The sequence below is a fragment of the Streptomyces sp. NPDC059224 genome (genome assembly GCF_042754285.1).
Classification (GTDB): domain Bacteria; phylum Actinomycetota; class Actinomycetes; order Streptomycetales; family Streptomycetaceae; genus Streptomyces.
On record NZ_JBHZAN010000029.1, the window covers coordinates 57,378 to 115,048 of the forward strand.

Consider the following 57,671-nt stretch of genomic DNA (forward strand, 5'->3'; position numbering starts at 1 on the left):
ACGTCCTGGAAGTCCGCCGTACGGGCGTGGAAGGTCATCGCCAGTTCGCGGTCGTCGACCGGTATCTCGGAGATCGCCGCGGTCAGCGCACGGAACCAGAAGCTGATGCCGGTGCCGTCGTGCAGCAGCCTTCCGTCCCGGTGATGTCTGATGTGCGCCGTCGGGGCCCCGCGCAGGTGGCGCCGCCCCAGCCGCCGGGTGATGTCGGCCATGAAGTCCCCCTCGTGATTTAGAGTCAACATGACAATAATCGTGCCCGGCGCGCTTGTCGTCAAGAGGACGACAACAAGATTCGGTTGACCCGAGGGTGAACCCGGTCCGTGATGGTCAGGATGGAGTCATGGGATTCCATGTCGACTCCGAAGCCGGGCGGCTGCGCCGCGTCATCCTGCACCGGCCGGATCTGGAGCTCAAAAGGCTCACCCCCAGCAACAAGGACGCCCTTCTCTTCGACGACCTCCTGTGGGTGCGCCGGGCCAGGGCCGAACACGACGGCTTCGCGGACGTGCTCCGGGACCGCGGGGTCGCCGTCCATCTCTTCGGCGACCTGCTCACCGAGACGCTGGCGATCCCGGCGGCTCGCACCCTGGTCCTGGACCGGGTCTTCGACGAGAAGGAGTACGGCCCGCTCGCCACCGACCACCTGCGCGCGGCCTTCGAGAACCTGCCCGCGCCCCAGCTGGCCGAGGCGCTGGTCGGCGGCATGACCAAGCGGGAGTTCCTGGCCGGGCACGCCGAGCCCACCTCGGTCCGCTTCCACGTCATGGACCTCGACGACTTCCTCCTCCAGCCGCTCCCCAACCACCTCTTCACCCGGGACACCTCCGCCTGGGTCTACGACGGCGTCTCCATCAACGCCATGCGCTGGCCGGCCCGGCAGCGCGAGACGGTGCACTTCGAGGCGATCTACCGGCACCACCCGCTCTTCCGTGGCGAGACGTTCCGCGTCTGGTCGGAGGGGCAGGCCGCCTACCCCTCGACCATCGAGGGCGGCGACGTCCTGGTGATCGGCGGCGGCGCGGTCCTGATCGGGATGAGCGAGCGCACCACCCCGCAGGCCGTGGAGATGCTCGCGCACAAACTGTTCGCGGCGGGCTCCGCGCGGACGATCGTGGCCCTGGACATGCCGAAGCGGCGCGCCTTCATGCACCTCGACACCGTGATGACGATGGTCGACGGCGACACCTTCACCCAGTACGCCGGGCTCGGCATGCTCCGCTCGTACACCATCGAACCGGGCAGCGGGGAGAAGGAGCTCAAGGTCACCGACCATCCGCCGGAGCACATGCACCGTGCGATCGCCGCCGCCCTCGGCCTCAGCGAGATCCGGGTCCTGACCGCCACCCAGGACGTGCACGCGGCCGAGCGGGAGCAGTGGGACGACGGTTGCAACGTCCTTGCCGTCGAACCCGGTGTGGTCGTCGCCTACGAACGCAACTCCACCACCAACACCCACCTGCGCAAGCAGGGCATCGAGGTGATCGAGATCCCGGGCAGCGAGCTGGGCCGGGGGCGGGGCGGTCCGCGCTGCATGAGCTGCCCGGTGGAGCGAGACCCCGTATGAGACCTCGTACGAGACCCCGCGGGGACCCTGTATAGAAATGTGAAACATCGTATAGACTTCCAAAGGTCATCGCGTCGACCCCTACTGCTGGAGCGCCCCCATGGCGACAGTCCCGACCGCCCTCGCCGGCCGCCACTTCCTCAAGGAGCTGGACTTCACCGAGGAGGAGTTCCGCGGGCTGGTCGCGCTGGCCGCCGAGCTGAAGGCGGCCAAGAAGGCCGGGACCGAGACGCGGTACCTGCGCGGCAAGAACATCGCGCTGGTCTTCGAGAAGACCTCCACCCGCACCCGCTGTGCCTTCGAGGTCGCCGCGGCCGACCAGGGCGCCGTCACCACCTACCTCGACCCCTCGGGCTCGCAGATCGGGCACAAGGAGTCGGTGAAGGACACCGCCCGGGTGCTGGGCCGGATGTTCGACGCGATCGAGTACCGGGGGCACGGACAGGGCGTCGTGGAGGAACTGGCCGCCTTCGCCGGGGTACCGGTCTACAACGGCCTCACCGACGAGTGGCACCCCACCCAGATGCTCGCCGACGTGCTCACCATGACCGAGCACTGCGACAAGCCGCTCAACAACATGGCCTTCGCCTACCTCGGCGACGCCCGCTACAACATGGGCAACTCCTACCTCGTCACCGGCGCCCTGCTCGGCATGGACGTGCGGATCGTGGCCCCCCGGCTGCTGTGGCCGGACGGCACCATCGTCGAGCTGGCCGAGCGGCTCGCCGAGGCGTCCGGCGCCCGGCTCACGCTCACCGACGACGTGAAGGAGGGTGTGCGGGGCGCCGACTTCATCGCCACCGACGTATGGGTGTCGATGGGTGAGCCCAAGGAGGTCTGGGACGAGCGGATCGCGCTGCTCGGCCCCTACGCCGTGACCATGGACGTGCTGCGCGCCAGCGGCAACCCCGACGTCAAGTTCCTGCACTGCCTCCCGGCCTTCCACGACCTGGGCACCGACGTCGGCCGGGAGATCTACGAGCGCCACGGACTGACCGAGCTGGAGGTCAGCGACGAGGTGTTCGAGTCCGAGCACTCGGTCGTCTTCGACGAGGCGGAGAACCGGATGCACACCATCAAGGCGGTGCTGGTGGCCACGCTCGGCTGACCGCCGCCGTATCGCGCAGGCCTCCACCAGGCCTTATTCTGTCCGGCGGCCCGGCGCCACCCCTGCCGCGGCCGCCCCGGCGACCGACCCGGATCGCACCCGCACCACCAGAAACGAGCACCACCCGCATGCCCCGCATCAAATCCCCCCACCTGCTGGTGGCCGAATCCGGCGCCGACCGCGCGGGCCACGGCCTCCGCCGCACCATGGGCCTCTTCCAGCTGCTCTGCTTCGGCATCGGCGCGATCGTCGGCACCGGCATCTTCGTCGGGCTCTCCGACTCGGTCGCCCAGGCCGGCCCGGCCGTCGTGGTCTCCTTCGTCCTGGCCGCGATCACCTGCGTCTTCACGGCCCTCTCCTTCGCCGAGCTGGGAGGCGCGATCCCGGTCTCCGGATCGTCGTACTCCTTCGCCTACGCCGGTCTCGGCGAGTCCACGGCCTTCCTGGTCGGCTGGTGCCTGCTGCTGGAGTACGGCATCTCCATCTCGGCCGTCGCGGTCGGCTGGAGCCAGTACGTCAACGAACTGCTGCACAGCCTCACCGGCCTCCAGCTCCCGCACGCCCTGTCCGCGGGCCCCGGCGACGGCGGGATCGTGAACCTCCCCGCGGTGGTCGTCATCGCGATGGCCGCCGTACTGCTGGTGCGCGGGGTCCGGGAGAGCGCCCGGGCGACCGCCGCGATGGCGGCCGTCAAGCTCGTCATCCTGGTCGCCTTCTGCGTGATCGGCTTCAGCGCCTTCAAGGACGGCAACCTCGTGCCGTTCTCCCCGGCGGGGCTCGGCGGCATCGGCGCCGGCACCACGGCCGCGTTCTTCTCCTACATCGGCTTCGACGCGATCACCACGGCCGGCGAGGAGGCCAAGAACCCGCGCCGGGACATCCCGGTCGCGATCCTCGTCTGCATGGGCGTGGTCACGCTGCTCTACTGCGCGGTCGCGCTGGCCGCGACCGGCGCCATCGGCGGCGACCAGGTGGCCGGACGCCCAGCGGCCCTCTCCTACGTCGTCAACCAGGTCACCGGGTCCACGGTCGGCGGCGGCGTGATCGCCTTCGGCGCGGTCGTCGCCATCGCGTCCGTCGTCCTCGCGGTGATGTACGGCCAGACCCGCATCCTCATGTCCATGTCCCGGGACGGGCTGATCCCGCGCGTCTTCGAGAAGGTCTCCCCGAAGACCGCCACCCCGGTCGCGGGGACCCTGACCGTCGCGCTCGTCTTCGCGCTGCCGGCGGCCTTCGCCTCGCTGGACGCGGTGATGAACCTGTGCACCATCGGCACCCTCGCCATCATGGCCGTGGTGAACATCGTGGTGATCGCCCTGCGCCGCCGCGAACCGGGCCTCGCCCGCACCTTCCGGGTGCCGCTCTACCCGGTCGTGCCGCTGCTGGGCGTCGGTTTCTGCCTGTACCTGATGTACGAGACCGGGTGGACGACCTGGATCCAGTTCGCCGTCTTCCTGGCGGTGGGTCTGCTGGTCTACGTCGGCTACGGGCGCCGGAACTCCACGCTGGCCCGGCCGGAAAGCGGTGCGGTCACGCCGGACGCCACTGACGCGGTACTACAGGAAGCCTGAACCACACCGCCTTGCCGGACTCGGTGGGGCGGTGCCCGCAGGAGGCGCTGAGGGCGCGGATCAGCAGCAGACCGCGCCCGCCCTCCTCCATGGGGTCGGGCTCCTCGATCACCGGACGGGTGAGGTGGCCGGGCGGCGCCGGGTCCGGGTCGTGCACCTCGACCTTGCAGCCGCCCGGCATCAGCTCGACGACCAGCTCTATCGGCCCCCTGCCGGCGGTGTGCTCGACGGCGTTGGCGACCAGTTCCGCGGTGAGCAGCTCGGCGGTGTCGGGATCCGCCGCGTGGTCGGCCTCCTCCATCGCCGAGCGCACCAGGGCACGGGCGACCGGCACGGCCGCGACGGTGTGCGGCAGCGCGATGCGCCAGGAGGCGGCGGAAGGTGGTTCGTACACGGCGATTCCGTTCATGGCGCAGGCGATCACTGCTTGTCCTGCTTTCAACTGTAGGAATGGTACGGGTCCCGTCCCGAAGCCCTTCGGCGGGCCCCGGGCGGGACCTTCGTCCCGTCAACGGGCTGCTTACCCACCCCGGCAGGCCGTCCTGCATGAGCGGCCGGGCTGTTACCGCCTTATTGACGCGCTGTGACCTTGTGACCGGACACACACGCGCAGGAGCCCCCGGCGACTGCGGGGGGCTCCTGCGCGAGCGGCGGAAATCAGGCGAAGTCGACCACCCCCGCGGTCAGTGTCCCGCCGTCCGCCGGATCGATCAGGATGAACGCGCCGGTGCGCCGGTGCGCCGCGAGACCGCGTAGGCGTCCAGCGCCGCCGGCTCGGCGCAGCGCAGGGTGATCCGGCCCAGGTCGTTGGCGGTGAGCTCGGGCGCGCCCGCCAGGTCCCGGACGATCGCCTTGACGGTCCGCGTGGTGTGCCTGAGCAGCACGCGGTCGCCGACCCGGAGCGGCCGGTCGGCCAGATGGCACACGGCCGCCGTGACGTCCCGGGTGAGCACGGGCGCCTCCGGCCCGGCCGTGATCATGTCGCCGCGGGACGCGTCCCGCTGGTCGGCCGGCCGTACCCCGACGGACTGCGGGGCCGCGCAGTGCCGGACGTCACCGTGCCGGATGACGTACCGGACCGGGAAGCGGGCCGGTGCGTCGGCCGCGTCCGCGGCGACCGGGACGCTCTCCGGGAACTCCAGCAGGGCCGGGCCGTCGTACCGGTCCACGGCCGTGGACCGGTGGACGACGTTGTCGCCGACCAGCGCGGAGACCGGGATCGCGGTGACCTCCCAAAGCCCCGGCTCGGGCGGTCTGCCAGGTGCAGCATGACGATGGAGTCCTTGCCGCCGGAGAAGAGGATCACCGGCCGCTCGAACCCGCCCGCCACCTCGCGGAAGATGTGGACCGCCTCGGACTCCAGCGCGTCCAGGTGGGACAGGGCGAAGTCGCTCATGCCAGCCCCCGCTCCACCAGCAGCGCGTGCACCGCGTCGGCCGACTCCTGCGGGGTCTGGTCCTGGATGCGCAGCACCAGCGCCGGGTCGGTGGGCGGCTCGAAGGCGTAGAGGCCCTTCACGGCGCGCTCGCCGCACACCTCGACCGGGGTGGTCCTCCCGGGAGAAGCCGAGGCCGGCCGAGAGGACACGGCGTATCTCGTCGCCGTCGAGGACCTCCACGCGGTGTCCCTGGGCCCTGAGCCGATCCCCCAGGAGCGGGGCGATCGTCAAGAGGTCACGGAGTCCTGTAATGAACTTTTCGCAGGCGACCGCCCGTTCACGGTTCGCCCCCCCGTTCACTCACAGACCGACGAAGGCACCGCCCGCGTCCCGCAGCCGTTCGTGCAGCGCCCGGAAGACGGCGGCCGAACGGGTGCCCGGCCAGTCGGCGGGCAGCAGGCTCGTCGGCAGCCCGGGGTCGGTGTACGGCAGATGGCGCCAGGAGTCCAGGGCGAGGAGATAGTCGCGGTAGGCGTCCTCGGGCGGGGTGTCCGGCCGGTGCTCCCAGCCGCGCAGCACCGGTTCGTGGTCGTCGAGGAACCGCTCGTGCTGCTTGGCGATCGCGGTCAGGTCCCACCAGCGGGCGACCGCCTCGGTGGTGGGCGCGAACCCGAGGTGGTCGCCGCGGAAGAAGTCCACGTACGGATCGAGGCCGAGCCGGCGCAGGGTGTGCCGGGTCTCCTCGAACAGCCGGGCCGGGGCGATCCACACCCCGGGGGCGGCCGTGCCGAAGCCGAGTCCGGCGAGGCGGGAGCGCAGCACGTGCCGCTTCTGCCGCTCCGACTCGGGCACCGAGAACACCGCGAGCACCCAGCCCGCGCCCTCGGGTGCCGGCGCCGCGTACACACGGCGGTCGCCGTCGTCCAGCAACTGGCGGGCCTCGGCCGGGAGTTCGTAAGCGGCGGCGCCCTGCGCGGTACGCGTCGGCGCCAGCAGGCCGCGCCGTTTCAGCCGGGACACCGACGACCGTACGGAGGGCGCGTCCACGCCGACCGCGGCCAGCAGCCGGATCAGCTCGGCGACGGGCACCGGGCCGGGCAGGAAGCGACCGTACGCGCCGTAGAGCGTGACGATGAGGGACCTCGGGGCGTGTTGCTCGGACACGTTGATCATTTTAGGTCCCCGGCATCGCTGCTGGTCACCTCGACTGCACGCCTGAATGTGAGTCAGGATTGCGGGGGAGAGGACCGACGGGTGTCCGCGGGGCCGCCGGGGTTCGGTTCGCGCCCTCCCGCGGCGGGTCAGGCGGCGACGGCGAGCCGTCCCGCCGGGCCGCGGTGCGGCTCGGTCACGCTGCCGTCGGGGCGCAGCTCGCCCGTGTCGTCGAAGACGATCGCCCCGTCGCACAGCAGCGTCCAGCCCTGCTCGGGGTGGGCGGCGACGATGTGCGAGAGGCCGCGGTCGGCCGTCGCGCTCGGGAGCTGGTGGGAACACATGGCGCACCTCCACGGGTCTGCCTCCGGCACGGTCGCCGACCGGCATGACCAGACCATGCTCCCGTCGTGAACGCCGCGGAACCACCTGCCGCGACCTGTGACAACACACGGACAACTCCCGGACGCTCCCACGACGGTCGCCGCGCGTCCGCGACGCGGCCGGCGGCTCCGGCCCGGCGGGGACGCGCCACCGAAGGGGTGATGGTCACGCTTCCCGGGCGGGGCGCCCGGTATCCAGGGCATGCCTCACACCACCACCACCTGGGAAGGATGTCATGCCCCTACGCCCTGTCCTCGCCGCCGCGGCCGTCGGTTCCGCCGCCCTGCTCTGCGCCGCCGTGGTACCCGCGACCGCCGCCCCCGGGGATCCCTCGGAGTCCGTGACCGTCTACTCGAACGGCCGTCTCACCGACGACGGCACGGTCACCCTCTCCGGCACCTACACCTGCACCGATGCCATCGGCCCGGTGTTCGTCAGCTCGTCGGTCAGCCAGGAGTCACCGAATCACCGCCACGGCGTCGGCGGCACACGGGCCGTGTGCGACGGCGTCGAGCACCACTGGGCGAACACCGGCATGGTGACCTCGGAGAAGCTGAAGCCGGGCGCGGCCGATGTCGAGGCCACGATCATGGAGCTGCGCCCCCAGGGCGGCCTGCCGCTGCCGTTCTTCCACGCCGGGCGGCAGCAGGACGTCACCCTCGACAAGGCCTGAGGCGCGGTCCAGGACGGCCCGGCACCTCGCCGGTGCCGGGCCGGACCGTCGTTACGGATCAGCGGGCCAGCAGCTCGCGCAGTGCGGAGATGACCTGCTCCGGTGCCTCCTCCGCCATGAAGTGCCCGCAGTCCACCGTGTGGTGCTCGAGGTCCGGTGCCCAGGCCCGCCACAGTGCGGCCGCGTCGTAGCCCAGGGCGGCGCCCCAGTCCTGCTGGAGCACGGTCACCGGCATGCCCAGCACGGTCCCGGCGGCACGGTCGGCCAGGTCGTGCTCGGTGTCGATGCCGGCCGAGGCCCGGTAGTCGGCCACGATCGAGGGGACCGCCGCCCGGCAGGCCGCGAGGTAGTCGGCGCGGACGCCGGCGGGGATCGCCGAGGGGTCGCGGGTCCACAGGTCGAGGAAGTGCCCGAAGAAGAGGTCCGGGGCGGCACCGATCAGCCGCTCGGGCAGGCCCGGGGGTTGCGCCATTAGATAGAGGTGGAAGGCGACGGCGGCGGTGCTGCCGTGCAGCACCTCCCACATGTCCAGGGTCGGCAGTACGTCGAGAAGGGCCAGGTGCGTGACGGTGTCCGGGTGGTCCAGGCCGACCCGGAAGGCGACCAGCGCGCCCCGGTCGTGCCCGGCCAGCGCGAACCTCTCGTGGCCGAGGGCGCGGGCGAGCGCCACGACGTCGGCGGCCATGGTCCGCTTCGCGTACGACAGCCCGTCCGCGTCGGCCGGCTTGTCGCTGGCGCCGTAGCCGCGCAGGTCGGGACAGATCACGGTGTGAGCGCAGGCGAGGTCGGCCGCCACCCGCCGCCACATCAGGTGGGTCTGCGGGAAGCCGTGCAGCAGGACGACCGGACTGCCGGTACCGCCGACCGACGCGTGCAGGGACACGCCGTCCGCGACGGGGACACGGTGCGCTGTGAAACCGGGAATGTTCATGCACCGAGACTCCCGCCCGCGAATCAGCAGCGGATCAGTAGGCGATGCCGGGGTGGGACGCGATGGAGCGCGGGCCGGGGCCGCCGGGTGTCCGGGGCGGTGTGGGGTGGGATCTACCGTGGGGCTGGTGAGGATGGATCAGGTCGGCTTCGGGGTGCTCGGGCCCGTGGTGGCCGAGCACGCCGGTGTCCCGCTCGCGGTGAAGGGCCCCCGGCACCGCGCGCTGCTGGCCCGGCTGATCGTGGCGCGCAGAAGGGTCGTGCCGGTGGCCCGTCTGGTCGCCGACCTCTGGGACGAGCCGCCGCCCACCGCCCTCGGCACCGTCCGCACCTTCGTCGGCGACCTGCGCCGTGCCCTCGAACCGGACCGCCCGTTCCGCGCCCCGGCCCGGCTCCTCGTCACGGAGGGACCCGGTTACGCCCTGCGTGCGCGGGCGGAGACGGTGGACGCCTGGCGGTTCGAGACGGCCGTGGAAAGCGCCGTACAGCAGGAGCCCGTGCGGGCCGCGCGGGGGCTCCATGAGGCGCTGGAGCTGTGGCGGGGACCGGCCTACGCCGAGTTCGCCGACGAGGACTGGTGCGGGGCCGAGCGGGCCCGGCTGGCCGAGCTGCGGCTGCGGGCGGTGGAGCAGCGCGCCGAGGCGCTGCTCGCCGGCGGCCGGGCGGCCGAGGCGGTGCCCGACCTGGACGCCCACCTCACCGGGCACCCCTGGCGCGAGGAGGGGTGGCGGCTGCTGGCGCTCGCCCTCTACCGGACCGGCCGCCAGGGCGACGCCCTCGCGGTGCTGCGCCGGGCCCGCGCGACCCTCGCCGACCAGCTGGGGCTCGACCCCGGGCCCGCGCTGCGCCGACTGGAGGCCGGCATCCTCGCGCAGGACCCCGCCCTGGACGCGGAGCGAGAGGCCGCGGCGGCCCGGGTGTGGTCCCGGGCGGCCGCGGCGTACGACCGTACGGTCGCCGCGGGCGCCCGGGCCCGGCTCGAATCGACCGTGGGCCTGCTGCGCACTCTCGCGGTGACCGGCTCCGGCGGACTGGCCGCGGCCCGCGAACACCGCCTCGCGGCGATCACCGCGGCCGAGGAGTCCGGCGACCCGGAACTGACCGCGCGGGTCATCGGAGCCTACGACGTCCCGGCGATCTGGACCCGCTCCGACGACCCGGCGGCCGCCCGCCAGGTGGCCGACGCCGCCGAACGCGCGCTGGCCCGGCTGCCCTCGGCCCCGGCCCAGGACGCCGCCCGCTGCCGGCTCCTCGCCACGATCGCCCTGGAGTCACGCGGCACCCGGTCGGCCCGTGCCGCGCGGGCCGCCACCGACGCGGAACAGCTGGCCCGAGGCCTCGACGATCCGGCGCTGCTCGCCTTCGCCCTCAACGGCGTCTTCATGCAGTCCTGCCCCCGGACCGGCCTCGCTCCGCGCCGCGACGCCCTCGGCACCGAACTGATCGCCCTGGCCGCCCGGCACGGCCTGGTCACCTACGAGGTGCTCGGCCATCTGATCCGGGTGCAGGCCCGCGCGGGCCTCGCCGACCTCACCACCGCCGACGTGCACGCAGAAGCGGCCGACCGGCTGGCCGACCGCCACGAACTCCCGCTGGTCCGCGTGTTCACGGACGGATACCGGGCGCTGCGGCTGGCCGCGACCGGATATCCGGACCGCGCCGAAGCCGCCTACCGCGAGGTCGACCGGATGCTGGACGGCCCGGGCATGCCCGGAGTGCGCGCCGGACTGCTCCCCCTCGCACTCCTGTGTCTCCGGATCGCCGGGCGGCCGTACGGCATCCGTGCGGCCCTCGAACCGGCCGCCGGCTGGGGGCCGTACCTCCCGTGGATCCGCCCGGCTCTCGCCCTCGCCGCCGACGGAGCGGGGGCGGCCCGCGACGCGCTGCGTGAGCTGCCCGAGCCGCCGGCGGACCTCGTGCAGGAGGCGCTGTGGTGTGTCGTGGCGGCCACCGCCCTGGCGGCCGGCGACCGCCCGGCCCTGCGCCGCTGCCACCAACGGCTGCGCCCGGCCGCCGGTCAACTCGCGGGCGCGGGAAGCGGGTTGCTGACGGCCGGCCCGGTCGACGACTGGCTGACCGCGATCGGGGAGGGGCTGCGCCGGGCGGCCGGCCCGTGACCCCTCACCGCGGACCGCACACCGTCCGTGGCGCCGCTCTGCCGGGCGCGCCTTGCGCGTCCTGCACCCGCTGGAGGTCCCGCAGCAGACCCGCGATGCCGGGATCCTGACCGGCGGCGACCCGGGCGATGGTCTGCAGGACGGCCTCGTAGAAGGCGTCCCGTACGGCGGGCGCCATGACGTCCGAGGCGTCCAGGCAGCGCGGGCCCTCCCGGAGCCGGGAGGCGATCTCGTGTTCGACCTTGTGGTTCTGCGGGGTCACCTGCCGGTTCGCCGAGAAGAAGTCCGCCGACGCGGCCCACTCCTGCTGGCCGTCCCTGGAAGCCAGCCGCCGGACCAGCTCACGGGCCTGGGGACGGTCGCTGAACAGTGCCGCGAAGTCCCCGGTGACCTCGTGGGCCCGCACCTGGCCGCCGCCGGGCAGCAGCGGAGCGGAGTCCGTCAGGTCCGCGTGCGGCGCCTCGGTCTTGTAGAAGGAGCGGGCGAACGACCCCTGATGCTCCAGACCGCAGCCGCCCCAGCCGTCGAACAGTAGCCCGTCGCTCTCCGGGGTGCCCCGGTGGTCGGTGAGCAGGGCGTGCCGGGCCCTGGTCCGGTCCTGCCCGAGCAGCCCGGCCCAGGCCTGCCAGGCGGAGCGCACGGCGGTGCTCCGCCACCACGGGGTGTCGCCGGTGCCGAGCGCCCACCGCTCGTAGGCAGCCGGGCCCGCCCGTTGCAGCACGAGGTCCTCGATCCAGTCGGTGCCGGGCCAGCCGGAGGCGCCGTCGTCCCCCATGCCGATGCACCAACTCCGCAGCGGAGCGGGCGAGTCGGCGGGCGGCCTGCCCTGCCGGAACCAGACGATGCTCTTCAGGTCCGCCTTGACCGGCACCCAGTACACGGACGTGGAGGCGGTGCCGGTGGCGTTCCACGGCGCGCCGTACTGCTCCGGGTCGTACAGCCCGTTCAGCGGCTTGAGACGGTTCTGCCCGGCGTACTCGGCGAGTTCACCGATACCCGGCATGATCACGATGTCCGGGGGCTCTCCCGACTGCACCTTGGAGAGCAGCACCTCGCGCTGGGCGGCGGTGCCCTGGTAGCGGAAGGGGATGCCGAAGTCCCGCAGCACGGCCTCGAACTGTTCCGCCTGCTCCCCGGTCCAGGTCCCCAGGATGGTCACCGGCTCCCCGTCGTCGTGCCGTGCCCAGGCCGCCACCAGTCCGCCGGCGGCGATCAGCAGCAGGACCACGAGCACGACCAGCACCTTGAACCGCCGGGTCATCGCCGCCTCCAGTAGTCGCTGTCCAGCCGGAGCCCGAGGCCCAGCGCGGGCAGGACGACGACCAGCAGGCCGCCGACCACGGTGCCCCGGTACATCCGGTCCGCCCAGCCGCCGTCGGTGAGTTCCTGCCGGACCTCCTCCGACTTCTGTGCGACGCTCTGCTGCGCCGCGGCCAGCCCCGGGCCGGTGTGCCGGGACCGGGACACCTCGGTGATCCGTCCGAGGTCGCCGAGCGCCCTGTCCAGGCGGCCCTCGGTCGACGCCGTCGTCAGCAGCGGGAACACCGCGAGCAGCACGGTCAGGACGAACGCGGCGAGCAGATAGGGGTTCCAGTCGCGGCCGCACCGGTCGCGCAGTACGAACACCGCCGACAGCAGGGTCGACGCCATGACGGCCAGGGCGAGTTCGGCGAGCCACCAGCCGGCCCGCTGCCACCGTCCCATGGTGGCCGTGGCCTCCGCGTGCCGCATCTGGACCCGCTGCAGCGCGTCGAGGCGGGGCGCGAGACCGACCGTGCTGCGGGTGAGCAGCGAGTCGGCTTCGTCGAGTTTCTGTTCCCGCATCAGCGGCTGGTCGCGGTACATGGACGTACCCAGGCCGAGCGAGTTGCCGTAGGTGGCGAGCAGGCCGTTGACCGTGCCGAGGTCCTGGTCCGTGCGGTCGGCGATCCGGGACAGGCCCTGGTCGGCGGCGGACAGCTGGGACCGGTAGGTCTCGCCGGAGCCCGGCACGTCGACCAGGTGCGCCGTCACCAGGGCGTGCGCCTCCTGGTCGGCCCGCAGCGCCGCCAGCCGGGTGGCGGCCAGCCCCTGAACGGCCGGCGCCTCACGGGCGGCCAGGGCCGCGGCGCCGCGCTGGGTCTGCCGGTAGGAGAAGAACAAGGAGGTCGAGGCCACGGCCGCGCACAGGAAGAGCACCAGCAGATGCGTCTCCAGCAGCCGTCGGGTCCGCCGGCCGCTCAGCCGCCCGCGCCAGAACGCGGCGGGGGAGTACCGCCGTGAGAAGGCTGTCCACACGGTCGTCACAGCAGCTTCTCCCCGCAGACGATGCAGTAGCGGGCCTCACCGCCGGCCCGGCTCCGGCAGCTGCCGCAGCGCGGGCCCGGCGGTGCGGCGGCGACGTCGGCCACCGGCGCGCCCGGGTGGGAGCCGGCCCGCAGGATCATCGGGCCGAGGGTGCCGGTGTCCACGGTGCGCAGCCGGATCCGTCCCTCGGCCGCGTCCTCGATGTCGGCGACCGTTCGGATCTCGTCCAGCACCCAGTCCGTGCCGAACCGGGCCGCCAGCTGGGCCGCCTGCGCCAGGCACTCGCGGGCGGTGTCGGGCCGGTGCCCCTGGAGCGCGGTGAGCCCCTCGCGCAACGCGCCGCGCATCCGGGCGGTGGCGTTGAGACTGCGCACACTGCCGCCGCCCGTCGGACCCGGCGGCGCCGACTGCCGGGGATGGTGCCAGCGGGCGACCACCGGCGCGTGGACGCCGTCGACCGAGACCATGGCGAACTGCAGCTCGGTCTCCAGCGGGTCGTCCGCGGCGTTCGCGACCAGGGTGAGCAGGTAGTCGCGGCTGCCCTGCTCCCACTGGTGCGTGGGGAAGCTCCAGCAGTGCGGCCGGTCGGGCTCGGGCAGCCCCACCAGCCGGTGCGGCCGCGGCGCCTTCTCGCTGAGCGAGACCTGGCGCACCGAGGGCCGCAGGGTCACCTCGATCGCCAGCTGGGACGGGCCCACCCGGCGCAGTCGCGCGATGGCGTCGGTGATCGCCCGGCCGAGGCCCTCGTCCACGAACTGGGCCGTACCGTGGAGCCGTTCGGCGATGGCCAGCAGCGGATCGGGATTCCAGTCGGCGCCCACCGCGAACACATCGCAGGTGAACCTCCCGGCGCAGGCGTCGAGTTCCTCCTCCAGGCGGGTCTCGCCGCCGGCGCTGCTGCCGTCGGTGATCAGCACCAGGTGCGGTACGGACAGCGGCCGGTCGGCGAACAGCGCCCGCGCCTCGGTGGCCCAGGGCGCGTATCCGGCGGGACGCGGACCGTCCCGGTGCAGCGGCAGCGAGCCCATCGCGAACGCGGCCCGGCGCCGCTGGTCCTGGTCGGCGACGGCCCACCTGTCGGCACCCCGCGGATAACACAGGACCGGCTCGGGTCCGCTGCCGAGCACGGCGAAGGAGATCCGGTCGGGCAGGGCGCGCAGCGCGGCCGGCAGGGCATGGCGCACGGCCGCCCGACCGGGCTCGGCCACGTCCACGGCGATGATCACGGCGAGTTCGACCGCGGGCAGGTCGGTGGGGGCGCGGTCGGCGGTGACCTCGACCCGCAGATGGGCCTCGATCTTCGCACTGCGGTGCGGGCGCCGGTCAGCGTCGAGATCGACGTGGAGCCGGACGCCGGGCCGCGGGGGCCGGGTACGGCCGCTCATGTCCTCCGTCACCGTGCCTTCCCTTCGTTGCCGGGGACGTCACCCGTGCGGTGCCCTGCGACCGCGTCGCGCCGGGTGGTCCGGTCGTGCCGTGCGTGCGGATCAGATCCGGGTCTGCGGTCGTACCGCGTGCACGAGGTCCACGAGGTGTTCGTGGGCGGCGGCCGACTCCCGGTGCCGGGCGGCCAGTTGCCGGTAGAGGGACTCCAGCCGCCTGCGCTGCTCGCGCTCGGGCGGGGCGAGACGTCTGAGCCGGCGGGCGTCGAGCCGGCCGGCCCCCGTGCCCGGGGCGCCGGTCCGGTCGCTCTGGTGGTGCAGCGCGTCCAGCTTCCATTCGTGCAGCTCGGTCCGCAGCCGCAGCGCCTCGTCCTCGGACAGGCTCGGTTCGCCCGCGCCCGGTCCCCGGCCCACCAGACCGGGCAGTTCGGCCAGCGCCGCGTCGACCTCGGCGGGCGCGGGCAGCGGAGCGAAGTGCTTCGGTGACGGACCGGCGGCCCCGGGCAGCCGGGCCGCGCGGATCCGCAGGGAGGCGATCCGGGCGACGGTGTGGTCCAGGGTGCCGGGTCCCACCCGGGCAAGGACGTCGAGGGCCGCTCGCCGGTCGCCCGCGCGCAGCGCCAGCCTGGCCAGCCCCAGCGCGGCACCGCCGTGCGCGGGGTTGCGGGCGAACACCGCTTCGTACAGCTCCCTGGCGGTGGGCCCGTTGCCGCGGTCGCCGAGCCGCTCCCCGCAGTAGGCGAGGGCCAGCTTGGGGGCGTACTCGCCGGGCAGTTCGAGGTGGACCTGCAGGAAGTGGGTCTGGGCGTCGGTGACCTGGTGGGGCGTGTCGTGGAGACCGGCGTGCCGCAGCGCCAGCAGCGCGCGGTGCCACTCCAGCCGCCACCTGCGCACCGCGGACGGTCCGGGAATGGAGTCGGCGGTGTCCAGCTCCGCCTGGGCCAGCTCCAGGTCGTCCCGGGTGTTGCGGCTCAGCAGGACACGCACGTTGTGCAGACAGATCTCCACCGAAGCCGGTTTCTCGTCCTCCTGGTCGAGGAGCAGCCCGGGGTCGTAGCCGCTGCTGACCTCGAACCGCGCGGTCTGCGGGTCGCCCGGATAGCGCCGCGGCACCGGCAGACACCCGGCGATCTCGGTGGGCGTGGGGGTCCCGAGGTCCAGTGCGGGGGCCACCGGCGGCGCGTACCGGTCGCGGCGGGGCCGCTGCAGCCAGTGCCCGATGCCCGGCACCGTGCCGAGCCGGGCGCCGAGCAGCTGCGGGGACGGACGGAAGTAGTCGGACGGCTCGGGCGGGTCGCTCTTGCCGCGCAGCGCCCGGATCTCCCGCAGCGCGCCCCGCAGCTGGCCGGCCATCTCCCGGGCGTCGGCGAAGCGCCGGCCGGGGTCGGTCCGCACGGCGCGCTCGACGACCTGCCAGAACGAGCCGGTGCCCAGACCGGGCACCTCGTCGACGGCCCAGTGGGCGAGTTCGCGCAGGGTGACGCCGACGGTGTGCAGGTCGTGGGCGACGGTGGGCAGGCCCGTGAACGCGGTCTCGGGGGCCATGTAGTCGGTGGTGACGTGGGCGGGCGGCCGGCTCTGGCCCTCCTCGCGCATTCCGCCGAGGTCGATGACCTTGACGCCGGCCCCGTGGTGCACGACGTTCGAGGGCTTCATGTCCCCGTACACGAAGACCCGTTCACCGCCCGCGTGCAGATGCACCAGCGCTTCGAGGATCTGGCAGCCGTACGCCGCCACGTGCTCGATGTCGAGCACCGACTCGCCCCGCCGGGTCTCCTCGACGACCTTCTCCAGGGTGCCGTCCCCGACGTCGTCCATGACGATGTAGCCGCCGGTGATCTCCCCGGTGCCGTCGCCGCGGGCGACGAAGTCGCGGATCTGGACGATCCGGGGGTGACGCATGGCGACCAGGTGGCGGCGCTCGACGTCGGCGAGCCGGGCGCCGTCGTGCTCGTAACGGTTGAGCAGTCCCTTGACGGCGACGACGTCCCCGAGATGGGTGTCCTCGGCGAGGTAGACCCAGCCCTGGCCGCCGTGATCGATGGGCCCCATGATCCGGTACTGGTCGCGCAGCAACTCGCCTTCGGTGAGCTCGGGTTCGTACGAGTACCGCTCGCCGCAGGCCGGGCAGTACCCGGTGAGGGGCACCGGGCCCTCGGTGTAGGGCGGGGCGAAGGTGATCCCGCAGTCGGCGGCCGAGCAGCCCATGCGCACGCGCAGCGGCGTCGCGGCACGGACCAGGCGGGCCTCGACGGCGCGCGGCGCGCGGTCGGGGAGCCTGAGGAGGTCGCGGGGGCCGAGGTCCCGCGGGTCCTCGGGCAGGGCGGGCAGGAAGGGGCCCTGTACCGCGCGGCCGCACCGGTCGCACCAGCCGGTGGGCAGGACGGAGCCCTGGCAGGGGGATCCGTCGAAGTTCCGGTGCGGGCAGCCGGTCACCCGCCGTTCCCCCTCGCCCTGGTCCGTGCGGCGCTCGCGCATCACCTGCCTCCCTGACGGTCCAGGTCGGCGCGCAGGGTTCTGAGCAGCGCGCGCAGCGCGGGCAGTTGGCGCTGCGGGTCCGGTAACGCGCTGGTCCGGCGGAGCTCGGCCCGGCGCAGGTCGGCCGTCTCGGTGACGGAGTCCAGGGAGGCGCTGTCGACGACGTCGCGGCGGATCGCGTTGCCGAACTCGGCGAGTTCCAGCCGGCCGAGGAGGGCGTCCGCGTGCCTGAGGAGTGCGGGCCGCAGCAGGTCGTCGCGGGCGGCGTTCCAGCCGGTGCCGCCCTCGTGCCGGAAGACGAGCAGCAGCCGGAATCCCAGCGCCCGTAGCCGTGCGAGCAGTTCGAGCAGCGGGCCGGGCTGCGGATCCTCGTCGAGGCCGTCGACCACGACCGTCGCGGGCCGGGCGGGCGCGGGGGTCGCGCCCGCCGGGCGCCGGGCGGTGCCGAGCAGCCAGTCCCAGTACGCGAGGTACTCGCCGACCGGGAAGGAGATCCGGCCCAGCGCGTGGTCGGCGAGGTGCGGTCTGCTGTCACCGCCGCGATGGACGACGTCGGCACGGTGCAGCAGATGGCGCAGCGAACGGTCCTTGCCGCTGCCCGGGGGCACCACGGTGATCTTCACCGGGTCCTCGTCCGGATCGTCCCACCAGCGCTCCAGCCGCTCCCCGAAGGCGTGGTCCCAGGCGTCCGGGCTGGTCAACTCCTTCACGACGGGCGAGAGTCCGGCGATGCGGTCGACCGGGACCAGATAGGAGAAGGCGAGCCGGTTGCTCTCGGGCAACAGCTCGCCCAGATCCCCGCGCCAGCTGACGACGAGGCCGACCACCCGCACCGGACAGCCCTCCCGGGGCCGTGTGCACACGGCGGCACCGCTGAACCCGGCGCGCACCACCTCCGCCTTGGTGACGGCGTCGAACTGCACCCGCTCGCCGCTGGCGCCGCCGATCCGGCCCCACAGGCTCATGCCGTCGTCGAAGCCCTCCGCGTACCCGGTCGCGTACACCTCCGTACCCGCCCGGAGCGCGGGTTCCAGCGGCGCGGGGCGTGCCCGCGGGCGCGGACTGTCGAGCCGTAACACGGCGACGTCCTCGCCATGTTCGCCCTCCGGGAGCCAGCCGCCCGCCATGACCCGGGCGGCCACCGGTTCCAGGGCGCTGTTCTCCGCGAACTCCAGCCACATCACGGCATCCGGACGCCGCACCACGTGTGCGCAGGTCAACGCCGTGTGCTGGTCGACGAGTACACCGGCCCCGCAGACGGGGCCGTGCGCGTCCTCGCGCCGCAGCCTGAGTCTCCAGTCCGCACGCAGTTCCCCCATGCTGCCTCACCCTACGCGCGGGGCATCGCCCGTCCCTAGACTCATGACCAGGTTGGATCGGTCAAACAACGGAAACCGGCGGTGTGTTGTCATGGGGGATCGGGAACCGATCGGTCTCGCGGAGGCCATCGGCACGGTGCGTGCGGAGCTGGCCAGGGCTCAGGCGGAGGGCGCCGAGAGCGACTGGCGGTTCAGCGTCGAGCAGGTGAGTCTGGAGTTCTCGGTGCAGTTCCACCGGGCCGGCGAGGGCGGTGCGGGGCTGCGCCTGGGGGTCGTCGAGGCCCGGCTGGGCGGCTCGGTCAGTCATGACTCCACGCACCGCGTCCAGGTCGACCTCAAGCCGCTGCCGCGCCCCGACGGCCGCCACCACGAGGTGAGCCGGTAACGGCGGTGCCCCGGAGCGCCCGTCAGGGAACCACGTCCGGGGACAGGACGTGCATCCCGGAACCCGGCCTGCCCCGGTCCACGGGGCTCGGACCTGTGTGTTCGCCCCTTTTTCAGCCCTGAGATGGGCGGTGTCCAGGACGACGCGGGTGACGTCGACGAGACCGGCGTCGTCGAGCCGTGCAGCACGGCCTCGTACAGGCGACCCCAGACACCGGCACTCGACCAGATCAGGAACCGGCGGTGCGCGGTCGACTTCGATATTCCGAAGCAGGGCGGCAGTTGGCGCCGGGCGCAGCCACCGACCAGGATGCAGACGATGGCCGCGAACAGCGTCTCATCAGGCGTGTCCTGCGTTTCGCTGCCCTGCGGCCGCACCGTTGACGGCGGGATCGGCGGTTCCACGATCTCCCGCAAACCGTCCGGAGCAATCCAACTCCGCGTACCCCGCCCCATGAAGGCTCAATGTCCGCCTCACCACGTTGGACACGGCCTTGGTCACTGGGCGACTCGCCCCACTTCAAGGGGGGATTGCCTTGTGCACGCGGCCTGCCGCCGCAGCCGTCAGCGCCGTTCTCGCCGGCCTGGCCAAGGCTCTCGGCCGCTGACCAGCAGACCAGCTCACCAGGAACGCGCGGAGTTTTGGCGGACAGACGAAGGAATCGGTGGCGCGCCCCTGGGAGCACCAGTGCGGGGAGGGTTCGACGAGTTCGAGGGCGTGGTCGTCGGCGCCGATGAAGTCACCCACGATGAACCGCGCCGGACTGTTTCGCCCGCCGCCGCGACACTGGTCCTGGCTGTCAGCCGCTGAGCCCCGCCGTCCCGCCGGGCGCGACAAGGCCCGACTCGTACCCCGCGATCACCAGCTGGGCGCGGTCGCGGGCTCCTAGCTTGCCCATGATGCGGCTGACGTGCGTCTTGGCGGTGAGCGGGCTCAGGTCCAGCGCCCCGGCGACCTCCGTGTTGTTCAGGCCCCGCGCTACGAGGGTGAGCACCTGCCGCTCCCGTGCGGACAGCGCGGCGAGGCGTTCCGGGGCCGGACCGCCCGGCGGCGGGCCCTCCGGGAGGCGCAGCACCCGGGCGATGAGCCGCGCGGTCGGCCCCGGCGACAGAAGCGCCTCGCCCGCGGCGACCGTGCGTATGGCGTCGAGGAGGTCGGCAGGGCGGGTGTCCTTGACGAGGAAGCCGCTGGCGCCGGCCCGCAGCGCGGGCACCACGTGGTCGTCGCTGTCGTACGTGGTGAGCACCAGCACCCGGACCCCGGCCAGATCGTCGTCGGCGGCGATGAGCCGGGTGGCCTCGATGCCGTCGAGGTCAGGCATACGGATGTCCATGATCACCACGTCGGGGCGGCGGACGCGGGCCGCCGCCACGGCTTCCCGCCCGGTGGCCGCCTGCTCGACGACCTGCATGTCGGGGGCGGATTCGACCAGCATCGCGAAGGCCTCGCGGACCAGGGTCTGGTCGTCCGCGAGCAGGACGCGGATCACGCCGGGGCCCCCGCGAACGCGCCGCCCCCGGCGAGCGGGAGGACGGCCGCGACGGCGAAGCCGCCCTCCGGGCAGGGCCCGACGGTCAGGGTGCCGCCGACGCTTCGGGCCCGCTCGCGCATCCCGATGAGGCCGTATCCGGCCGGGGCGGGCTCCTCCGTCCGCGGCCTGGCGGGCGCGACGGCCCGCCACGGCCGCCACCTGCCGTCCTGCTGCGGCGGGGCCTGCGTCTGTGCCCCGGTACAGGGACCGTCGTCGGTCACGTCGATGCGCAGGGCCGCCGCCTCGGCGTCGAGGGCGAGGCCGACCCGGACCAGGGTGCCGCCCGCATGCCGTACCGCGTTGGTCAGGGCCTCCTGCACGATCCGGTATGCCGCCGCGCCGATGGCCTTGGGCACCCCGTCCGTACCGGGCTCGACCGCCAGTTCCACCCGCACCCCGGCGGCCTCCGCCGACCGGGCCAGGTCGCCGACCCCGGCCAAGCCCGGCAGCGGGCCGCGCTCGTCGTCGCCGCGCAGCACCTGCAGGGTGGCCCGCAGCTCCGCCCGGGCGTCGCGGCAGGTCCCCGCGATGTTGTCCAGGGCCCCGGCGACGGCCGTGCGGTCCAGTCGGTCCGGGTCGGCGAGCAGCACGTGGGCGGCGACCGAGGTCTGCACGCCGATCACGGTGATGCTGTGGGCCAGCAGGTCGTGCAGGTCGCGGGCGATCCGCAGCCGCTCCTCGGCGACGCGCCGGGCCGCCTCCTCCTCGCGGGTGCGTTCGGCGCGTTCGGCGCGCCCGACGATGGCGGCCACGTACTTGCGGTGGATGCGGACCGCCTCGCCGGTCAGTGACACCGCCACCACCCAGCCGCCGCTGCGCAGCATGTCGGTCGCCGCGTGCCTGTCGGGTGTCAGCGACATCACCCCGACCATGATCGCGACGACCGCCGCCACGGTGAGGTACGTCCGCGGCGGTGGCCCGGCGGCCGCCAGCGAGTAGACCGCCACCATACTGGCCGGGACCACGGCCAGGTGGATGTTGTCCATGGCGTGGTAGGGGGCGACGGCCGCGACCGTCACGAGCATCACGGCCATCGGCCACCGCCGCCGGGCCGCCAGCACCAGCGCGGTGACCACCAGAAGCGCCCAGCCCGCCGTGTCCGGGCGGTGCCCCTGCCCGGACGGCAGGAGGGCGCCCATGGCGCTCTGAAGCACCAGCACGCCCACGGCGAGGGCGGCGTCCTTGTGCGCGTGGACGGCGGGCGGGAGAGGCGACGGCTTCGACACGGCTCCATCTTCCGTTACGGGGGCGGCAGCGTGAGATGCCGGTTCACGGGCCTGTGCGCGGCCGGCTCAGCCGGCCCGGCCACCAGACCCGCTCGCGCAGCGCAATACTCGCGGAAGTGACCAGGTAGGTGCGCACGAGGAAGGTGTCCAGAAGGACACCCACGGCGACGACAAAACCCATCTCGACCAGCGACACCAGTGGCATGTTGACCAGTACCGAGAAGGTGGCAGCGAGCACCAGCCCCGCCGAGGCGATCACCCCGCCCGTGGTGCGCAGTGCGGTGACGGCCGCGATGGCCGGCGCTGCCCCCGCCAGCGACTCCTCGCGCATCCGGTGCATGAGGAAGATGCCGTAGTCGACGCCGAGCGCCACGAGGAAGACGAACGACAGCAACGGTAGCCCCGGGTCCGTGCCCTCGAAGCCGAACAGCGGCCCGAACACCAGCCCGCCGATGCCCAGCGAGGCACCCCACACCGCGATCACGGCCAACACGAGCAGCAGTGGCGCGACAAGGCTGCGCAGCAGCACGACGAGGATCAGCAGCACGGCCGCCAGGACGAGCGGCACGACGACCCACCGGTCGCGGGAACTGGTGCCGGCCAGGTCGTCCTGCTGGGCACCCGGACCTCCGACATGGGCACCGTAGAAACCGTCCAGCTCCGCGCGCAGGGCGTGGATGGTCGCGGTCTCGCCGGACGACTCGGGCGGCGCCTCGGCGGTCACCGACACCTCCGTCCAGCCGCCGCCGCTGCGCCCGCGTTCGGCGGACGCGACGCCCTCGGTGCCGCGGACCGCGGCCAGTACCTCAGCGGCCCGGCCGGTGGGCGCCATGACGGTAATCGGCTGGGCGGAGCGGCCGGGGTCGGCCTCGGCGAGGGTGCGCATGGCGGCGACCGACTCCGGCACGCTCGTGAAGGCGTCGTCGTTCTTCAGGCTGCCGGGCAGCGCCAGAGTCCCGAGCGCCAACGCCCCGAGCAGCATCGCGCCGCCTGCGAGCACGGCCAGTGGGCGGCGTGCGACCGAGCCGCCCATCGCCGCGAACAGGCCGCGCGGACGTGGCACTTCGCTGCCGTACCCAGGCACCAGCGGCCAGAACACCCGGCGTCCCAGCAGCACCAGCAGCGCGGGCAGCAGAGTCGTCATCGCCGCCAGCGCGCACAGCACCCCGACCGCGGCGATCGGGCCCATTCCCCGGCTGCTGTTGAGGTCCGCGGCGAGCAGGCACAGCAGGCCCGCGGCCACCGTCCCGGAGGAGGCCAGGACCGCTGGCCCGCAGCCGCGCAGCGCGGCGCGCATGGCGTCGTACGGGCGGGGCACGCGCCGGAGTTCCTCGCGGTAGCGGGAGACAAGCAGCAGGGCGTAGTCAGTGCCCGCGCCGAAGACGAGGATGGTCATCACGCCCTGGCTCTGGCCGGTGACGGTGATCCCGAAGGCCTGGTGGAGTACGTGGACGCCGGCCATCGCGGCGGCGTCGGCGACGCCCGCGACGAGCAGGGGCAGCAGCCACAGCAGAGGGCTGCGGTAGATGAGGATCAGCAGGACGGCGACGACGGCCACCGTGGTCCACAGCAACGGCCCGTCGAGCGAGGAGTAGACCTCTTTCATGTCGCTGTTGAGCGCGCCGGGGCCGCCCACGTGAACGGTGAGCCCGCCACCGCCCTCGGCGCGGTGGCGGACGTCGGTGACGAAGGCGTCCTTGGCCGCGTCGTCCTGGCCGGGCTCGGTGCTCGCCACGGAGTACGTCAGCGTGTCCCCGTGCGACAGGACGACGTGCGGCGCGCCGCCGGTGAGCCGGTGCGCCCGCGCGACACCGGCGATCTGGGCGGCGGCCTTGTCGCGGTCGGCGGCGGTCAGCCCGCCGTCGCGGTGGTAGACGACCACGAGTTCGGTGGCCTCGCCGCCGGGCAGCGCGTCCTGGAGCCGGGCCACCCGCGTGGAGTCGGCGCTCGCCGGGAGGTAGTCCACCGCCCGGTTCTGCTGGTCATCCGCGAGCCTGCCGGCCAGGGGGCCGGCCGTCGCCACTATGGCGATCCACAGCGCGAGCACCGCCCAGGGGATCGCGCGGGCGCCCCGGCCCCTCCCCCGCCCTCGCGTCGGCGGTGGCACGGCGGTTGATGTGGTCTCAGTGCTCGGGGCCCCCATCGTGGGCCTCCCTCCGGGCCGGTGGTCTGGTCGATTCCAGACTTCCGGCGCGGGAGCACCTTTTCGTCCGGCCCGGGACCGAGCCCGACGTTACTGCCAGGGGTGCGGAACAGGCCCTGGTACTCCCCGGGGAGTACGCCCGGCGACGGCGGCGACGCGGTCGGCCCGTCACGACGGCCTGCGGGCCGCGGCTCCAGCAGGCGTTCGGTGAAGTCGTTCACGTTCGGCGGCAGGCCAGGACGGTGCGGGCGAAGCTGTGCTTCGCGCTCCCGAAGCGGCACAAGGTCCGGGACATGCCGCTGCTGTCCAGCGTGGCCCGGGTCATCCGGCAGCACATGGCGCAGTTCGCGCCGGCGCCGGTCACGCTGCGCTGGGACGACCCGACTCCAGCCGAAACACCGACGGACGCCCAACACCGGCGGCCCTGCAGCCTCTCGGTGACAGGACGCGAGCGGAAGGCCATCAACCGGAGCTACCTCACCTCCTGCGTGTGGAAGCCCGCTCCCGCCACTGCGGGTGTGATCGTCCCGCTGGACGAGGGCAGCACGGACCGTGCCCGTGCAGGGAGCCCTCCCGGGAGCACGGCTTCCATGCCCCACGCCGCCTCTACGCCTCCGGGGAACCGGAGGCCGGTGAGTCGGAGTCGGTCGTCTCCCCGGCACGCTGGCTGGGGCACCGATCCTGGATTCACGCTGCGGAAGTACTCCCACTTCCTGCCTCGCGCCGGCGCACGAGGCGGCGCCGCCACCGACGCGATCTTCCCGCAGCCGCGGCCGGTCGGTGGAGCCCGTGGGCGTGGCTCGTAGCCCGCCGCGGGCCCAGAGTCCCAGAGAATCCCAGAGATGCCGCCGCGCCCCTGTCTGACCTGCTGAGCGGCAGGTCAGACAGGGTGTGGCGGCATCCGCATGTCAGATGTCGCGGAAGATCTCGATCTGTGCCCCGACCGTGTTGAGGCGTTCCGCGAGGTCCTCGTAACCGCGGTTGATGACGTACACGTTGCGCAGCACCGACGTGCCCTCGGCCGCCATCATCGCCAGCAGGACGACGACCGCGGGGCGCAGTGCCGGCGGGCACATCATCTCGGCCGCGCGCCAGCGGGTCGGGCCCTCCACCAGTACCCGGTGCGGGTCCAGGAGCTGGAGGCGGCCGCCGAGGCGGTTCAGGTCGGTGAGGTAGATCGCGCGGTTGTCGTAGACCCAGTCGTGGATCAGGGTCTTGCCCTGGGCGACCGCCGCGATGGCCGCGAAGAACGGGACGTTGTCGATGTTGAGGCCGGGGAACGGCATCGGGTGGATCTTGTCGATCGGCGCCTCCAGCTTGGAGGGGCGGACCGTGAGGTCGATCAGGCGGGTACGGCCGTTGTCCGCGAAGTACTCGGCCGTGCGGTCGTGGTCGAGCCCCATCTCCTCCAGGACCGCGAGCTCGATCTCCAGGAACTCGATGGGCACGCGACGGACCGTCAGCTCCGACTCCGTCACCACCGCCGCGGCCAGCAGGCTCATCGCCTCGACCGGGTCCTCGGAGGGGGAGTAGTCCACGTCCACGTCGATGTGGGGGACGCCGTGCACGGTCAGGGTGGTGGTGCCGATGCCCTCGACCCGGACGCCGAGCGCCTCAAGGAAGAAGCAGAGGTCCTGGACCATGTAGTTGGAGGACGCGTTGCGGATGACGGTGACGCCGTCGTGCCGGGCGGCGGCCAGCAGCGCGTTCTCGGTGACCGTGTCCCCGCGTTCGGTCAGCACGATCGGGCGGTCCGGGCGGATCGAGCGGTCGACCTGGGCGTGGTACTGCCCCTCGGTCGCCGCGATGTCCAGTCCGAACCGGCGCAGCGCGATCATGTGCGGCTCGATGGTCCGCGTACCGAGGTCGCAGCCGCCGGCGTACGGCAGCTTGAAGTGGTCCATGCGGTGCAGCAGCGGGCCGAAGAACATGATGATCGAGCGGGTGCGTACGGCGGCCTCCGCGTCGATCGCCGCCATGTCGAGGTCGGCCGGCGGCACCAGCTCCAGGTCGACGCCCTCGTTGATCCAGCGGGTCCGCACGCCGATGGAGTTGAGCACCTCCAGGAGGCGGTACACCTCCTCGATCCGGGCGACCCGGCGCAGCACCGTGCGCCCCTTGTTCAGCAGCGAGGCGCACAGCAGGGCCACGCAGGCGTTCTTGCTGGTCTTCACGTCGATAGCGCCGGACAGGCGGCGGCCGCCCACCACCCGCAGATGCATCGGGCCCGCGTAGCCCAGGGAGACGATCTCGCTGTCCAGGGCTTCACCGATTCGAGCGATCATCTCAAGGCTGATGTTTTGGTTGCCGCGCTCGATGCGGTTGACAGCGCTCTGACTGGTGCCGAGCGCCTCCGCGAGCTGTGCCTGTGTCCAGCCGCGGTGTTGCCGGGCATCACGGATGAGCTTGCCGATGCGTACGAGGTAGTCGTCTGCCATGAGGTTGAGGTTATCTCAGATATGAGATGGTGCCCGGTTGGGGGGTCCGTTCGGGTGATGCGTCGTCAGCGTGGGCGCACCGTACGCCGGCCCGGCCTCCGCGAGTGCCGGCCTCTCGCAAATATCCCGGAATGTACCGATCTGACAGATTTTCGACACGCCGAGCCTCCGCCTTGTGGGGGACCCGCGCCTCGAAGCGGGGGGCCGCGGACGGCGCCGCGGGGTGGACCGCCCGGTCTCCGGCCCACCCCGCGGACGTCACCGGCGGCGCTCCCTGGAGGTGCGGCGCCAGCCGAACGGTCCGGGCAGGTCCATCGACGTCGTCCGGCGTCCCGTGCTGCTGTGCGTGTGCCGGGGACCGTGCCTGCCCCCGGTGGTGATGGACCAGGAGTGCCGATTGATGTTGAGGCGGACTCCGGGCAGGATCCGGAAGCTCTTCCGGAAGGTGAGCGGCATGATTGTGACTCCTTTCGCTCCCTCCCCGGCTACCCCCGGTCCGTGAACTGATGGGCCGGAAACCCGGATTCACTCGCGGACGCCCGTTCCGCGCCCGCCGGCCCGTCCCTCGGGGGCCGGCTCCGGACACGCCGCGGGGGCGGCGGGGCGGTCCGGGCATGACCATCCGGCGCCCGTGTACTAGAGTTATCTCGACATCGAGATATCTGCCCAGGCGCACCGCAGCCGCCATCTCTAGTAAGGCATGCCTAACTTAGTCCGACCTTACTGGATGGGCCAAGTCGGCGTGGCGGCACGATTGACGGTGGTACGCGCACATCAATGAAGGAGACTGTCGTGTCGGCGAACAGCTTCGACGCCCGCAGCACGCTGCAGGTGGGCGACGAGTCGTACGAGATCTTCCGGCTGGACAAGGTGGAAGGCTCGGCTCGCCTTCCGTACAGCCTGAAGGTCCTGCTGGAGAACCTGCTCCGCACGGAGGACGGCGCGAACATCACCGCCGACCACATCCGTGCCCTCGGCGGCTGGGACTCGCAGGCCCAGCCCAGCCAGGAGATCCAGTTCACGCCGGCCCGCGTGATCATGCAGGACTTCACCGGCGTTCCCTGTGTCGTGGACCTCGCCACCATGCGCGAGGCCGTGAAGGAGCTCGGCGGCGACCCGGCGAAGATCAACCCGCTGGCCCCGGCCGAGCTGGTCATCGACCACTCCGTCATCGCCGACAAGTTCGGCACCCACGAGGCCTTCGCGCAGAACGTCGAGCTGGAGTACGGCCGCAACCGCGAGCGCTACCAGTTCCTGCGCTGGGGCCAGACGGCGTTCGACGAGTTCAAGGTCGTCCCGCCGGGCACCGGCATCGTCCACCAGGTGAACATCGAGCACCTGGCCCGCACGGTCATGGTGCGGGGCGGCCAGGCGTACCCCGACACCCTGGTCGGCACCGACTCGCACACCACCATGGTCAACGGCCTCGGCGTGCTCGGCTGGGGCGTCGGCGGCATCGAGGCCGAGGCCGCCATGCTCGGCCAGCCGGTCTCCATGCTCATCCCGCGCGTCGTCGGCTTCAAGCTGACCGGTGAGCTCAAGCCCGGCACCACCGCCACCGACCTCGTCCTCACCATCACCGAGATGCTCCGCAAGCACGGTGTGGTCGGCAAGTTCGTCGAGTTCTACGGCGAGGGCGTGGCGGCCACGAGCCTCGCCAACCGCGCCACCATCGGCAACATGTCGCCGGAGTTCGGCTCCACCGCCGCGATCTTCCCGATCGACGACGAGACCCTCAACTACCTGCGTCTGACCGGCCGCAGCGACCAGCAGGTCGCGCTCGTCGAGGCGTACGCCAAGGAGCAGGGTCTCTGGCTGGACCCCAAGGCCGAGCCCGACTTCTCCGAGAAGCTGGAGCTGGACCTCGCCACGGTCGTCCCCTCCATCGCCGGCCCGAAGCGCCCGCAGGACCGCATCGTCCTCGCCAACGCCGCCGAGCAGTTCAAGACCGACGTGCGCAACTACGTCGACACCGCCGACGAGGCGGGCAAGGAGTCCTTCCCGGCCTCCGACGCCCCGGCGTCCACCAACGGCGTTCCGACCAACCCGGTCACCGTCACCGCCCCCGACGGCTCGACCTACCAGATCGACCACGGCGCGGTCACCGTCGCGGCCATCACCTCCTGCACCAACACCTCCAACCCGTACGTCATGGTCGCCGCGGCGCTCGTCGCGAAGAAGGCCGTGGAGAAGGGCCTGACCCGCAAGCCGTGGGTCAAGACCACGCTCGCCCCGGGCTCCAAGGTCGTCACCGACTACTTCGACAAGGCCGGGCTCACCCCCTACCTCGACAAGGTCGGCTTCAACCTCGTCGGCTACGGCTGCACCACCTGCATCGGCAACTCCGGCCCGCTGCCGGAGGAGGTCTCCAAGGCCGTCAACGACCACGACCTCGCGGTCACCTCGGTCCTCTCCGGCAACCGGAACTTCGAGGGCCGGATCAACCCCGACGTCAAGATGAACTACCTGGCCTCCCCGCCGCTGGTCGTCGCCTACGCGATCGCCGGCTCGATGAAGGTCGACATCACCAAGGACGCCCTGGGCACCGACACCGACGGCAAGCCGGTGTACCTCCAGGACATCTGGCCCACCGAGGCCGAGGTCAACGAGGTCGTGGCGAGCGCCATCGGCGAGGACATGTTCAACAAGTCCTACGCCGACGTCTTCGCCGGCGACGCCCAGTGGCAGTCGCTGCCCATCCCGACCGGTGACACCTTCGAGTGGGACGCGGAGTCGACGTACGTCCGCAAGCCCCCCTACTTCGAGGGCATGGCGCACGAGCCGTCCCCGGTCTCGGACATCGCCGGTGCCCGCGTGCTGGCCAAGCTCGGCGACTCGGTGACGACGGACCACATCTCGCCCGCCGGCGCCATCAAGGCCGACACCCCGGCCGGCAAGTACCTCACCGAGCACGGTGTGGAGCGTCGTGACTTCAACTCCTACGGCTCCCGCCGAGGCAACCACGAGGTCATGATCCGCGGCACCTTCGCCAACATCCGCCTGCGCAACCAGATCGCGCCGGGCACCGAGGGCGGCTACACCCGCGACTTCACCCAGGCGGACGCGCCGGTGGCGTTCATCTACGACGCCTCCCGCAACTACATCGAGCAGGGCATCCCGCTGGTCGTCCTGGCCGGCAAGGAGTACGGCTCCGGCTCGTCCCGCGACTGGGCCGCCAAGGGCACCGCGCTGCTCGGCGTCAAGGCCGTCATCGCCGAGTCCTACGAGCGCATCCACCGCTCGAACCTGATCGGCATGGGCGTGCTCCCGCTGCAGTTCCCGGAGGGCGCCACCGCCGAGTCCCTCGGCCTGACCGGCGAGGAGACCTTCTCCTTCACCGGTGTCGAGGAGCTCAACGACGGCACCACGCCGCGCACGGTCAAGGTCACCACCGACACGGGCGTCGAGTTCGACGCGGTCGTCCGGATCGACACCCCCGGTGAGGCCGACTACTACCGCAACGGCGGCATCATGCAGTACGTGCTGCGCAGCCTGCTCCGCAAGTAGCCTTCCGGGGCCTGTGAGGGCCGCGTCCCCGGTCAGCCGGGGGCGCGGCCCTTCGCCGTACCTGTGCGCCGGCGCCGCGGAACATCGCCGGGGCTCAGGCGGAACACAGCGTTCCCCCAGCGCACCGGCACAGAGTTGGTACATGTCCGCCACCGCAGGGGCCCGAACCGGCCGAGTCCGCGCCCCGCACGCGCCGATGCCCAGCCGGATGCCGCCCGGCCACGCGCGGACTCCGCCACGACCCGGTGCCGACCGGGGAGCCCGGCCCGCTCGACTTCGGCCGCGTCCCGGGACACGTCGTACGGCCCGCGGAGGACGGGAGATGACCGCGCGGCCGCGGGGCGGGTCGCTGCGCACGCGGCTGCTCGCCGCAGCAGGCTGTCGGCGCGGCCGGGAACCTGCCAAGGAGTTCCGGCCGTCCTGGGGACGCCGGGACGCCGGGGGCGCGCTGAGGTGCCGCGTCACGGGGCTGCTGGGACATGCCTGGGACGGCCGGTCGCGGCGCCGCGACCGCGGAGGGTGCGCCGGTGTCCCGGAACGGTGGAGCCTTTCCGGCCGTTTACAGCCGCCCTCGTCCGCGCTACCGTCTCGGAGGGTGGGGTGGGAGCGCTCCCATAATTTTCGGCGGACCGGAACCCGCCGAGGTGCCGGGCCCGCTTCCGCCCCCGCCCCCCGACTCCTGACGGAACGGCTCCCCGGCGGTGCCGGCGTCTGCTCTGGGCGGACCCGGGTGCCGGTGCACACCGGGTCCGCGAGCCGGGCAGGGAGGGGGGTGGGGCGCCTGCCCGGAGGGGAAGTGGCTCGAACTGCCTCGTGCCTGCTGTGCTGTTCGGCTTGTGTCGACGCTGTGGCACACGACAACGTTGTCTGATGGTCCTTTCATGACTCTACCGCCCCAACCGACAACGATGTCAAGCCACTTCGCGTAGCCCGACCGGGTGAACGGGGTTGGTGCCCGTCGCGGACGTGCGGTCCCATGCGGTCTTCCGTGCTACGGGTGGCGCGCGTTACTGTCCCTGCGGCTTGTGCGACCTGTGGTACGCGACCCGTCCGAAGGAGGAGGGGCCGCGTCATGCGTTTCTGTCCCATGTCTCTGCTGCTGGCCGCGGTGCTCGCGGCCGGCGGTGCCACCCCCGCCCTCGCGGCGACCGCCGGCGGGCCACCCGAACGAGCCCCCGAACTGGTCAAGGACCCCACGGCGTACGTGGATCCGCTGATCGGCACCAAGAACGGCGGCGACACCTTCCCCGGCGCCGTCGTGCCGTTCGGCATGCTCTCCTGGAGTCCGGAGAACACCAGAGGCGACGCGACCAGAACCGCCGCGCCCGGCGGCTACCAGTACGACGCCACCCGCATCCGGGGCTTCAGCCTCACCCACATGTCCGGCACCGGCTGCGCCGGCGGCAGCGGCGACATCCCCTTCTTCCCGTACGCCGGTGACGTCACCTCGTCCCCGGCGAGCGACACCAAGGACGCCGTCTACGCGTCGGACTTCAGCCATTCCGACGAGACCGCCGAGCCCGGCCACTACAAGGTCGGCCTCGCCTCGGGTGTCACCGCCGACCTCACCGCGACAGCCCGCACCGGCTCGGCCCGGTTCACCTACCCGGCCGACAAGCCCGCCTCGTTGCTGATCCGCACCGCCAACTCCGAGGTGGGTTCGGCCGGTTCGACGGTCACCATCGACCCGGCCACCCGGACCGTCTCCGGTTCGGTCACTTCGGGGAACTTCTGCGGCTATCTCGATCCGGAAGGCCAACGGTCCTACTACACGCTGTACTTCACCGCCCGCTTCGACCGCGCCTTCACCACCGCCGGCACCTGGCAGGACGACCGGCTCAGTCCGGGGTCCACGGCCGCCGCCGGTTCCACCGGCGGCTTCTCGTCCGGCGGGCGGCCGGTCGCCGGCAAGGGCGCCGGCGGTTACGTCGAGTTCGCGCCCGGCACCGGCCCGGTGAACGTCAAGGTGGGCATCTCGTACGTCAGCAGGTCCGCCGCCGAGGCGAATCTGCGGGCGGAGAACCCGCCGCGGCGCTCCTTCGACGCCGTCCGTGACGCCGCCCGCCGAGCCTGGCGCGACCGCCTCGGTGCCATCCGCGTCGGGGGCGGTACGGACGCCGACCGCACCACCTTCTACACCGCCCTCTACCACTCGCTCTTCCACCCGAACGTCATCAGCGACGCCGACGGCCGCTACCGGGGCAGCGACGACGAGGTGCACCGCGTCGGACGCGGCCACCGGGCGCAGTACGGCACCTTCTCCGGCTGGGACGTCTACCGCGACCAGGTGCAGCTCCTCACCCTGCTGGACCCCGGCACCGGCTCGGACATCGCCCAGTCGCTCTACGAACTCGCCCGGCAGAACGGCGGGATCTGGGACCGCTGGCTGCACGGCGCGAGCGGCACCCACGTCATGAACGGCGACCCCTCGCCCACCGCCCTCGCCGGCATCCGCGCCTTCGGCGGCACCGGCTTCGACCTGAAGGGCGCCCTGCGCTCGCTGGTGAAGGCGGCCACGGTGCCGACCGCACAGGACCTGTCGGCGGCGGGCAAGCCGGTGCTGTCGGCCGGTCAGCGCCCGTCCCTGGACAAGTACCTGGACAAGCACTACATGCCGTCCGTCTCCAACGCGTGGGGTGGCGCCGCCGAGACGCTGGAGATGTCCACGGCCGACTTCTCCCTCTCCCAGCTCGCCGCGGCGGCGGGGGAGAAGGGCATCGCGGCCACCTTCGCCGGCCGCTCCCAGTGGTGGCAGAACAACTTCAACGTCGCGGCCGACCCCACCGGCGGCTACATCGCCAACCGCAAGGCGGACGGCAGCTGGGTCACCGGCTTCACCCCCGCCACCGGGAACGGGTTCGTGGAGGGCACCGCGGCCCAGTACACCTGGATGGTCCAGCACGACCCGGCCGGGCTGTTCGCCGCGATGGGCGGCACGGACCGGGCCCTCGCCCGCCTGGACGACTTCTTCCACCACAGCGACGGCAGCTGGGCTCTCACCGGCGGCGGCGACAAGTCCGCGCTGGACAACGAGCCCTCGATCAACGTGCCCTACCTGTACGACTACGCGGGCGCCCCGTACAAGGCCCAGGAGACCGTCCGGGCGGCCATGACCACGCTCTGGTCCACCGGTCCCGGCGGCATCCCCGGCAACGACGACCTCGGCGCGATGTCGTCCTGGTACGTCTTCTCGGCGCTCGGCATGTACCCCCAGGTTCCTTCCCGCGCCGAACTCGTCCTGGCCTCACCGCTGTTCGAACGGGTGGAGATCGACCGCCCGGGCGGCAACGACATCTCGATCCACGCCCGGGGAGCGGCAGCCGACGCCCCGTACGTCCAGTCCCTGAAGGTCGACGGCCGCACCAGTGACCGCCCTTGGCTGGACAGCTCGTTCGTCCGGGACGGCGGCCGGCTCGACTACACCCTCTCCGCCACCCCGAACCACGCCTGGGGGGCGTCCTTTGCCCCGCCGTCCTTCCGCCAGGGCGAGCAGCCGTACCAGATCGGTGTCGGGCCCACCACCGCGACCCTCGCCCCCGGTGACAGCACCCGGGTCGCCATCCGCGCCCTGTCCCTCACCGGCGGCACCGGCCCCGAGGTCCGCTTCCGGGTGCGGACCCCGGACGGCGTCAAGGCGACCCCGGCCGAGGGCACGGTGACCGACGGCGCGCAGCAGATCACCCTCTCCACCACCTCCGGCACCCCCCAGGGCTACTACGACGTCCAGGTCACAGTGACCTCCGCCGGCACCTCCTACGCCCAGCCGGTCGCCCTGACCGTCGCCGCCCCGGGCACCCTCCTCGCCGCCTACGACAACACCGGTGTCTCGGACGACACCGGCGACCACGACGAGGGCGACTTCGACGGCGGCGGCTGGAGCTACTCCCGCCAGGCCCTCGCGGCGGCCGGCCTCACCGCGGGTGCCCAGGGCACGGTCGACGGCCTCGCCTACACCTGGCCGAACGCGCCCGCGGGCCGCCCGGACAACGCGACGGCAGCGGGCCAGACCATCGAACTGGCCACGCCGGCAGGCAGGCTGTCCTTCCTCGGCAGCGCCACCAACGGCAACCAGTCCGCCCGGGCGACCGTCACCTACACCGACGGCAGCACCGGCACGGCCGACCTCGCCTTCACCGACTGGACCGTCGGCGGCGGAGGCGGCACCGTCCAGTACGGGAACGAGACGGTGGCGAGGACCGCGTACCGCAATGTCGCGGGCGCCGACAAGGACCCCGTGGCCACCTACGTCTTCGCGACCCGGCCGTTCGAGGCACCGGCCGGCAGGAGCATCAAGAGCGTCCGGCTCCCCGACAACACCGACCTGCACGTCTTCGCCCTGGCCACCGGCTGAGACGGGGCAACGCAAGCAACGCAAGGGGGGCGGGCCCGTCCGGGCCCGCCCCCTCTGTTCCGCCGCCGTCGTCTCAGGCCAGCAACTCCACCTCCGACAGTGTCGAAGCGCCGTCCAGGACGAGCCGGTAGTGCGCGTACGTCCCCGGTGTGCGGACCGTGAACGCCCGGGTCTGGAGGTTCCAGGGGAAGGTCTCGCCCGACCGCCGGTCCACCGTGCGCCAGTGAGCGCCGTCCGACGAGGCCTGGAGGGTCCAGCCCGTCGGGGCGCCGGTACGGTCGGCCGGCGAGGTGAGCGTGTACTGGATCCCCTTGACCGGCCGGGTCACCGGCAGGTCCACCGAGGTCACCGCCTGCTCCGTCGCCGAGGTGTTGTCGAACAGGGAGCCGTCACCCTTCAGGACGTCCGCACGCGGGGTCGGGACCTTGTCGTCCTTGGCGATCGACACCGGTCCCGCGCTCTTGCCCGTGCCCCACGTCGACGGTTTGGGGCCCATCGTGAAGTCGACGACCCCGCCCTTGGAGATGAGCGAGTGGGGGAGCGAGGTCGACGTCCAGATACGGCCGTCGACCCGCACGCCCTGCACGTAGACGTTGGCGGCGCTGTTCCGCGGCGCCCGGATCACCAGGTCCCGGCCGTTCTCCAGGTGGACCGTCGCCTTCTTGAACAGCGGGGAGCCGATCGAGTAGTCGCCGCTGCCCATCGCCAGCGGGTAGAAGCCGAGGGCCGAGAAGAGGTACCAGGCCGACTGCTCGCCGTTGTCCTCGTCGCCGTGGTAGCCCTGGCCGATCTCGCTGCCCAGGTACAGCCGGGAGACCGCCTCACGGACGTACGCCTGGGTCTTCCAGGGCTCGCCGGCCGCGTCGTACATGTAGATGACGTGGTGGGCGACCTGGTTGGAGTGGCCGTACATGCCCATCCGGACGTCCCGGGCCTCGGTCATCTCGTGGATGACCCCGCCGTAGGAGCCGACGAAGTCGGTGGAGGCCGTCTCGGGTGTCGCGAAGTACTCGTCCAGCTTGTCCGCGAGCCCGGACCGGCCGCCGTACAGGTTGGCCAGGCCCCGGCTGTCCTGCGGAGCCGTGAAGGCGTAGCCCCAGCCGTTGGTCTCGGTGTAGTCGTACCCCCACACGCGCGGGTCGTACGACGAGGAGTCCACCCGCCACTTGCCCTGGGCGTCCCTGCCCTGGAAGAAGCCGGCCTTGGAGTCGAAGAGGTTCACGTAGTCCTGGGCGCGGTTGAGGAAGTAGTCCGACTCCTCCTTGTAGCGCTTCTCGCCGGTCTTCGCGTAGAGCGCCTTGCCCATCTGGGCGATGCCGTAGTCGTTGACGTATCCCTCCATCGCCCAGGACAGGCCCTCGCGGGTGTCGTCGCTGGTGTAGCCGAGGAAGGGGGAGGTCGACATGCCCTTGCGGCCCACGCCCGAGGAGGGCGGGACGACCGTCGCGTTCTTCACGGCCGCGTCGTAGGCCGCCTCGGCGTCGAAGTGCACGCCCTTGACGTAGGCGTCCGCGAACGCCACGTCCGAGGAGGTGCCGGTCATCAGGTCGGCGTAGCCGGGGGAGGACCAGCGCGAGGTCCAGCCGCCGTCCTTGTACTGCTGTACGAACCCGTCCACCATCTCGCCCGCCTGACCGGGTGTCAGCAGGGAGTACGCGGGCCAGGTCGTGCGGTAGGTGTCCCAGAAGCCGTTGTTGACGTACACCTTGCCGTCCACGATCTTCGCGCCGGTGTGCGTCGGGGTGTCCTGGCTGATCATCGGCGAGAACGGGGAGGCGTACTGGTACTTCGAACCGACCTTCTCGAAGCCGGAGTTGGGGTACAGGTACAGCCGGTACATGCTGGAGTAGAGGGTGGTCAGCTGGTCGGCCGTGGCTCCCTCCACCTCGACCTTGCCCAGCAGGTTGTCCCAGACCTTCTGCGCGCGCGCCTTCACGGTGTCGAAGGAGCTGCCGTCGGGGATCTCCCGGCGCAGGTTGTCCGCCGCCTGGTCGACGCTGATCAGCGAGGTGGCCAGGCGCAGCGTGACGGTGTGGTCGGAGCCCGCGTCGAACCGCAGGTAGCCCTTGACCCCGCTGGAGTCGCCGCCCGTCACCGGCTTGTCGAAGACACCGTAGACGAACAGGCGGGTCGCGCCCGTCGACAGCCCGGACTTCACATCCGAGTAGCCGGTGACGACCCCGTGCTCCTTGTCGAGCGTCAGGCCCGCCTGCTCGGTGACGTTGTCGAAGATCACGCTCGCGTCGTCGCCCGGGTAGGTGAAGCGCAGCGCGGCCGCGTGGTCGGTCGGCGTTATCTCGGCCTTGAGTCCGTTCTCGAACGTGACCCCGTAGTAGTACGGCCGCGCGGTCTCGTTCTCGTGCCGGAAGGCAAGCTCGCGCGCCTCGCGGCCGGTGTCCGGGGTGCCGGTGGCGACGGAAGGCATCATCTGGAAGGTCTGCCGGTCGCCCATCCAGGGGCTGGGCTCATGGCTGGCGCTGAACGCCTGGATCGTCGGCAGGTTGTCCGCGTTGTTGGCCCGCGCGTACTCGTACAGCCAGCTCTCCGAGGACGCGTTGGTCACCGGCGTCCAGAAGTTGAAGCCGTGCGGCAGGGCGGTGGCCGGGAAGTTGTTGCCGCGCGAGAAGCTGCCGCTGGAGTTGGTGCCGCGGGTGGTCAGCGCGTAGTCGGACAGATGCGCCTTGGGCTTCTCGGGGGCGGCCCGCCCGATGTTCACGTCGTCGATCCAGCCACGGAACTTGGCAGGGCCGGCCGGCGAGTCGTAGCCCACCAGTATCCGGTCGACGGTCTTGCCGGCCGCGACCGAACCGATCACCGAGGAGACGTCGTTCCACTGGTTGACGTACAGCCCCTTCGCCGCGCCCTGGCCGCGCGGTGAGAGCGCGAACCCGTGGCTGTCCACCGCCCCGAGGCCGCTCAGATAGGTGCCGTCGGTGAACGCCAGGTCCACGGAGACGTTGGTGGCGTCGTAGTCGAGGTCACCGTCGGCCATCGAGGGGAAGATCCGGTACGACAGCCGTGTGTCGCGGCCGACCTTCACGTTCACGTCGAAGACCTTGTTGTACGAGTAGGCCCGCCCGCTCGCGGTGTGCCGCCCCGCGTAGCGCAGCGCGTGCGTCCCCGTGAAGCCGGCCCGGGCCTTCGCGGTCGGCGACCCGCTCGGGCCCTTGTCGACCAGCGAGAGCATCTCCTGGGGGACCGGGCCGCCGCTGCCGCCCGTGGAGAACTGGACGTCGGCGATCTGCAGGATGCCCGACGCGCCGTTGTTCTTCGTGACGTCGAGCCGGAAGTGCTGGTACTCGGCGGGCGTCGCGAGGTCGTAGGACCGGGTCTGGAAGCGTTCGGTGAAGCCCTCGCCCGTGCGGGTGTCGACGGTCTTCCAGTCCTTGCCGTCGGTCGAGCCCTGCAGGGTCCAGTCGGCGGGGTCGCGTTCGGCGTAGTCGTTCGCCGAGGTGACGGCGTACGTCACCAGCTTGATGGGCTTGCCGAAGTCGAACTCCGCCCAGCCGGTCGGCTCGAAGGTGAGCCACTTGGTACCCGGTTCACCGTCGACGAGGTTCTCCTTGACCTCGCCCGCGCCGGTGTTCTCCCCGCTGGCCCGCATGTCGGTCACGTGGTCGGTGACGTTGCCGGGGATGCCGGTGCTGTAGCCGCCGTCGACGCCCGAGGAGCGCGGTGCGCCGGCGGGGTCGGTGTCGACGGTGTCGGTCCAGTCCGGTGACGGATCGCCAGACTCGAACGATGATGCGAACTGTGTCGCGGCGGCCGGTGCCTTGGCCGGCAGGGCGACCGCGGCCCCCTGGGATCCCAGGGTCATGACTACGGCGGCCGCGATCACGACCGCCGTACCAGATCTGTGTCCTGTTCTTCGCTGCGTTCTCCGCTGCATCACCACGGGTACCCTCCCTGCCACAAGAGACAACGTTGTCAGATGCGTGGCGCAGGAACCAGTAGGTGGTCAAGTGGTCGGTGATGTCAAGGGTGTTGGCTGCGGCATTCAGGGGTCTATGTCGGCTCTTTTTCCGGCAAGCCGTACACACCTCGCTCAGATTTCCGACAGGTCTCAACTAGGAAAAGACCCTTGGCCAACCTTGCATTCGATCTTGCCCCACTGGCGGGAAGTGGACTATACCTGTCGGCGTTTCCTGAGTGACTTACTGCACGGCCCAGCACTACCCGACCGCGGTGCCGGGAGGATCCGGTTCACCGCCTGAGTCCTGGAGAGGGCGAGGACTTGAGCATGGGATCCACATCCGCAGCCAGTCATGGTTCCGAAGGCGTCGGCCGCCGCGATCTGATCAAGCGGTCAGCCGCACTCGGCCTGATCTCGGTCCCCACCGTCGGATTTCTCTCCGCCTGTGCCAGCAGCGGCGGGGGCGGCCAGTCGAAGGACAAGGCCGGCAAGAAGACGGCCAAGAACCCGCTCGGCGTCAACGACACCGCGAAGATGGAATTCGTCCTCTTCGACGGCGGTTTCGGCAAGGAGTACGCCGAGGACGCGGTGAAGATCTACAGCAAGGACTTCCCGAAGGCCAAGGTCAAGTTCTCGGCCACCCAGAAGATCCAGTCCACCCTGCAGCCCCGCTTCAACCAGGGCACCCCGCCGGACCTCATCGACAACTCCGGCGCCGAGCAGATGGACATGGGCGTGCTGGTCGGCAAGAAGCAGCTGGCCGATCTCACCCCCCTCCTCGACGCGCCGTCGTACGACGACCCGAACAAGAAGGTCCGCGACACGCTGCGCCCCGGCATCGTCGAGATGGGCCAGTTCGACGGCGACCCGGTCTGGATCATGTACTACGCCTACACGGTGTACGGCGTCTGGTACTCGCAGAAGGCCCTGGACTCGCTGGACGCGGAGTACCCGCAGACCTGGGACCAGATGCTCGCGGTCTGCGAGAAGGCCAAGAAGAAGGGCATGGCCGGCTGGACGTACGCGGGCAAGTACCCGTACTACGTCCCGTTCTCGCTGTACCCGATGATCGGCAAGGTCGGCGGAGTCGAGGTCCTGAACGCGATCGACAACCTGGAGCCCAACGCCTGGAAGCACCCGGCCGTCAAGGCGTGTTTCGAGGCGTACTACGAGCTCTACAAGAAGGGTTACATCCTCAAGGGCACGCCCGGCCTGGACCACATCCAGTCGCAGACGGCCTGGGCCCAGGGCAAGGCGCTGTTCATCCCGAACGGCTCCTGGGTGGAGAACGAGTCGGCGAACGTCATCCCCTCCGACTTCAACCTCGCCGTCTCCGCGCCCACCGGCATCGACAAGAACGACAAGATGCCGTTCGGCACCATCTGGGCCTCCGGCGGTGAGCCGTTCATCGTCCCGGCCAAGGCGGCGAACGCCGAGGGCGGCATGGAGCAGCTGCGCATCATGCTCAGCGAGGCGTCCTCCAAGAACTTCACGTCGAAGGTGAAGTCACTGACCGCCTACAACGGCGGCACCGACGGCATCACCCTCACCCCGGGCCTCACCTCCGGTGTCGCCGCTCTGAAACTGGCCGGCTCGAATGTGGTCAACCCGCGGCTCCAGGACTGGTACGTGCAGCTCCAGAAGGAGAAGATCGGCGTGGCCGGCCTCGGCGAGATGATGGCCGGCCGGCTGACCCCGGCGGAGGCCATCAAGAAGATCCAGGGCTATGCCGACGAGGCGGCCAAGGACAGCTCGATCAAGCACTACAAGCACCAGTAATACCCACCTTCACGGCACCGGAGTGGCGATGCAGCACGGCAAGTACCGGTTCATTGTGGGGTTTCTGGCGTTGCCCCTGGGACTGTACGCGCTCTTCGTGGTCTGGCCCTTCATCCAGTCCATCTACTACTCGTTCACGGACTGGACGGGCCTGAGCCCCGAATTCAAGGTGGTCGGCCTGGACAATTACAAGAGGATGTTCCACGACGACATCTTCTGGAAGTCCTTGCAGCACAGCTTGATGTTCGCGGTCGTGCTGCCGCTGGTGACGATCAGCCTGGCGCTGTTCTTCGCCTTCATGATCAATGTGGGTGGCAGCAGGAGGAAGGGCGGCCCGGTCGTCACCGGTGTCCGGGGCTCTTCCTTCTACAAAATCGTCTACTTCTTCCCCCAGGTGCTGTCGATCGCGATCGTCTCGCTGCTGTTCGCCTTCGCGTACAACCCGGACAGCGGCGCGATCAACTCACTGCTCCGCGGAATTGGTCTGGACAATATCCAGCCACTGTGGCTCGGTGACCCGAGCCTGGCGCTGTGGTGCGTGATGGCCGTACTGGTCTGGTCCACGGTCGGTTTCTTCGTGGTCCTCTTCTCGGCGGGCATGGCGTCCATTCCCACCGATCTCTACGAGGCGGCCCTGCTCGACGGGGCCGGCCGCGCGACCACCTTCTTCCGCCTCACCCTGCCGCTGCTGTGGGACACCGTGCAGTCCGGCTGGGTCTACATGGGCATCCTCGCGCTCGGCGCCGAGTCGTTCGCAGTCGTACAGATCATGACGACAGGACCGGGCGGGCCCGACTATTCGACGACCGTGATGGTCCTGTACGTGTACCAGAAGGCGTTCCGGGACGGTCAGGCCGCCTACGCCACCACCATCGGCGTCGCCCTGCTGGTCGTCACGCTCGCCTTCGCGGCGATCGTGATGCGGCTGGGCCGTCGCGAGCGGCTGGAGTACTGAAGCGATGACGACGACCGAGACCGACGCCCCGACGCCGAGCGGCCCGGACGTGCCCGTGGCCCGGACCGAGGGCCCCGCGCCGAAGCCGTCCCGGCGCCGGCGCGAGGGCGGGATCCTGAACGTCTTCTCCCACGGCGTGCTGATCCTCTGGGCGATCATGGTGGTCATGCCCCTGGTGTGGGCGGTGATGACCTCCTTCAAGGACGACAGGTCGATCTTCAGCTCGCCCTGGGCGCTGCCGGACGCGCTGCACTTCGACAACTGGTCGCGGGCATGGACCCAGGCCAACATGAGCGACTACTTCCTGAACACCGTCCTGGTGGTGGGCGGTTCGCTGATCGGCACGCTGGTGCTCGGCTCGATGGCGGCCTACGTCCTGGCCCGCTTCGACTTCCCGGGCAACCGCTTCATCTACTTCCTGTTCATCGGCGGCATGAGCTTCCCGATCATGCTCGCGCTGGTCCCGCTGTTCTACGTCGTCAACAACATGGGCCTGCTGAACACGATCCACGGCCTGATCCTGGTCTACATCGCGTACTCGCTGCCGTTCACGGTCTTCTTCCTCACGGCGTTCTTCCGCACCCTGCCCACCTCGGTGGCCGAGGCCGCCTTCGTCGACGGCGCCTCGCACACCCGGACGTTCTTCCAGATCATGCTGCCGATGGCGAAGCCCGGTCTGATCAGCGTGGGGATCTTCAACTTCCTCGGGCAGTGGAACCAGTACATGCTCCCCACGGTCCTCAACACGGACCCGGACAAGCACGTCCTCACCCAGGGCCTGGTCCAGCTGGCGGTCAGCCAGGGCTACAAGGGCGACTGGTCGGGGCTGTTCGCCGGTCTGGTGATGGCGATGCTCCCGGTCCTGGCGGCGTACATCATCTTCCAGCGCCAGGTGGTGGCCGGCCTGACGGCGGGCGCTCTCAAGTAGCCGAACGTTTGCGCTCCGAAAGGAGCGCGAGGCTGTTCCCCTCCGCGGCTCCGCCGCGCGGGCGCGACCTGCCACGACGCGTCCCTCACCCGCTCACGGACCCCGTCCGGCCCCGCCGGCCAGTGGCCTGGACGTGTCGAACGCATGTCCCTCAGGCATCCCCCGAACCGCCAACGATTTCTGTCAAGGACTTGACGTCGGTAACCCGTTCAGCAGAGCTTGGAGTTCATAACTTGTAAGTGACCCGGTTCCAGTGATGTGACGCGGGTCACGTTGGCGGCGCCGTGGCCGCCTCCGATGGCGGGAGTGGATGGGTCGATGGAGACTCCGGGGTCGCAGTCGTCGCTGCACCGAGCCAACCTGGAACGTGTCGTACGGGCCGTACGCCTGGCCGGATCGCTCACGCAGGCGGAGATCGCGCGCACGACCGGCCTGTCGGCGGCGACGGTCTCCAACATCGTGCGCGAGCTCAAGGACGGCGGAACCGTCGAGGTCACGCCCACGTCGGCGGGTGGCCGCAGGGCCCGCAGCGTGAGTCTGAGCGGTGACGCCGGCATCGTCATCGGGGTGGACTTCGGTCATACCCACCTGCGCGTAGCGATCGGGAACCTCGCCCACCAGGTGCTGGCCGAGGAGGCCGAGCCCCTCGACGTGGACGCGTCGTCCAGCCAGGGCTTCGACAGGGCGGAAGAGCTGGTCAACCGCCTGATCGCGGCGACCGCCGTGGACCGTTCGAAGATCGCCGGCGTGGGTGTCGGCGTCCCCGGTCCGATCGACGTGGAGTCCGGCACCCTCGGCTCCAGCGCCATCCTGCCCGGCTGGATCGGCGCGAGACCGGCCGAGGAGCTCAGGCTCCGGCTCGGCGTGCCCGTGCACGTGGACAACGACGCGAACCTCGGCGCCCTCGGCGAACTGGTCTGGGGCAGCGGCAAGGGCGTGCGTGATCTTGCTTACATCAAGGTCGCGAGCGGTGTCGGCGCCGGCCTGGTGATCAACGGCAAGATCTACCGGGGCCCGGGCGGCACGGCAGGTGAAATCGGACATATTACACTCGATGAGTCCGGCCCGGTCTGCCGCTGCGGCAACCGCGGCTGCCTGGAGACCTTCGCGGCGGCCCGCTACGTGCTGCCCCTGCTCCAGCCCGGCCACGGCACCGACCTGACCCTGGAAGGCGTCGTACGGCTGGCCCGGGACGGTGACGCGGGATGCCGTCGGGTGATCTCCGACGTCGGCCGGCACATCGGCAGCGGTGTGGCCAACCTCTGCAACCTGCTGAACCCGAGCCGGGTGGTCCTCGGCGGCGACCTCGCCGAGGCCGGAGAACTGGTCCTGGCGCCGATCAGGGAGTCCGTGGGGCGCTACGCGATCCCCAGTGCCGCGCGGCAGCTCTCGGTGCTTCCCGGGGCGCTCGGCGGCCGTGCGGAGGTGCTCGGGGCGCTCGCTCTCGCGCTCAGCGAGATGGGCGATTCGACCCTTTTGGACGGCACCTCGCCCGCGGTTGCACCTGCCTTCACTTAGAGAACGAATGGCGCCGTTGCCATCTCGTTAAGTATTTACTTCTTGACGCCGCAGTCGCGGCCGAGTTGACTTCCAGCCACCTCGGCCGCAGCGTTGCGGCCCTGTCAGGGAGGCACCCCCAATGAACGCAACGATGCGTAGAGTCGTGATCGGCACCGCCGCGGTTTCCATGGCGCTGTCGCTCGCCGCCTGTGGCAAGGCCGGCGATGACAAGAAGAGCGACTCGAGCAGCAGCTCCTCCGGTGGCAGCAAGACCATCGGCCTGCTGCTTCCCGACAGCGTGACCGCGCGCTACGAGAAGTTCGACAAGCCGTACTTCGAGGCGAAGGTCAGCTCGCTGTGTGCCGACTGCAAGGTCGAGTACGCGAACGCCGCCGGTGACTCGGCCAAGCAGGCCCAGCAGGTCAGCAGCATGATCACCAAGGGCGTCAAGGTCATCGTGATCTCGTCCCAGGACGCTGCGGCCATCAAGTCCTCCGTGCAGGCCGCTGTCGACAAGGGCATCAAGGTCGTCGCGTACGACCGCCTCGCCCAGGGCCCGGTCTCGGCCTTCGTCTCCTTCGACAACGTCAAGGTCGGCGAGCTCCAGGGCCAGGCCCTGCTGGACTCCCTCGGCTCCAAGGCGACCAAGAAGTCCAAGGTCGTCATGATCAACGGTGACGACGCCGACCCGAACGCCGCGCAGTTCAAGGAAGGCGCCCACAAGGCGCTGGACGGCAAGGTCGACATCGCCTACGAGCAGTCCGGCCTGTGGAAGGACACGACCGCCGCGCAGAAGGTCAAGGCCGCCATCACGCAGCTCGGCGCCAAGAACATCGCCGGTGTCTACTCCGCCAACGACGGCATGGCCGGCGGTATCGCCACCACGCTCAAGGGCGCCGGTATCAGCGGCATCCCGCTGACCGGTCAGGACGCGGAGCTCGCGGGCATCCAGCGCATCGTCGCCGGCACCCAGTCCTCCACCGTCTACAAGGCGTTCAAGCCGGAGGCCGAGGCCGCCGCCACGATCGCGGTGGACCTGCTCCAGGGCAAGGACATCGCCTCGCTCGCCACCAGCACGCAGACCAGCGGCTCCGGCGACAAGGTGCCCTCGCAGCTGCTGACCCCGGTGTCGGTCACCAAGGCCAACATCAAGGACACCGTCATCGCGGACAAGCTGTACACGGTCGCCGACATCTGCACCGCCGAGTTCGCCAAGGCCTGCAAGGCCGCCGGCCTGCAGTAGTCCGGCGCCCCGGAGCCACCAGGCTCCGGCCGCCAGCGCCCGGGTGCTCGCAGTACGACACCCGGGCCCCGGCCGCCCGACGGACCCTGCCCTTCCGCAAGGTGCCCCGTCCGTCCGGCGGTCTCGCGAAACCCCTCCGACGCCCGCTCCGGCCCTCATACCCCGCTGCCGGAGCGGGCGTCGGACGGACCCGTTGCCAAGCGCAGCGGATTCGCGCATGTTCATCTTGTAAATCGCGTGCGTACACCGAAGACAACCCGAGGTGACCGCACGCCCCTCCGCGCCTGATCACCAAGCGCGGCATCCCCGCCGGTCAGGCGGCGAAGGAGATGGTTCACGTGTCCGCTACGCCCGTGCTGGCGTTGCGCGGAGTCTCCAAGCGATTCGGTGCAGTCCAGGCACTCACCGATGTCGACTTGGAGGTCCACGCCGGAGAAGTGGTCGCCCTGGTGGGCGACAACGGCGCCGGAAAGTCGACCCTGGTCAAGACGATCGCGGGTGTACATCCCATCGATGAGGGCGTCATCGAGTGGGAGGGCAAGCCGGTCCACATCAACAAGCCGAACGACGCCCAGGGCCTGGGCGTCGCGACGGTCTACCAGGACCTCGCCCTGTGCGACAACCTGGACGTGGTCGGCAACCTCTTCCTCGGCCGTGAGCTCCTGCACCGGGGCGTCATCGACGAGGTCACGATGGAGAAGCAGGCTCGCGAACTGCTGAGCACGCTCTCCATCCGCATCCCGAGCGTGCGCATCCCGATCGCCAGCCTCTCCGGCGGTCAGCGCCAGGTCGTGGCCATCGCCCGCGCCCTGATCGGCGACCCCAAGGTCGTCATCCTCGACGAGCCCACCGCCGCCCTCGGTGTCGAGCAGACCGCGCAGGTCCTCGACCTGGTCGAGCGGCTGCGCGAGCGCAACCTCGCCGTCATCCTGATCAGCCACAACATGGCTGACGTGAAGGCGGTGGCGGACACGGTCGCCGTGCTGCGCCTGGGCAGGAACAACGGCTCCTTCCCCGTGAAGAGCACCAGCCATGAAGAGATCATCGCCGCGATCACGGGCGCCACGGACAACGCCGTGACCCGTCGTGCGGAGCGTCGCACCCCGGAGGCGGCAAAGTGAGCGAGACGTCGAACAAGACCGTGCAGGGCGACGAGTCGCCCGACGAGTCGCCCCAGATCGAGAAGTCCGCGGCCGCCGAGGCCGCCGCGGCCACCGCGACGGTGGCCCCTCCCGCCGAGGACCCCACGGCCGCGCCGGTCGCGGTCGTCGACCCGCGTCTGCTGGTCCGCGAGGAAGGCCTCAAGGGCTACCTCACCGAGTTCAAGCGCAAGGTGAAGGGCGGCGAGCTGGGCTCGCTGCCGGTGGTCATCGGTCTGATCATCATCTGGACGATCTTCCAGGCGAAGAACAGCCTGTTCCTCAGCGCCGACAACCTCTCCAACATCAGCTACTTCCTCTCGGCCACCGGCATGCTCGCCATCGGCCTGGTGTTCGTGCTGCTGCTGGGCGAGATCGACCTCTCCGTGGGGTCGGTCAGCGGCCTGGCCTCCACGCTGTTCGCGGTCTTCGCGGTCAACCACGGGATGAACCCCTGGCTGGCCCTGGTCCTCACGATCATCACGGGCGTCGGCATCGGCGCGCTGCACGGCTGGTTCTTCGCCAAGATCGGTGTACCCGCGTTCGTGGTCACCCTGGCCGGCTTCCTCGGCTGGAACGGTCTGATGCTGTGGCTGCTGGGCGACAGCGGCACCATCAACATCCCGTCGGACAGCGGTCCGGTGCACATCCTCGGCCAGAGCTCCTTCTTCATGGACCAGGCCATCATCGGGGCCTACCTGCTGGCCGGCCTCGGTGTCGTGCTGTCGGCCGTGGGCCAGTTCAACGAGCAGCGCCGGCGCCGTGCCGCGGGCGTGCCGTTCCGTCCCACCAGCGAGATCCTGGTCCGCGTCCTCCTCCTCGCCATCGCGTCCTTCGTGGCGGCGGCCGTGCTCAACAACGCGTCCGGTGTCTCCAACGCGCTGGTGATCTTCCTCGCCTCCCTGGTGATCGTCGACTTCGTGCTGCGTCGCACGACCTACGGCCGCAAGGTCTTCGCGGTCGGCGGCGGCATCGAGGCGGCGCGCCGTGCCGGTATCAGCGTGCCGATGGTCCGGATCACCGTGTTCGCGATCTCCGGTGGCTTCGCGGCGATCGGCGGTATGTTCTTCGCCGGCCAGACCGCCAGCGCCACGCTGAACGCCGGTGGCGGCAACACCCTGATGCTGGCCATCGCGGCCGCGGTCATCGGTGGTACGTCGCTGTTCGGCGGCCGGGGCTCGGTGTGGTCCGCCCTCCTCGGCATGCTGGTCATCCAGTCGATCCAGACCGGTCTCGACCTGCTGAACATGAACACCTCGATCCAGTACATGATCACCGGTGGTGTTCTGCTCGGTGCGGTCGTCATCGACTCGGTGTCCCGCCGGAGCCAGAAGGCGGCGGGGCGCGGCTGACGCCCTGAGCTGTCCGACCGTGCCCGGCACTGTCCAGTGCCGGGCACGGTCGTGTCATAGGAAGGGCTGTGGATGGGTACAGCCGATCGCGTGACCTATGACCCTGGGGCCGGAGTCGTTCCGTCCGGGCGGAACATTAGACTCGACTGGCCCGGCAACAGCTCGATCAGCTCTACTGCAAGGAGGCACGGGTGCCGCTGCTGACCCGTATCAGGGGACCGCGCGATCTGGACCGGCTCAGCCCCGAGGAGCTGCTCCAGCTGGCAGGGGAGATCCGCAGCTTCCTCGTGGAAGCGGTGTCCAAGACCGGTGGACACCTCGGTCCCAACCTGGGCGTGGTCGAGCTCACCATCGCCCTGCACCGCGTCTTCGACTCCCCGAAGGACAAGGTGCTGTGGGACACCGGCCACCAGTCCTACGTGCACAAGCTGCTCACCGGACGGCAGGACTTCTCCCGGCTGAAGCAGAAGGGCGGCCTGTCCGGCTACCCCTCGCAGGCCGAGTCCGAGCACGACGTCATCGAGAACAGCCACGCCTCCACGGTCCTCGGCTGGGCCGACGGCATCGCCAAGGGCAACCAGCTGCTCGACAACGACCACCACGTCGTCGCCGTGATCGGTGACGGCGCCCTCACCGGCGGCATGGCCTGGGAGGCGCTCAACAACATCGCCGCCGCCAAGGACCGCCCGCTGGTCATCGTCGTCAACGACAACGAGCGGTCCTACGCGCCGACCATCGGCGGGCTCGCCAACCACCTCGCGACCCTGCGCACGACGGACGGGTACGAGCGGTTCCTGGCCCGGGGCAAGGACCTGCTGGAGCGGACCCCGGTCGTCGGCAAGCCCCTCTTCGACACCCTGCACGGCGCGAAGAAGGGGCTGAAGGACTTCATCGCCCCGCAGGGCATGTTCGAGGACCTCGGGCTGAAGTACGTCGGCCCCATCGACGGCCACGACATGGAGGCCCTGGAGTCGGCCCTCGCCCGGGCCAAACGGTTCGGCGGCCCGGTGATCGTGCACTGCCTCACCGAGAAGGGCCGCGGCTACCAGCCCGCCCTCCAGGACGAGGCCGACCGCTTCCACGGCATCGGCCCCATCCACCCCGACACCGGCCTGCCCGTCAAGGCCTCCGGCGCCGACTGGACCTCCGTCTTCGGCGACGAGATGGTCGAACTCGGCCGGGAGCGCGAGGACATCGTCGCCATCACGGCGGCCATGCTCCAGCCGGTCGGCCTGAAGAAGTTCGCCGACACCTTCCCCGAGCGGATCTACGACGTCGGCATCGCCGAGCAGCACGGCGCCACCTCGGCGGCGGGCCTGGCCACGACCGGACTCCACCCGGTCTTCGCCGTGTACGCCACCTTCCTCAACCGCGCCTTCGACCAGGTGCTCATGGACGTGGCCCTGCACAAGTGCGGGGTGACCTTCGTCCTGGACCGGGCCGGCGTCACCGGCACCGACGGTGCCTCCCACAACGGCATGTGGGACATGTCGATCCTCCAGATCGTCCCCGGCCTGCGGCTCGCCGCCCCGCGCGATGCCGACCAGGTCCGTGCCCAGCTCCGTGAGGCCGTCGAGGTCGACGACGCCCCGACGGTCGTCCGCTTCTCCAAGGGCGCGGTCGGCCCCGCCGTGGCCGCCGTCGGCAGGATCGGCGGCATGGACGTGCTGCGCGAGCCCGGCACCGACACCCCGGACGTGCTGCTCGTCTCCGTCGGCGCCCTCGCCCCGATGTGCCTGGAGATCGCCGGCCTCCTCGACAAGCAGGGCATCTCCACCACCGTCGTCGACCCGCGCTGGGTGAAACCGGTGGACGAGGCGATGGCCCCGCTGGCGGAGCGCCATCGCGTCGTGGTCACCGTCGAGGACAACAGCCGTGTCGGCGGCGTCGGCTCCACCATCGCCCAGGCCCTGCGTGACGCGGGCGTGGACGTGCCGCTCCGTGACTTCGGCATCCCGCCCCGCTTCCTGGACCACGCGTCGAGGGCCGAGATCATGGCGGAGATCGGCCTGACGGCGCCGGACATCGCCCGCCAGGTGACAGGCCTGGTGGCCAAGCTCGACGGTCAGACGGCGGACGTCGGTTCGGTGGAACCGGCGAGGGACTGAACCTCGACGCGGCCCCCACGGGGCGCGGGGGACTGCGCGACCGGCCACGTACGGCGCGCAGCCCCCGGCGACACACGAACCACTCCGATGGGCCGGTTCCGCTCACCTCCGGTGGCGGGACCGGCCCACGTGCGTGAACCTGCCTTTGCCGGGCATACGCATCCCCGGCCCTCTCGATCATGTCGAGGACGACAAACGTGGGAGGTAGGCACGTGGCCAGGACGCTCTTCAGGACCAAGAACGTCGAACAGTCCATCAAGGACACCGAGGAACCGGAGCACGCGCTCAAGAAGTCGCTGTCCGCCCTGGACCTCACGGTCTTCGGCGTGGGTGTCATCATCGGCACCGGCATCTTCGTCCTGACCGGCACGGCGGCCAAGAACAACGCCGGCCCCGCCGTCGCGCTCTCCTTCGTCGTCGCCGGCGTGGTCTGCGGCCTCGCGGCGCTGTGCTACGCCGAGTTCGCCTCCACCGTTCCGGTGGCCGGCTCGGCGTACACCTTCTCGTACGCCTCGCTCGGCGAGTTCCCGGCCTGGATCATCGGCTGGGACCTGGTGCTGGAGCTGGCGCTGGGTACGGCGGTGGTCGCCGTCGGCTGGTCGGGGTACATCCACTCACTGCTCGACAACGCGGGCTGGCACCTGCCCGAGTACCTCAGCGGCCGGGACGGCGCCCACGGCTTCGGCTTCGACATCCTCGCCGCCGCCCTGGTCCTCGCCCTCACCGCGATCCTGGTCGTCGGCATGAAGCTCTCCGCCCGGGTCACCTCGGTGGTCGTCGCCATCAAGGTGGCCGTCGTCCTGGTCGTCATCATCGCGGGCGCCTTCTTCATCCACAGCGGCAACTACGAGCCCTTCGTTCCCAAGGCGCAGCCGGTGCCCGCGGGCGGCAACCTGAAGGCTCCGCTGATCCAGCTGATGTTCGGCTGGGCACCCTCAAACTTCGGTGTGATGGGTATCTTCACCGCCGCGTCCGTCGTCTTCTTCGCCTTCATCGGCTTCGACGTCGTCGCCACCGCCGCCGAGGAGACCCGCAATCCCCAGCGGGACGTGCCGCGCGGCATCATCGGCTCGCTGATCATCTGCACCGCGCTGTACGTCGCCGTGGCCATCGTGGTGACCGGCATGCAGAAGTACAGCGCACTGTCCGTGGACGCCCCGCTCGCCGACGCGTTCAAGGCCACCGGGCATCCCTGGTTCGCGGGCCTGATCAGCTTCGGTGCCGCCGTCGGCCTGACCACCGTGTGCATGATCCTGCTGCTCGGCCAGTCCCGGGTGTTCTTCGCGATGAGCCGGGACGGGCTGCTGCCCCGGTTCTTCTCGCACACCCACCCGAGGTTCCGCACCCCGTACCGGCCGACCATCCTGCTGGGCGTCGTCATCGCGATCGTCGCCGGCTTCACCAGCCTCAGTGAACTCGCCGAACTGGTCAACATCGGTACGCTCTTCGCCTTCGTCGTCGTCGCGATCAGCGTGATCATCCTGCGCAACAACCGGCCCGACCTGGAGCGGTCCTTCCGTACCCCGTGGGTTCCGGTGCTGCCGGTCGTCTCCGTGCTGGCCTCGCTGTGGCTGATGCTCAACCTGCCCGCCGAGACCTGGCTGCGGTTCGCCATCTGGATGGTCATCGGCTTCGTCGTCTACTTCCTCTACGGCCGCTCGCACAGCCGCCTCGCGAGGGGCGAGCGGACTCCCGCCGACGCTCCGTGACCGGCAGGCTCGCCGCTCCGGCCCCGTATGTCCCGTCCGGGTGGGACTGCGGGGCCGGATAGCGTGCTCCCCATGCTTCTCGCGCCCCTCGCCCCGCCACGGTCCGTAGTCGCAGGGAAGGGGTACTGGACGCGGCTGCTGCCCCTGCTCGCCGTCCTTGCCTGCGTGACCCGGGCGCCGTCCTTCCTGCGGGCGCTGTGGAACCCGGACGAGGGCTACCTCGCCGTGCAGGCACGCATGCTGGCGCGCGGCGGGCAGTTGTACGAGACGGTCGTGGACCGCAAGCCGCCCCTGCTGCCCTGGCTGTACGAGGGGGTGTTCGCGGCCTTCGGGTCCGGGTCGCTCACCCCGGTCCGGATCCTCGCCGTGCTCGCCCAGCTGGCCACCGCGGTACTGCTCGCCTCGATCGCCCGGCGCCGCTGGGGCGACCGCGCGGGGCGTACCGCCGGAGCGCTGTACCTGCTGGTCTCCGTCGGGCTCAACCCCGAGGACGCCCAGGCGGCCACGTTCGAGGTGTTCATACTGCCCGCCACGGCGGCTGCGATGTGGTGCGCCGACCGCCGCCGCTGGGGCGCCGCCGGTGCGGCCGTCGCCTGCGCCCTGCTGACCAAGCAGACCGGCGGCGCGGTCCTGCTGCCGGTGGTCTATCTGCTCAACCGGTACGGCGGTCCGCGCGCGAACCTGCTCCGGCTGACGGCCGGCATCGCCCTGCCCGTACTGGGCGCGGCCCTGCTCACCGACCCGGCCGGCTTCGCCTTCTGGACGGTCACCGGCTCCGGCGCCTACGCCTCCTTCACCGGCTCCGAACTCCATGTCCTGGTACGGGCGTTGACCAACACCGCGATCCTGGCCGCGGCCTGTGCCGGCCTGCTCCCGCCCGTCGCGCGCGGCCTGCGCCTGGCCCGGACCGGCGCCGCCGACCTCTGGCTGTGGCTGGGCGCGTCCGCGGTCGCCGTCACCGTCGGCTTCCACTTCTTCGGCCACTACTTCCTGCAACTCACCCCGCCGCTGGCGCTGCTGGCCACGGCCGCGCTGCAGATCCTGCCGCAAGAGCGGACCGCGGCCGCCGTCCGTACCTCGGCCTGCGTCTGCGCCCTCTTCCTGACCTGGGGGCTCCTGGCTCCCCGCCCCGAACTCGCGCACGCCCAGCGGCTCGCGGCCGCCCTCGCCCAGCGCACCCAGCCGGGCGACCGGGTGCTGGTGTGGGGCATGCACCCGGAGACGTACTGGCTCGCCGACCGCACCCCCGTCACCCGCTACCTCACCGCCGGCCTGCTCACCAATTTCAGCGGCGGCCGGGACGGTCCGCAGGTGGGCGAGAAGTACGCCGTCGAGGGCACCTGGCCGGTCTTCCGCGCCGAGCTGGCCGACCGGGCACCGGCCCTGGTGGTCGACGACTCCCGGGGCAAGCCGTACGGCCCCGGCCACGTCCCCACCCTGCGCCGGCTGCTCACCGCCGACTACGAACGGGTGGACGAGGTGGACGGAGCGGTGCTGTACGCCCGGCTGCCGCAGGAGTAGGTCCACGACATGGCCGACCTCGTCCGGGCCCGGTCGGGCCCGGTCCGGTGCGGCTGCGATCGCGGCCGGGTCGGATTTCGTGGTCCGGCGGGGCCGGTTCAGTGCAGCAGAGCGCTGGGGCCGATCACCTCGGCACCCAACGCGGCCACCCGGCTGCGCAGTTCGCGGTCGGCGGTGACCACGAGGCGGGGGCGGCCGGGGTCCTCGGCGGTCAGCTCGACGATGCGGTCGTCGCCGCTGCCGGACGCCGGTTCCACCCGGACCCCGGGTACCGACGTCACTCCGCGGGCCGCGCCCTCGACGACGAGCACCAGTTCCACCGGGGACGGGCGGCCGGGCAGGCCCCGCTCGGCCAGCCGGTCGCGCAGTCGCTCGGCGGCCCCCTTGCGGTCCCGCCACCAGCCGTCCGGCCGTGACCCGACGACGTTCGCGCCGTCGACGATCACCAGCAGGGAAGCTTCGTCATCCATACCCCCAGCGTCGCACGCCCGGGGCCGGGGCACTGCCCCGGACGACGACCCGCTTAGAGTGAAGCGGTGAACGGCGATTGGCTCGTGCGGGGCCGGGACGGCCGGCTCAGTGTCTATCTGCCGTCCGGCGACTCGGTGCTGTGCCGGGCGGAGCGTGGTCCCGGCGGTCCCTGGGGCATCCCCCGGAAGATGGGCGGCGAACAGCGTCTGCATCCGGGTTTCACGGTGGGTCAGGGCGCCGACGGATATGCCCACCTGGTCGCCTGGCGGCCCACGGTGAAGGGCGAGTCGGGGCTGGTCCACTCCACCCACTACCGTCCGCATCTGGCCGCCCTGGACTGGCAGTCGACAGGCCACCCCAACAAGAAGGGCGACGTCACCGGTGCCCCGGCCGTCGCGGTGGACGCGCGGGGCCGGGCCCATGTCTTCGTCCGCAACCGGGGCCGCGGGGTGAGCATGGTCGCCCAGAAGGAGAAGGGCGGCTGGGAGCCGTGGCGTGACCTGAAGGGCCGGCTGGTCGAGGACGGGCTCGCCGCGGTGACCGGTGAGTCGGGGCGGGTGGAGGTGTACGCGGCGACACCGGGCGGGATCCTGTACTGGCGCCAGGAGACGGCGGGGAGGCCGCCGGTGCTGCTGGAGGCGCTGGAGGCCCCGGTCCGTCCGGGCACCCTCGCCGCCCTCGCCACCTCCGCCGAGAGCACGACCCTCTTCTACAGTGACGAGGCCGGTGACCTGTGCGCCTGGCGTCCCGGCGGCAAGCCGTACACGCTGCTGCCCTCCGCCGGCCCCGGACCGGTCGCCGCGGTCCGCTGCGAACTCGACGGGCACGACTGCACGCTGCTCGCCCAGCGCTCGGCGAGCGGCCGGGTGGCGTTCGCCGCGTACCCCACGCAGGACGAGCGGGCCGGGGCCTGGTGGACCGAGTCGGGACCGCAGCTCCCGGCCGACGCGACGATCGCCCTGACCACGGACGAGGACGACCGGGTCACCGCGGCGACCAGGTCGCCGTCCACCGGACGGATCCTGCTCACCCGCCGCAAGGACGAACCGGGGCTGGCGCTGGAGGCCTGGCGCGAGATCGGCTGAGCGGGCCGGGCGGATGGAGCGACATGCCGTCGGCCATGGACCGTGACTGCGCGGACGGCGAGGAGAACATATGGACGGGCGACATATGATGAGCGCCGTTTCAGCCAATCCGTACGCATGACGCGGCGGCTTCAAGGGAGTGCAGCGGGCCATGCGGAAGAAGTCCTCAGATCGCGCGGGTGCCGTCCGCGACGCCGGTTCCGGCTCGCGTGGTGCGGCCGGGCCCGGCCCCGCCCGCGGGGACTGGCTCACCCTCGGCAGGGACGGCCGGCTCAGCCTGTACGTGCCGACCGAGGGCGGACTGCTGTGCTGGACCGAGGACACGATGGGCGGATCGGACTGGAGCGGGCCCCGCTTCGTTCCCGTCGCCGGGCTGACCCACCTGGCCGTGGTCCAGGGCGCGGACACCTACGTCCACTTCCTCGGCCGCAGGGAGCGCACCGGCGCGGACGGGACGCGCAGGGTGGACATCGTGCATGCCACGCAGTACCAGACGGGGCTGGCCTTCACCGACTGGCGTTCGCTGGGCAGTCCGCATCCGGACCGGGAGCAGGGGCTGCTGCTGGGGCCGCCGTCGGGCGCGGTCGCCTCGGACGGCAGGGTGCACGTCTTCGCCCGGAGCGCACACGGCGACCTGGTGCTGCGCCGGGAGACACCGAGCGGCAAATGGGGGGCCTGGGAGAGGCTGAAGGGCGGCGGCATCAGCCCGTGGCCCGTCGCGGTGGCCCTGGCGAGCGGGCGGATAGAGGTGTGCGTCGACGCCGAGAGCGGTGTGTTCGTCTGGCGGCAGCACGAGCCGGGCGGTGACTTCGTGGGCCCGCGCGGCTTCGCGCTGCACTCCTCGCCGGGTACCGTCGCCGCGCTGGAGACCGGCCGGGACCAGGCCACGTTCTTCTGGTCCGACACCGAAACCGGCGCCGCCATGTCCTGGCGGGCGGGGGGCTGGCCGGCCTCCCTGGGCGGTTCGGCGACAGCGCGGCCGTACGCGACGCTGCGCGCCTCGCTCGACGGTTACGACTGCCTGGTCCTCGCCTACCGGGACCAGGACGGACACGCGGTCCTCGGGGTGGGCGGTGACGAGGACGAGGGCAGCGGCATGTGGTGGTACGCCCTGACCGAGCCCTGCGAGGGCTCGCCAGCGCTGGCCCGGGACGGCCGCGGCCGGGTGGTCATGGCACTGGTCGGCCCGGACGGCACACCTCGGGTCGCCCGGCAGGAGGCCGGCGCGGGACTGAGCATGGGGCCGTGGCAGGACCTGTGACGAGGCTTCGGCCAGGTCCCGCGGCAGCTCCGGGCTGTGCTCAGCCGCCCGTCGCCGGCGACTTCTTGGCGGAATCGGGGATGTCCGAGCCGGTGCGGATCGCCTTCCAGAGCGTGCTCGCCTGAGGCTGGGCGGCCACGACCCGGTTCGGGTCGACCTTGTCGTACGCCACCGGAAGCATGATCGTCTCCATGGTGGAGGGGTTGACGCCGTTCAGGCTGCGGCCGAACTCGGCGAGCTTGGTGAGTGAGGCGAGCTCGGAGTCCGTGGTGAGCGCGGCGGTGAGCTTGTCGGCGATCTTGTACGCCTTCACCGGGCTGCCCAGCAGGTCCTGCTTCTGGATCTCCGCGAGCAGGGCGATCATGAACTGCTGCTGCAGGCCTATGCGGCCGAGATCACTGCCGTCACCTATGCCGTGCCGGGTGCGGACGAACTCGAGGGACTGGGTGCCGTTCAGCTTGTGGGTGCCCTTGGCCAGGTCGAGGCCGCTGGAGGAGTCGTGGATGTCCTGGCCGACGGTGACGGTGACGCCGCCGATCGCGTCCACGAGACCCTTGAAGCCGGCGAAGTCGACCTCGACGTAGTGGTCCATGCGGACCCCCGAGATCTGCTCCACGGTCTTCACGACGCAGGCGGGACCGACCTGGGAGTAGATGGAGTTGAACATCACGCGCTTCGCCGAGGCGGCGGTGGATCCGTCCGCTTTGGTGCACTTCGGGCGGGTCACCAGGGTGTCACGGGGGATGCTGACCGCTACGGCCTTCTTACGTCCCTGTGGTATGTGCAGCACCAGGGCGGTGTCCGAACGGGCGCCGGAGACATGGCCCGTGTGCAGATCCGCGTTGGCGCCCGCGCGTGAATCGGAGCCCAGGATCAGGACGTTCTGTCCTGAAGTGGGCAGCTTCTCCGGACGGTCGTCGCCGATCGCCTTGTTGATGTCGACGCCCTTGATGTTGCCGTCTATGCCGCTGTAGAGCCAGTAGGCGGTACCGCCCACGGCCAGCAGCAGGACCAGGAGCGACGCCAGCACGATGCGGCCGCGGCGCCTCTTGCGGGGGGCCGGGCCGTCCTGTCCGCCCTCGGTGGTCGTGCGGGCACGTCGGTTTTCGGTCGTGGCGCCGTGCGTCATCGGATGCGGTTCCTCTCCTCACGAGCTCCGCTGCCGCGGAGTTGCGGGGCCCGGGTGGGGGAGGCCGGCCCAACTGGTACGAGCGATGCAGAGGAGAACTATAGGCGTCCTCATGACCTGGCATTAACCGGGGTTGGACGGCTGCGGAGTCGGCGATGAACACCACATTAAGGGCGCTTGACCATGGGTTAATGTCAGTTAAGAATGTGTGGAACCTGTGACCTCCGGTGGAGGGGGCTCATGCCTGAGGCCGCAGGGGCGGCAGTTGTCGACGCAGCAAGGGGGCTGTGGGTCTGCCGGGTCAGGGGGGTGTCGCCCAATGAGGCCTTCTCGACGGGCTCATTGGGTGAATTGTCTCGGTAGGAGTAAGGGTGGCGGATCGTCCGCGTCTGAGTATTGTTGTCCCTTTTCAGGATGTTGAGGCCTACCTCGCCGAGTGTCTCGAATCGATCGCGTGGCAGTCGTTCCGCGATTTCGAGGTGATCCTCGTCGATGACGGATCCACCGACCGCTCGACGCGCATCGCCGCGGAGTTCTGCGCCGCCGACCCGCGCTTCCGGCTGATCCGGCAGGAGTCGCAGGGGCCCGGACACGCCCGGAACACCGGCCTGCGGGCCATCCATCCGCGCGCGGAGTTCATCGCCTTCGTCGACGGCGACGACGTCATTCCCGAGTACGCCTACGAATTGCTGGTGCGCACCCTGGAGGAGTCCGGTTCGGACTTCGTCTCCGGCAACGTGCAGATGATGAACTCCACCAAGAAGTGGCAGTCGCCGCTGCACAAGACTCCGATGCAGAAGGACCGCCGCGGCACCCACATCACGAAGTTCGACGCGCTCATCTACGACCGGACCGTGTGGAACAAGCTGTTCCGCCGGTCGTTCTGGGACTACCACTTCATCGAGTTCCCCGAAGGCGTCCTCTACGAGGACTCCTGGGTCAACATGTACGCCCACTTCCGGGCCGCCAAGGTGGACGTCGTCACCGACGTCGTCTACTTCTGGCGGCGCCGCGAGGGCGGTGCCGCTCCCTCGATCACCCAGCGCCACACCGAGCTGTCCAACCTGCGCGACCGGGTCTCCGCCGTCCAGTCGGTGAGCCGCTTCCTCGCCGGACGGCGCTCCCGGGCGTACGAGGAGAGCAAGCGCAAGTACGACCTCGCCTGCCTCAAGTCCGACCTGATGCTGCATCTGAAGGTGCTCCCCGACGCGGACGAGGAGTACCAGCAGGCGTTCGTGGAGTGGGCCAACCAGTTCCTCGACGAGGCCGATCCCACGATCATCGACGAACTGCCGGCGGACGCCCGGGTCAAGTGGCTCCTGGTGCGTGAACGGCGGCTGCCGGAACTGCTCGAAGTCGTCCAGTTCGAACGGCGCGGCGGCCCCATGCCCGTCCAGCGGCGGTTCCGCCGCTACCTGAAGTACCCCTACCTCGGCGACCGCGGGGTCGGTCTGGACAAGAAGGCCTACCGCCTCGACAAGGAGTTCTCGCTGCACGGGGCGCTCGGCGACGCACGCTGGAGCGCCGACGGCCATCTGCTCAGCCTCAGTGGCACGGCATATGTCCGTTTCCTCAATGTGCACAAGAAGCACATGTCGGTGAAGGCGATCGCCCTGCGCAACAAGAAGCAGGGGCGCTTGGTGATCACCACCGCC

At 71.2% G+C, this 57,671-nt stretch carries 39 protein-coding genes and 4 pseudogenes (2 of these 43 cut by a window edge); 21 read left to right on the plus strand and 22 right to left on the minus strand.

Going from position 1 to position 57,671, the window contains the following annotated elements:
* Positions 1–212: the beginning of an SPFH domain-containing protein gene (locus ACFXI4_RS30370; protein WP_384997059.1), read on the minus strand. Its footprint begins 859 nt before the window's first position; 212 of the gene's 1,071 nt are visible here — the first part of the coding sequence; the start codon lies at positions 210–212; the stop codon falls past the left edge of the window.
* Between the two features lie 128 nt (positions 213–340).
* On the opposite strand from ACFXI4_RS30370, the gene ACFXI4_RS30375 reads away from it, so the two are divergent.
* The 3 genes from ACFXI4_RS30375 (at position 341) to ACFXI4_RS30385 (ending at position 4,243) form a co-directional block, all read left to right on the plus strand.
* A complete protein-coding gene (locus tag ACFXI4_RS30375; protein ID WP_362725808.1) occupies positions 341–1,564 on the plus strand; it encodes an arginine deiminase in 1,224 nt (407 codons plus the stop codon).
* Positions 1,565–1,664: 100 nt separating this feature from the next.
* Complete coding sequence (argF, locus tag ACFXI4_RS30380) at positions 1,665–2,672, plus strand: ornithine carbamoyltransferase (protein WP_384996943.1); 1,008 nt, start codon at positions 1,665–1,667, stop codon at positions 2,670–2,672.
* A gap of 128 nt (positions 2,673–2,800) precedes the next feature.
* Positions 2,801–4,243 (plus strand): amino acid permease, encoded by a 1,443-nt coding sequence (locus ACFXI4_RS30385; RefSeq protein WP_384996945.1) that lies wholly within the window; start codon positions 2,801–2,803, stop codon positions 4,241–4,243.
* Here ACFXI4_RS30385 and ACFXI4_RS30390 read toward each other — a convergent pair.
* The 6 genes and pseudogenes from ACFXI4_RS30390 to ACFXI4_RS30415 all read right to left on the minus strand — a co-directional run bounded on the left by ACFXI4_RS30390 (position 4,203) and on the right by ACFXI4_RS30415 (position 7,117).
* Entirely contained in the window at positions 4,203–4,652 is a 450-nt protein-coding gene (locus ACFXI4_RS30390; protein ID WP_362725817.1) for an ATP-binding protein, read from the minus strand. The genes ACFXI4_RS30385 and ACFXI4_RS30390 overlap by 41 nt on opposite strands.
* A gap of 248 nt (positions 4,653–4,900) precedes the next feature.
* Positions 4,901–5,490, minus strand: a pseudogene (locus ACFXI4_RS30395) (hypothetical protein); the annotation flags it as partial.
* A gap of 8 nt (positions 5,491–5,498) precedes the next feature.
* Positions 5,499–5,639, minus strand: a pseudogene (locus tag ACFXI4_RS30400) (sulfate adenylyltransferase small subunit); the annotation flags it as partial.
* Positions 5,636–5,933, minus strand: a pseudogene (locus ACFXI4_RS30405) (adenylyl-sulfate kinase). The pseudogenes ACFXI4_RS30400 and ACFXI4_RS30405, both read right to left, overlap by 4 nt.
* Before the next feature lie 48 nt (positions 5,934–5,981).
* Complete coding sequence (locus tag ACFXI4_RS30410) at positions 5,982–6,794, minus strand: PaaX family transcriptional regulator C-terminal domain-containing protein (RefSeq protein WP_384996947.1); 813 nt, start codon at positions 6,792–6,794, stop codon at positions 5,982–5,984.
* Positions 6,795–6,922: 128 nt separating this feature from the next.
* Positions 6,923–7,117 (minus strand): DUF5999 family protein, encoded by a 195-nt coding sequence (locus ACFXI4_RS30415; RefSeq protein WP_362731175.1) that lies wholly within the window; start codon positions 7,115–7,117, stop codon positions 6,923–6,925.
* Between the two features lie 275 nt (positions 7,118–7,392).
* Here ACFXI4_RS30415 and ACFXI4_RS30420 point away from each other — a divergent pair, with 275 nt between their 5' ends.
* On the plus strand, positions 7,393–7,830 hold the full coding sequence (locus ACFXI4_RS30420) for a DUF6299 family protein (protein WP_384996949.1): 438 nt from the start codon (positions 7,393–7,395) through the stop codon (positions 7,828–7,830).
* A gap of 58 nt (positions 7,831–7,888) precedes the next feature.
* Here ACFXI4_RS30420 and ACFXI4_RS30425 read toward each other — a convergent pair whose 3' ends face one another.
* On the minus strand, positions 7,889–8,761 hold the full coding sequence (locus ACFXI4_RS30425; RefSeq protein ID WP_384996951.1) for an alpha/beta fold hydrolase: 873 nt from the start codon (positions 8,759–8,761) through the stop codon (positions 7,889–7,891).
* Between the two features lie 133 nt (positions 8,762–8,894).
* Between ACFXI4_RS30425 and ACFXI4_RS30430 the strand changes: the two genes are divergently transcribed.
* Entirely contained in the window at positions 8,895–10,877 is a 1,983-nt protein-coding gene (locus ACFXI4_RS30430; RefSeq protein ID WP_384997061.1) for a BTAD domain-containing putative transcriptional regulator, read from the plus strand.
* A gap of 4 nt (positions 10,878–10,881) precedes the next feature.
* Here the strand turns inward: ACFXI4_RS30430 and ACFXI4_RS30435 are convergent, their stop codons facing one another.
* From ACFXI4_RS30435 to ACFXI4_RS30455, 5 genes are all read right to left on the minus strand, one after another.
* Complete coding sequence (locus ACFXI4_RS30435; protein WP_384996953.1) at positions 10,882–12,138, minus strand: carbohydrate ABC transporter substrate-binding protein; 1,257 nt, start codon at positions 12,136–12,138, stop codon at positions 10,882–10,884.
* The gene (locus ACFXI4_RS30440; protein WP_384996955.1) at positions 12,135–13,163 is read right to left on the minus strand and encodes a hypothetical protein; all 1,029 of its coding nucleotides are present in this window, start codon (positions 13,161–13,163) and stop codon (positions 12,135–12,137) included. Before ACFXI4_RS30440 ends, ACFXI4_RS30435 begins: the two co-directional genes overlap by 4 nt.
* The gene (locus ACFXI4_RS30445) at positions 13,160–14,560 is read right to left on the minus strand and encodes a vWA domain-containing protein (RefSeq protein ID WP_384996957.1); all 1,401 of its coding nucleotides are present in this window, start codon (positions 14,558–14,560) and stop codon (positions 13,160–13,162) included. The genes ACFXI4_RS30440 and ACFXI4_RS30445 overlap by 4 nt, the downstream gene beginning before the upstream one ends.
* A gap of 90 nt (positions 14,561–14,650) precedes the next feature.
* Positions 14,651–17,023: a tetratricopeptide repeat protein gene (locus ACFXI4_RS30450; protein WP_384996959.1), complete on the minus strand. Its 2,373-nt coding sequence runs from the start codon at positions 17,021–17,023 to the stop codon at positions 14,651–14,653.
* On the minus strand, positions 17,023–18,342 hold the full coding sequence (locus ACFXI4_RS30455; RefSeq protein WP_384996961.1) for a trypsin-like peptidase domain-containing protein: 1,320 nt from the start codon (positions 18,340–18,342) through the stop codon (positions 17,023–17,025). The genes ACFXI4_RS30450 and ACFXI4_RS30455 overlap by 1 nt, the downstream gene beginning before the upstream one ends.
* A 91-nt stretch (positions 18,343–18,433) precedes the next feature.
* On the opposite strand from ACFXI4_RS30455, the gene ACFXI4_RS30460 reads away from it, so the two are divergent.
* Positions 18,434–18,727: a trypco2 family protein gene (locus ACFXI4_RS30460; protein ID WP_362713583.1), complete on the plus strand. Its 294-nt coding sequence runs from the start codon at positions 18,434–18,436 to the stop codon at positions 18,725–18,727.
* A 40-nt stretch (positions 18,728–18,767) separates the two neighbouring features.
* Here ACFXI4_RS30460 and ACFXI4_RS30465 read toward each other — a convergent pair.
* The 6 genes and pseudogenes from ACFXI4_RS30465 to ACFXI4_RS30490 all read right to left on the minus strand — a co-directional run.
* Positions 18,768–19,182 (minus strand): annotated as a pseudogene (locus ACFXI4_RS30465) (transposase); the annotation flags it as partial.
* Positions 19,183–19,526: 344 nt separating this feature from the next.
* Positions 19,527–20,216: a response regulator gene (locus ACFXI4_RS30470; RefSeq protein ID WP_384996963.1), complete on the minus strand. Its 690-nt coding sequence runs from the start codon at positions 20,214–20,216 to the stop codon at positions 19,527–19,529.
* Complete coding sequence (locus tag ACFXI4_RS30475; protein ID WP_384996965.1) at positions 20,213–21,484, minus strand: sensor histidine kinase; 1,272 nt, start codon at positions 21,482–21,484, stop codon at positions 20,213–20,215. The genes ACFXI4_RS30470 and ACFXI4_RS30475 overlap by 4 nt, the downstream gene beginning before the upstream one ends.
* A gap of 43 nt (positions 21,485–21,527) precedes the next feature.
* Positions 21,528–23,627 carry an MMPL family transporter gene (locus tag ACFXI4_RS30480; protein ID WP_384996967.1) on the minus strand — a complete coding sequence of 700 codons (2,100 nt, stop codon included), beginning with the start codon at positions 23,625–23,627 and terminating at the stop codon, positions 21,528–21,530.
* A gap of 908 nt (positions 23,628–24,535) precedes the next feature.
* Complete coding sequence (locus ACFXI4_RS30485) at positions 24,536–26,065, minus strand: UDP-N-acetylglucosamine 1-carboxyvinyltransferase (protein WP_362714873.1); 1,530 nt, start codon at positions 26,063–26,065, stop codon at positions 24,536–24,538.
* 258 nt (positions 26,066–26,323) lie between these two features.
* Entirely contained in the window at positions 26,324–26,521 is a 198-nt protein-coding gene (locus ACFXI4_RS30490) for a DUF4236 domain-containing protein (protein WP_362566498.1), read from the minus strand.
* Positions 26,522–26,857: 336 nt separating this feature from the next.
* Here ACFXI4_RS30490 and acnA point away from each other — a divergent pair, with 336 nt between their 5' ends.
* Together acnA and ACFXI4_RS30500 are read left to right on the plus strand one after the other, a co-directional pair.
* Positions 26,858–29,572 (plus strand): aconitate hydratase AcnA, encoded by a 2,715-nt coding sequence (gene acnA, locus ACFXI4_RS30495; protein WP_384996970.1) that lies wholly within the window; start codon positions 26,858–26,860, stop codon positions 29,570–29,572.
* 1,072 nt (positions 29,573–30,644) lie between these two features.
* Positions 30,645–33,923 (plus strand): GH92 family glycosyl hydrolase, encoded by a 3,279-nt coding sequence (locus ACFXI4_RS30500; protein ID WP_384996972.1) that lies wholly within the window; start codon positions 30,645–30,647, stop codon positions 33,921–33,923.
* Between the two features lie 73 nt (positions 33,924–33,996).
* Here ACFXI4_RS30500 and ACFXI4_RS30505 read toward each other — a convergent pair whose 3' ends face one another.
* Positions 33,997–37,740: a GH92 family glycosyl hydrolase gene (locus tag ACFXI4_RS30505; RefSeq protein ID WP_384996974.1), complete on the minus strand. Its 3,744-nt coding sequence runs from the start codon at positions 37,738–37,740 to the stop codon at positions 33,997–33,999.
* Between the two features lie 423 nt (positions 37,741–38,163).
* On the opposite strand from ACFXI4_RS30505, the gene ngcE reads away from it, so the two are divergent.
* The 10 genes from ngcE (at position 38,164) to ACFXI4_RS30555 (ending at position 52,070) form a co-directional block, all read left to right on the plus strand.
* Positions 38,164–39,615 (plus strand): N-acetylglucosamine/diacetylchitobiose ABC transporter substrate-binding protein, encoded by a 1,452-nt coding sequence (ngcE, locus tag ACFXI4_RS30510; protein WP_362718861.1) that lies wholly within the window; start codon positions 38,164–38,166, stop codon positions 39,613–39,615.
* A 28-nt stretch (positions 39,616–39,643) separates the two neighbouring features.
* Positions 39,644–40,570, plus strand: a complete 927-nt coding sequence (locus ACFXI4_RS30515; RefSeq protein WP_384996976.1) for a carbohydrate ABC transporter permease — start codon at positions 39,644–39,646, stop codon at positions 40,568–40,570.
* Positions 40,571–40,574: 4 nt separating this feature from the next.
* The gene (locus ACFXI4_RS30520) at positions 40,575–41,498 is read left to right on the plus strand and encodes a carbohydrate ABC transporter permease (RefSeq protein ID WP_384996978.1); all 924 of its coding nucleotides are present in this window, start codon (positions 40,575–40,577) and stop codon (positions 41,496–41,498) included.
* A 318-nt stretch (positions 41,499–41,816) separates the two neighbouring features.
* Positions 41,817–43,016, plus strand: coding sequence for an ROK family protein (locus ACFXI4_RS30525; protein WP_384996980.1), 1,200 nt, complete (start codon positions 41,817–41,819; stop codon positions 43,014–43,016).
* A 133-nt stretch (positions 43,017–43,149) separates the two neighbouring features.
* Positions 43,150–44,241: a substrate-binding domain-containing protein gene (locus tag ACFXI4_RS30530; protein WP_351938180.1), complete on the plus strand. Its 1,092-nt coding sequence runs from the start codon at positions 43,150–43,152 to the stop codon at positions 44,239–44,241.
* A gap of 329 nt (positions 44,242–44,570) precedes the next feature.
* On the plus strand, positions 44,571–45,362 hold the full coding sequence (locus tag ACFXI4_RS30535) for an ATP-binding cassette domain-containing protein (RefSeq protein WP_362732793.1): 792 nt from the start codon (positions 44,571–44,573) through the stop codon (positions 45,360–45,362).
* A 56-nt stretch (positions 45,363–45,418) separates the two neighbouring features.
* Complete coding sequence (locus tag ACFXI4_RS30540) at positions 45,419–46,732, plus strand: sugar ABC transporter permease (RefSeq protein ID WP_384997063.1); 1,314 nt, start codon at positions 45,419–45,421, stop codon at positions 46,730–46,732.
* Between the two features lie 191 nt (positions 46,733–46,923).
* Positions 46,924–48,840: a 1-deoxy-D-xylulose-5-phosphate synthase gene (gene dxs / locus ACFXI4_RS30545; RefSeq protein ID WP_384996983.1), complete on the plus strand. Its 1,917-nt coding sequence runs from the start codon at positions 46,924–46,926 to the stop codon at positions 48,838–48,840.
* Positions 48,841–49,052: 212 nt separating this feature from the next.
* Positions 49,053–50,549, plus strand: coding sequence for an amino acid permease (locus ACFXI4_RS30550; protein ID WP_384996985.1), 1,497 nt, complete (start codon positions 49,053–49,055; stop codon positions 50,547–50,549).
* Positions 50,550–50,621: 72 nt separating this feature from the next.
* Complete coding sequence (locus ACFXI4_RS30555; RefSeq protein WP_384996987.1) at positions 50,622–52,070, plus strand: ArnT family glycosyltransferase; 1,449 nt, start codon at positions 50,622–50,624, stop codon at positions 52,068–52,070.
* A gap of 98 nt (positions 52,071–52,168) precedes the next feature.
* On the opposite strand, the gene ACFXI4_RS30560 is transcribed toward ACFXI4_RS30555, so the two are convergent.
* Positions 52,169–52,540: an NTP pyrophosphohydrolase gene (locus ACFXI4_RS30560; RefSeq protein ID WP_384996989.1), complete on the minus strand. Its 372-nt coding sequence runs from the start codon at positions 52,538–52,540 to the stop codon at positions 52,169–52,171.
* 66 nt (positions 52,541–52,606) lie between these two features.
* Here ACFXI4_RS30560 and ACFXI4_RS30565 point away from each other — a divergent pair, with 66 nt between their 5' ends.
* Together ACFXI4_RS30565 and ACFXI4_RS30570 are read left to right on the plus strand one after the other, a co-directional pair.
* Positions 52,607–53,626, plus strand: coding sequence for a hypothetical protein (locus tag ACFXI4_RS30565; protein WP_384996991.1), 1,020 nt, complete (start codon positions 52,607–52,609; stop codon positions 53,624–53,626).
* 151 nt (positions 53,627–53,777) lie between these two features.
* Positions 53,778–54,887, plus strand: a complete 1,110-nt coding sequence (locus ACFXI4_RS30570) for a hypothetical protein (protein WP_384996993.1) — start codon at positions 53,778–53,780, stop codon at positions 54,885–54,887.
* Positions 54,888–54,927: 40 nt separating this feature from the next.
* Here ACFXI4_RS30570 and ACFXI4_RS30575 read toward each other — a convergent pair whose 3' ends face one another.
* Complete coding sequence (locus ACFXI4_RS30575) at positions 54,928–56,016, minus strand: LCP family protein (protein WP_384996995.1); 1,089 nt, start codon at positions 56,014–56,016, stop codon at positions 54,928–54,930.
* Positions 56,017–56,387: 371 nt separating this feature from the next.
* Between ACFXI4_RS30575 and ACFXI4_RS30580 the strand changes: the two genes are divergently transcribed.
* Positions 56,388–57,671, plus strand: partial view of a CDP-glycerol glycerophosphotransferase family protein gene (locus ACFXI4_RS30580; RefSeq protein WP_384996997.1) — the start only. Its footprint extends 2,574 nt past the window's final position; only the first 1,284 of its 3,858 coding nucleotides appear in the window; the start codon lies at positions 56,388–56,390; the stop codon falls past the right edge of the window.

Bases quoted from the DNA above. Each gene is read 5' to 3' on its own strand.
- ACFXI4_RS30375 (WP_362725808.1), top strand. From the start codon at position 341: ATGGGATTCCATGTCGACTCCGAAGCCGGGCGGCTGCGCCGCGTCATC.
- argF (WP_384996943.1), top strand. From the start codon at position 1,665: ATGGCGACAGTCCCGACCGCCCTCGCCGGCCGCCACTTCCTCAAGGAG.
- ACFXI4_RS30385 (WP_384996945.1), top strand. From the start codon at position 2,801: ATGCCCCGCATCAAATCCCCCCACCTGCTGGTGGCCGAATCCGGCGCC.
- ACFXI4_RS30390 (WP_362725817.1), bottom strand. From the start codon at position 4,652: ATGAACGGAATCGCCGTGTACGAACCACCTTCCGCCGCCTCCTGGCGC.
- ACFXI4_RS30410 (WP_384996947.1), bottom strand. From the start codon at position 6,794: ATGATCAACGTGTCCGAGCAACACGCCCCGAGGTCCCTCATCGTCACG.
- ACFXI4_RS30415 (WP_362731175.1), bottom strand. From the start codon at position 7,117: ATGTGTTCCCACCAGCTCCCGAGCGCGACGGCCGACCGCGGCCTCTCG.
- ACFXI4_RS30420 (WP_384996949.1), top strand. From the start codon at position 7,393: ATGCCCCTACGCCCTGTCCTCGCCGCCGCGGCCGTCGGTTCCGCCGCC.
- ACFXI4_RS30425 (WP_384996951.1), bottom strand. From the start codon at position 8,761: ATGAACATTCCCGGTTTCACAGCGCACCGTGTCCCCGTCGCGGACGGC.
- ACFXI4_RS30430 (WP_384997061.1), top strand. From the start codon at position 8,895: ATGGATCAGGTCGGCTTCGGGGTGCTCGGGCCCGTGGTGGCCGAGCAC.
- ACFXI4_RS30435 (WP_384996953.1), bottom strand. From the start codon at position 12,138: ATGACCCGGCGGTTCAAGGTGCTGGTCGTGCTCGTGGTCCTGCTGCTG.
- ACFXI4_RS30450 (WP_384996959.1), bottom strand. From the start codon at position 17,023: ATGCGCGAGCGCCGCACGGACCAGGGCGAGGGGGAACGGCGGGTGACC.
- ACFXI4_RS30455 (WP_384996961.1), bottom strand. From the start codon at position 18,342: ATGGGGGAACTGCGTGCGGACTGGAGACTCAGGCTGCGGCGCGAGGAC.
- ACFXI4_RS30460 (WP_362713583.1), top strand. From the start codon at position 18,434: ATGGGGGATCGGGAACCGATCGGTCTCGCGGAGGCCATCGGCACGGTG.
- ACFXI4_RS30480 (WP_384996967.1), bottom strand. From the start codon at position 23,627: ATGGGGGCCCCGAGCACTGAGACCACATCAACCGCCGTGCCACCGCCG.
- ACFXI4_RS30485 (WP_362714873.1), bottom strand. From the start codon at position 26,065: ATGGCAGACGACTACCTCGTACGCATCGGCAAGCTCATCCGTGATGCC.
- ACFXI4_RS30490 (WP_362566498.1), bottom strand. From the start codon at position 26,521: ATGCCGCTCACCTTCCGGAAGAGCTTCCGGATCCTGCCCGGAGTCCGC.
- ACFXI4_RS30500 (WP_384996972.1), top strand. From the start codon at position 30,645: ATGCGTTTCTGTCCCATGTCTCTGCTGCTGGCCGCGGTGCTCGCGGCC.
- ACFXI4_RS30505 (WP_384996974.1), bottom strand. From the start codon at position 37,740: ATGACCCTGGGATCCCAGGGGGCCGCGGTCGCCCTGCCGGCCAAGGCA.
- ngcE (WP_362718861.1), top strand. From the start codon at position 38,164: ATGGGATCCACATCCGCAGCCAGTCATGGTTCCGAAGGCGTCGGCCGC.
- ACFXI4_RS30515 (WP_384996976.1), top strand. From the start codon at position 39,644: ATGCAGCACGGCAAGTACCGGTTCATTGTGGGGTTTCTGGCGTTGCCC.
- ACFXI4_RS30520 (WP_384996978.1), top strand. From the start codon at position 40,575: ATGACGACGACCGAGACCGACGCCCCGACGCCGAGCGGCCCGGACGTG.
- ACFXI4_RS30525 (WP_384996980.1), top strand. From the start codon at position 41,817: ATGGAGACTCCGGGGTCGCAGTCGTCGCTGCACCGAGCCAACCTGGAA.
- ACFXI4_RS30530 (WP_351938180.1), top strand. From the start codon at position 43,150: ATGCGTAGAGTCGTGATCGGCACCGCCGCGGTTTCCATGGCGCTGTCG.
- ACFXI4_RS30535 (WP_362732793.1), top strand. From the start codon at position 44,571: ATGGTTCACGTGTCCGCTACGCCCGTGCTGGCGTTGCGCGGAGTCTCC.
- ACFXI4_RS30555 (WP_384996987.1), top strand. From the start codon at position 50,622: ATGCTTCTCGCGCCCCTCGCCCCGCCACGGTCCGTAGTCGCAGGGAAG.
- ACFXI4_RS30560 (WP_384996989.1), bottom strand. From the start codon at position 52,540: ATGGATGACGAAGCTTCCCTGCTGGTGATCGTCGACGGCGCGAACGTC.
- ACFXI4_RS30570 (WP_384996993.1), top strand. From the start codon at position 53,778: ATGCGGAAGAAGTCCTCAGATCGCGCGGGTGCCGTCCGCGACGCCGGT.
- ACFXI4_RS30575 (WP_384996995.1), bottom strand. From the start codon at position 56,016: ATGACGCACGGCGCCACGACCGAAAACCGACGTGCCCGCACGACCACC.